62 protein-coding genes and 1 riboswitch (1 of these 63 running past the window's edge) are annotated in these 55,843 nt (G+C 49.0%); of the genes, 25 read left to right on the top strand and 37 right to left on the bottom strand.

Annotated features, from left to right (window positions below; genetic code table 11):
- The first annotated feature begins 85 nt into the window (after positions 1-85).
- The 3 genes from IEX60_RS13955 (at position 86) to IEX60_RS13945 (ending at position 3,723) form a co-directional block, all read left to right on the top strand.
- The gene (locus tag IEX60_RS13955) at positions 86-1,054 is read left to right on the top strand and encodes a TolB-like translocation protein (RefSeq protein WP_188751650.1); all 969 of its coding nucleotides are present in this window, start codon (positions 86-88) and stop codon (positions 1,052-1,054) included.
- 79 nt (positions 1,055-1,133) lie between these two features.
- Complete coding sequence (locus tag IEX60_RS13950) at positions 1,134-3,086, top strand: tetratricopeptide repeat-containing sensor histidine kinase (protein ID WP_188751649.1); 1,953 nt, start codon at positions 1,134-1,136, stop codon at positions 3,084-3,086.
- On the top strand, positions 3,067-3,723 hold the full coding sequence (locus IEX60_RS13945; RefSeq protein WP_188751647.1) for a response regulator: 657 nt from the start codon (positions 3,067-3,069) through the stop codon (positions 3,721-3,723). The genes IEX60_RS13950 and IEX60_RS13945 overlap by 20 nt, the downstream gene beginning before the upstream one ends.
- A 14-nt stretch (positions 3,724-3,737) precedes the next feature.
- Here IEX60_RS13945 and IEX60_RS13940 read toward each other — a convergent pair whose 3' ends face one another.
- Positions 3,738-4,718: a c-type cytochrome gene (locus IEX60_RS13940; protein WP_188751646.1), complete on the bottom strand. Its 981-nt coding sequence runs from the start codon at positions 4,716-4,718 to the stop codon at positions 3,738-3,740.
- A gap of 188 nt (positions 4,719-4,906) precedes the next feature.
- Positions 4,907-4,971, top strand: a riboswitch (Fluoride riboswitch).
- A gap of 212 nt (positions 4,972-5,183) precedes the next feature.
- Between IEX60_RS13940 and IEX60_RS13935 the strand changes: the two genes are divergently transcribed.
- From IEX60_RS13935 to IEX60_RS13920, 4 genes are read left to right on the top strand one after another with little or no spacing between them, the layout of a single operon-like run.
- Positions 5,184-6,578, top strand: a complete 1,395-nt coding sequence (locus tag IEX60_RS13935; protein ID WP_188751644.1) for a voltage-gated chloride channel family protein — start codon at positions 5,184-5,186, stop codon at positions 6,576-6,578.
- 24 nt (positions 6,579-6,602) lie between these two features.
- The gene (locus IEX60_RS13930) at positions 6,603-6,971 is read left to right on the top strand and encodes a DUF190 domain-containing protein (RefSeq protein ID WP_188751642.1); all 369 of its coding nucleotides are present in this window, start codon (positions 6,603-6,605) and stop codon (positions 6,969-6,971) included.
- 16 nt (positions 6,972-6,987) lie between these two features.
- Complete coding sequence (crcB, locus tag IEX60_RS13925) at positions 6,988-7,359, top strand: fluoride efflux transporter CrcB (RefSeq protein WP_229717567.1); 372 nt, start codon at positions 6,988-6,990, stop codon at positions 7,357-7,359.
- A 7-nt stretch (positions 7,360-7,366) separates the two neighbouring features.
- Complete coding sequence (locus tag IEX60_RS13920; protein WP_188751640.1) at positions 7,367-7,807, top strand: universal stress protein; 441 nt, start codon at positions 7,367-7,369, stop codon at positions 7,805-7,807.
- Positions 7,808-7,820: 13 nt separating this feature from the next.
- Here the strand turns inward: IEX60_RS13920 and glk are convergent, their stop codons facing one another.
- The 3 genes from glk to IEX60_RS13905 form a co-directional block, all read right to left on the bottom strand.
- On the bottom strand, positions 7,821-8,855 hold the full coding sequence (gene glk, locus IEX60_RS13915) for a glucokinase (protein ID WP_188751638.1): 1,035 nt from the start codon (positions 8,853-8,855) through the stop codon (positions 7,821-7,823).
- A 92-nt stretch (positions 8,856-8,947) separates the two neighbouring features.
- Positions 8,948-10,015 (bottom strand): fatty acid desaturase family protein, encoded by a 1,068-nt coding sequence (locus IEX60_RS13910; RefSeq protein ID WP_188751635.1) that lies wholly within the window; start codon positions 10,013-10,015, stop codon positions 8,948-8,950.
- A 113-nt stretch (positions 10,016-10,128) separates the two neighbouring features.
- Entirely contained in the window at positions 10,129-10,320 is a 192-nt protein-coding gene (locus IEX60_RS13905) for a cold-shock protein (RefSeq protein WP_188751633.1), read from the bottom strand.
- A 481-nt stretch (positions 10,321-10,801) separates the two neighbouring features.
- Here IEX60_RS13905 and IEX60_RS13900 point away from each other — a divergent pair, with 481 nt between their 5' ends.
- From IEX60_RS13900 to IEX60_RS13880, 5 genes are all read left to right on the top strand, one after another.
- Positions 10,802-11,830, top strand: a complete 1,029-nt coding sequence (locus IEX60_RS13900; protein ID WP_188751631.1) for an IS110 family RNA-guided transposase — start codon at positions 10,802-10,804, stop codon at positions 11,828-11,830.
- A gap of 23 nt (positions 11,831-11,853) precedes the next feature.
- On the top strand, positions 11,854-12,186 hold the full coding sequence (locus IEX60_RS13895) for a hypothetical protein (protein WP_188751629.1): 333 nt from the start codon (positions 11,854-11,856) through the stop codon (positions 12,184-12,186).
- 42 nt (positions 12,187-12,228) lie between these two features.
- Positions 12,229-12,840, top strand: a complete 612-nt coding sequence (locus tag IEX60_RS13890) for an alpha-ketoglutarate-dependent dioxygenase AlkB family protein (RefSeq protein WP_188751627.1) — start codon at positions 12,229-12,231, stop codon at positions 12,838-12,840.
- Between the two features lie 74 nt (positions 12,841-12,914).
- On the top strand, positions 12,915-13,883 hold the full coding sequence (locus IEX60_RS13885; protein ID WP_188751625.1) for a hypothetical protein: 969 nt from the start codon (positions 12,915-12,917) through the stop codon (positions 13,881-13,883).
- Between the two features lie 92 nt (positions 13,884-13,975).
- The gene (locus IEX60_RS13880; RefSeq protein WP_188751623.1) at positions 13,976-15,478 is read left to right on the top strand and encodes an acyl-CoA dehydrogenase family protein; all 1,503 of its coding nucleotides are present in this window, start codon (positions 13,976-13,978) and stop codon (positions 15,476-15,478) included.
- 13 nt (positions 15,479-15,491) lie between these two features.
- Here the strand turns inward: IEX60_RS13880 and IEX60_RS13875 are convergent, their stop codons facing one another.
- Positions 15,492-16,112 (bottom strand): hypothetical protein, encoded by a 621-nt coding sequence (locus IEX60_RS13875; protein ID WP_188751622.1) that lies wholly within the window; start codon positions 16,110-16,112, stop codon positions 15,492-15,494.
- 131 nt (positions 16,113-16,243) lie between these two features.
- Here IEX60_RS13875 and IEX60_RS13870 point away from each other — a divergent pair, with 131 nt between their 5' ends.
- Positions 16,244-16,963, top strand: coding sequence for a DUF4397 domain-containing protein (locus IEX60_RS13870; protein ID WP_188751620.1), 720 nt, complete (start codon positions 16,244-16,246; stop codon positions 16,961-16,963).
- Between the two features lie 12 nt (positions 16,964-16,975).
- Here the strand turns inward: IEX60_RS13870 and IEX60_RS13865 are convergent, their stop codons facing one another.
- Complete coding sequence (locus IEX60_RS13865) at positions 16,976-17,140, bottom strand: hypothetical protein (protein WP_188751618.1); 165 nt, start codon at positions 17,138-17,140, stop codon at positions 16,976-16,978.
- A 208-nt stretch (positions 17,141-17,348) separates the two neighbouring features.
- Between IEX60_RS13865 and IEX60_RS13860 the strand changes: the two genes are divergently transcribed.
- Genes IEX60_RS13860 through IEX60_RS13845 form a run of 4 tightly spaced genes read left to right on the top strand, consistent with a single transcriptional unit; the run spans position 17,349 to position 21,345 of the window.
- Positions 17,349-18,083 carry a hypothetical protein gene (locus IEX60_RS13860; RefSeq protein WP_188751616.1) on the top strand — a complete coding sequence of 245 codons (735 nt, stop codon included), beginning with the start codon at positions 17,349-17,351 and terminating at the stop codon, positions 18,081-18,083.
- A 2-nt stretch (positions 18,084-18,085) separates the two neighbouring features.
- Positions 18,086-18,688 (top strand): hypothetical protein, encoded by a 603-nt coding sequence (locus tag IEX60_RS13855; RefSeq protein ID WP_188751614.1) that lies wholly within the window; start codon positions 18,086-18,088, stop codon positions 18,686-18,688.
- Positions 18,689-18,694: 6 nt separating this feature from the next.
- Positions 18,695-20,719, top strand: coding sequence for a sensor histidine kinase (locus IEX60_RS13850; RefSeq protein WP_188751612.1), 2,025 nt, complete (start codon positions 18,695-18,697; stop codon positions 20,717-20,719).
- The gene (locus IEX60_RS13845) at positions 20,719-21,345 is read left to right on the top strand and encodes a response regulator transcription factor (protein ID WP_188751610.1); all 627 of its coding nucleotides are present in this window, start codon (positions 20,719-20,721) and stop codon (positions 21,343-21,345) included. The genes IEX60_RS13850 and IEX60_RS13845 overlap by 1 nt, the downstream gene beginning before the upstream one ends.
- Before the next feature lie 6 nt (positions 21,346-21,351).
- On the opposite strand, the gene IEX60_RS13840 is transcribed toward IEX60_RS13845, so the two are convergent.
- Positions 21,352-22,083: a hypothetical protein gene (locus tag IEX60_RS13840; RefSeq protein WP_188751608.1), complete on the bottom strand. Its 732-nt coding sequence runs from the start codon at positions 22,081-22,083 to the stop codon at positions 21,352-21,354.
- Positions 22,084-22,096: 13 nt separating this feature from the next.
- Positions 22,097-22,816 (bottom strand): DUF4397 domain-containing protein, encoded by a 720-nt coding sequence (locus tag IEX60_RS13835; protein ID WP_188751606.1) that lies wholly within the window; start codon positions 22,814-22,816, stop codon positions 22,097-22,099.
- Positions 22,817-23,066: 250 nt separating this feature from the next.
- Here IEX60_RS13835 and IEX60_RS13830 point away from each other — a divergent pair, with 250 nt between their 5' ends.
- On the top strand, positions 23,067-24,245 hold the full coding sequence (locus IEX60_RS13830) for a peroxiredoxin family protein (protein ID WP_188751604.1): 1,179 nt from the start codon (positions 23,067-23,069) through the stop codon (positions 24,243-24,245).
- Between the two features lie 106 nt (positions 24,246-24,351).
- On the opposite strand, the gene IEX60_RS13825 is transcribed toward IEX60_RS13830, so the two are convergent.
- The 8 genes from IEX60_RS13825 to IEX60_RS13790 all read right to left on the bottom strand — a co-directional run bounded on the left by IEX60_RS13825 (position 24,352) and on the right by IEX60_RS13790 (position 31,608).
- The gene (locus IEX60_RS13825; protein ID WP_188751603.1) at positions 24,352-24,768 is read right to left on the bottom strand and encodes an SRPBCC family protein; all 417 of its coding nucleotides are present in this window, start codon (positions 24,766-24,768) and stop codon (positions 24,352-24,354) included.
- Positions 24,769-24,798: 30 nt separating this feature from the next.
- Positions 24,799-25,323: an anthrone oxygenase family protein gene (locus IEX60_RS13820; RefSeq protein WP_229717566.1), complete on the bottom strand. Its 525-nt coding sequence runs from the start codon at positions 25,321-25,323 to the stop codon at positions 24,799-24,801.
- A gap of 81 nt (positions 25,324-25,404) precedes the next feature.
- On the bottom strand, positions 25,405-26,184 hold the full coding sequence (locus tag IEX60_RS13815; RefSeq protein ID WP_308420754.1) for a helix-turn-helix domain-containing protein: 780 nt from the start codon (positions 26,182-26,184) through the stop codon (positions 25,405-25,407).
- A 324-nt stretch (positions 26,185-26,508) separates the two neighbouring features.
- Positions 26,509-27,489: an alpha/beta hydrolase gene (locus tag IEX60_RS13810; protein ID WP_188751601.1), complete on the bottom strand. Its 981-nt coding sequence runs from the start codon at positions 27,487-27,489 to the stop codon at positions 26,509-26,511.
- A 178-nt stretch (positions 27,490-27,667) separates the two neighbouring features.
- Positions 27,668-29,125 (bottom strand): BNR-4 repeat-containing protein, encoded by a 1,458-nt coding sequence (locus tag IEX60_RS13805; protein WP_188751600.1) that lies wholly within the window; start codon positions 29,123-29,125, stop codon positions 27,668-27,670.
- Positions 29,126-29,289: 164 nt separating this feature from the next.
- Positions 29,290-29,853: a hypothetical protein gene (locus IEX60_RS13800; RefSeq protein ID WP_188751599.1), complete on the bottom strand. Its 564-nt coding sequence runs from the start codon at positions 29,851-29,853 to the stop codon at positions 29,290-29,292.
- 10 nt (positions 29,854-29,863) lie between these two features.
- Complete coding sequence (locus IEX60_RS13795) at positions 29,864-30,571, bottom strand: LytR/AlgR family response regulator transcription factor (RefSeq protein ID WP_188751598.1); 708 nt, start codon at positions 30,569-30,571, stop codon at positions 29,864-29,866.
- The gene (locus IEX60_RS13790) at positions 30,565-31,608 is read right to left on the bottom strand and encodes a sensor histidine kinase (RefSeq protein WP_188751597.1); all 1,044 of its coding nucleotides are present in this window, start codon (positions 31,606-31,608) and stop codon (positions 30,565-30,567) included. Before IEX60_RS13790 ends, IEX60_RS13795 begins: the two co-directional genes overlap by 7 nt.
- Positions 31,609-31,829: 221 nt before the next feature.
- Between IEX60_RS13790 and IEX60_RS13785 the strand changes: the two genes are divergently transcribed.
- Together IEX60_RS13785 and IEX60_RS13780 are read left to right on the top strand one after the other, a co-directional pair.
- Complete coding sequence (locus tag IEX60_RS13785) at positions 31,830-34,187, top strand: TonB-dependent receptor domain-containing protein (RefSeq protein WP_188751595.1); 2,358 nt, start codon at positions 31,830-31,832, stop codon at positions 34,185-34,187.
- A gap of 117 nt (positions 34,188-34,304) precedes the next feature.
- Positions 34,305-34,508 carry a hypothetical protein gene (locus IEX60_RS13780; protein ID WP_188751592.1) on the top strand — a complete coding sequence of 68 codons (204 nt, stop codon included), beginning with the start codon at positions 34,305-34,307 and terminating at the stop codon, positions 34,506-34,508.
- Positions 34,509-34,518: 10 nt separating this feature from the next.
- Here IEX60_RS13780 and IEX60_RS13775 read toward each other — a convergent pair whose 3' ends face one another.
- Entirely contained in the window at positions 34,519-37,056 is a 2,538-nt protein-coding gene (locus IEX60_RS13775) for a tetratricopeptide repeat protein (protein ID WP_188751590.1), read from the bottom strand.
- 793 nt (positions 37,057-37,849) lie between these two features.
- Positions 37,850-38,047, bottom strand: a complete 198-nt coding sequence (locus IEX60_RS13770; RefSeq protein WP_188751588.1) for a hypothetical protein — start codon at positions 38,045-38,047, stop codon at positions 37,850-37,852.
- Between the two features lie 37 nt (positions 38,048-38,084).
- Here IEX60_RS13770 and IEX60_RS13765 point away from each other — a divergent pair, with 37 nt between their 5' ends.
- The 4 genes from IEX60_RS13765 to IEX60_RS13750 all read left to right on the top strand — a co-directional run bounded on the left by IEX60_RS13765 (position 38,085) and on the right by IEX60_RS13750 (position 40,673).
- Complete coding sequence (locus tag IEX60_RS13765; protein ID WP_188751586.1) at positions 38,085-38,315, top strand: hypothetical protein; 231 nt, start codon at positions 38,085-38,087, stop codon at positions 38,313-38,315.
- 78 nt (positions 38,316-38,393) lie between these two features.
- A complete protein-coding gene (locus tag IEX60_RS13760; protein WP_188751584.1) occupies positions 38,394-38,558 on the top strand; it encodes a PIN domain-containing protein in 165 nt (54 codons plus the stop codon).
- A gap of 803 nt (positions 38,559-39,361) precedes the next feature.
- The gene (locus IEX60_RS13755; RefSeq protein WP_188751582.1) at positions 39,362-40,045 is read left to right on the top strand and encodes a hypothetical protein; all 684 of its coding nucleotides are present in this window, start codon (positions 39,362-39,364) and stop codon (positions 40,043-40,045) included.
- A gap of 118 nt (positions 40,046-40,163) precedes the next feature.
- Positions 40,164-40,673, top strand: a complete 510-nt coding sequence (locus IEX60_RS13750; protein ID WP_188751580.1) for a hypothetical protein — start codon at positions 40,164-40,166, stop codon at positions 40,671-40,673.
- Between the two features lie 168 nt (positions 40,674-40,841).
- Here the strand turns inward: IEX60_RS13750 and IEX60_RS13745 are convergent, their stop codons facing one another.
- The 14 genes from IEX60_RS13745 to IEX60_RS13680 all read right to left on the bottom strand — a co-directional run bounded on the left by IEX60_RS13745 (position 40,842) and on the right by IEX60_RS13680 (position 51,673).
- Complete coding sequence (locus IEX60_RS13745; protein ID WP_188751578.1) at positions 40,842-41,912, bottom strand: DUF932 domain-containing protein; 1,071 nt, start codon at positions 41,910-41,912, stop codon at positions 40,842-40,844.
- 2 nt (positions 41,913-41,914) lie between these two features.
- Entirely contained in the window at positions 41,915-42,097 is a 183-nt protein-coding gene (locus IEX60_RS13740) for a hypothetical protein (protein WP_188751576.1), read from the bottom strand.
- Between the two features lie 56 nt (positions 42,098-42,153).
- Positions 42,154-42,687 carry a hypothetical protein gene (locus IEX60_RS13735; RefSeq protein WP_188751574.1) on the bottom strand — a complete coding sequence of 178 codons (534 nt, stop codon included), beginning with the start codon at positions 42,685-42,687 and terminating at the stop codon, positions 42,154-42,156.
- Positions 42,688-43,148: 461 nt separating this feature from the next.
- Positions 43,149-44,171, bottom strand: a complete 1,023-nt coding sequence (locus IEX60_RS13730; protein WP_188751572.1) for an AlbA family DNA-binding domain-containing protein — start codon at positions 44,169-44,171, stop codon at positions 43,149-43,151.
- A 137-nt stretch (positions 44,172-44,308) separates the two neighbouring features.
- The gene (locus IEX60_RS13725) at positions 44,309-44,488 is read right to left on the bottom strand and encodes a BF3379 family histone-like protein (protein ID WP_188751570.1); all 180 of its coding nucleotides are present in this window, start codon (positions 44,486-44,488) and stop codon (positions 44,309-44,311) included.
- 108 nt (positions 44,489-44,596) lie between these two features.
- A complete protein-coding gene (locus tag IEX60_RS13720; protein WP_188751568.1) occupies positions 44,597-45,862 on the bottom strand; it encodes a hypothetical protein in 1,266 nt (421 codons plus the stop codon).
- A gap of 7 nt (positions 45,863-45,869) precedes the next feature.
- Positions 45,870-46,358, bottom strand: a complete 489-nt coding sequence (locus IEX60_RS13715; RefSeq protein ID WP_188751566.1) for a DUF4138 domain-containing protein — start codon at positions 46,356-46,358, stop codon at positions 45,870-45,872.
- Positions 46,359-46,375: 17 nt separating this feature from the next.
- Positions 46,376-47,488: a conjugative transposon protein TraM gene (gene traM, locus IEX60_RS13710; protein WP_188751564.1), complete on the bottom strand. Its 1,113-nt coding sequence runs from the start codon at positions 47,486-47,488 to the stop codon at positions 46,376-46,378.
- Between the two features lie 32 nt (positions 47,489-47,520).
- Positions 47,521-47,748, bottom strand: coding sequence for a hypothetical protein (locus IEX60_RS13705; RefSeq protein WP_188751563.1), 228 nt, complete (start codon positions 47,746-47,748; stop codon positions 47,521-47,523).
- Positions 47,749-47,751: 3 nt separating this feature from the next.
- A complete protein-coding gene (gene traK / locus IEX60_RS13700) occupies positions 47,752-48,363 on the bottom strand; it encodes a conjugative transposon protein TraK (protein WP_188751561.1) in 612 nt (203 codons plus the stop codon).
- A gap of 46 nt (positions 48,364-48,409) precedes the next feature.
- Positions 48,410-49,684, bottom strand: a complete 1,275-nt coding sequence (gene traJ / locus IEX60_RS13695; RefSeq protein ID WP_188751558.1) for a conjugative transposon protein TraJ — start codon at positions 49,682-49,684, stop codon at positions 48,410-48,412.
- Positions 49,671-50,312 (bottom strand): TerB family tellurite resistance protein, encoded by a 642-nt coding sequence (locus tag IEX60_RS13690; protein ID WP_505808623.1) that lies wholly within the window; start codon positions 50,310-50,312, stop codon positions 49,671-49,673. Before IEX60_RS13690 ends, traJ begins: the two co-directional genes overlap by 14 nt.
- Complete coding sequence (locus IEX60_RS13685; protein ID WP_229717565.1) at positions 50,305-50,988, bottom strand: hypothetical protein; 684 nt, start codon at positions 50,986-50,988, stop codon at positions 50,305-50,307. The genes IEX60_RS13690 and IEX60_RS13685 overlap by 8 nt, the downstream gene beginning before the upstream one ends.
- Positions 50,981-51,673, bottom strand: coding sequence for a conjugal transfer protein TraI (locus IEX60_RS13680; protein WP_229717564.1), 693 nt, complete (start codon positions 51,671-51,673; stop codon positions 50,981-50,983). The genes IEX60_RS13685 and IEX60_RS13680 overlap by 8 nt, the downstream gene beginning before the upstream one ends.
- A gap of 17 nt (positions 51,674-51,690) precedes the next feature.
- Here IEX60_RS13680 and IEX60_RS13675 point away from each other — a divergent pair, with 17 nt between their 5' ends.
- On the top strand, positions 51,691-52,062 hold the full coding sequence (locus IEX60_RS13675; protein WP_188751555.1) for a hypothetical protein: 372 nt from the start codon (positions 51,691-51,693) through the stop codon (positions 52,060-52,062).
- A 26-nt stretch (positions 52,063-52,088) separates the two neighbouring features.
- Here IEX60_RS13675 and IEX60_RS13670 read toward each other — a convergent pair whose 3' ends face one another.
- The 5 genes in view from IEX60_RS13670 to IEX60_RS13650 are tightly spaced (at most 41 nt apart) and all read right to left on the bottom strand, a layout consistent with a single transcriptional unit that may run on beyond the window.
- On the bottom strand, positions 52,089-54,554 hold the full coding sequence (locus IEX60_RS13670; RefSeq protein WP_188751553.1) for a TraG family conjugative transposon ATPase: 2,466 nt from the start codon (positions 54,552-54,554) through the stop codon (positions 52,089-52,091).
- Complete coding sequence (locus IEX60_RS13665; protein ID WP_188751551.1) at positions 54,547-54,876, bottom strand: DUF4133 domain-containing protein; 330 nt, start codon at positions 54,874-54,876, stop codon at positions 54,547-54,549. Before IEX60_RS13665 ends, IEX60_RS13670 begins: the two co-directional genes overlap by 8 nt.
- 41 nt (positions 54,877-54,917) lie before the next feature.
- Complete coding sequence (locus tag IEX60_RS13660) at positions 54,918-55,265, bottom strand: hypothetical protein (RefSeq protein ID WP_188751549.1); 348 nt, start codon at positions 55,263-55,265, stop codon at positions 54,918-54,920.
- Positions 55,266-55,269: 4 nt separating this feature from the next.
- A complete protein-coding gene (locus IEX60_RS13655) occupies positions 55,270-55,665 on the bottom strand; it encodes a DUF4134 domain-containing protein (RefSeq protein WP_373285053.1) in 396 nt (131 codons plus the stop codon).
- A protein-coding gene (locus IEX60_RS13650; RefSeq protein ID WP_188751547.1) for a hypothetical protein crosses the window boundary here: on the bottom strand, positions 55,656-55,843 show its end. 322 nt of this gene lie beyond the right edge of the window; 188 of the gene's 510 nt are visible here — the last part of the coding sequence; its start codon lies beyond the right edge, outside the window; the stop codon is at positions 55,656-55,658. The genes IEX60_RS13655 and IEX60_RS13650 overlap by 10 nt, the downstream gene beginning before the upstream one ends.

The following is a 55,843-nucleotide window of genomic DNA, read 5'->3' as shown; positions in this document are numbered from 1 at the left end:
CATAAAACATCAGGGAAAACCCTTAGAAATAATCCAAGGTTTCGGCCGATTGACCGGAGGGGATGAATCTCCTTATTTTGCTGTAATGAAACGGCTACTTCTTTTTTTATGCATTGCCCTTGCCATTTCGGGAGCAGCATGCAACAAGGACGATAATAAGCATCCAGCCAATGGTGATTACCATTACGGACCGGGAAATATCTTTATCAAACAAGGAACAAGCGGTATCCGGAAGTTAAACATGCAGACCGGCGAGATTTCACTGGTAATGCCAGACTGGCCGGATGCGGGATGGGATATCAGTTGGGACGGGACAAAGGGCGTTAAGGAGCTAAGTCCATCCAGTTATGACACACGTTACATCATTTTTGACATTAGCAATGGCGCCACGCTCAAAGAAATTTTCTATGAGCCCAACGATAACAATGGAGGACTGCCTTATCTTTCGCCGGATGGTTCCAAACTTGCGCTCACACCCACTTTTGATGACGGCCTAGTCATCCTAGATATGAACGGCCACGTTCTGAAAAACATTGCCGGCTACGGCGATACCCATACGTTCAAATTCCTCGATCCAATCACTTGGGAAGCAGGAGGCACCATCCTATTCAAGAAAGACGGGGGATTATGGCGGACCACTGCCGATTTCAGCCGGGCAACCAAAGTACGGGACATCCCCTTCTCCGATTGGCGTGGCTACGCCGCCGCCAGCCCCGATGGAAAGAAAATTGCACTATCGCTGGGTGGGCATATTTGGCTGATGAATGCCGACGGCAGCGATTTCCACCAAGTTACCGAAAGTATCTTTTCGGAAGTCGCTCCCTGCTTCTCGCCAGACAGTAAATACATTGCCATGAAAGGCAACCCGCGTGCACCCCTACCCGGCGATATTGGCGGGAATGCCGATCACCTGTGTGTTATCCCGGCAGATGGACAGGTCTATAAAACCTATCCCGGTGAAGACGACCGGGTCATTCACCCGATGGCAAAGGGAGACCGTGATCCCAGGGGGCTGGGCGTCACCATCGTCGGAGATTTTGTGTGGCGGGAATGAAAGATGAGGTCAAGCCCATTTGTGCTTTTAATTATTAATTTCGAAATTAACGCACACAATAAAAAAAGATTGAAGTTGCTTGAAAACAATACTCGCTATATCCGTACTAATTGCCGGGTGGACGTTTGATTGGCCTGCAAATGCCCAATCAAAAACGGGCAACCCCTATACGGACAGCTTGCTGACCCGGGTGGCAGCGGCAGCGGCAGACAGTGCGAAAGCCCGTCTGCTTTTCCAGTTATCGGACTACTGGTCAGAGCGGGACAGCGCACAATCCGTTCAATTTGCCGACCGCTCGTTCCAATATACCCCAAAAAATTCCTTTCTACGTGGGCTTGCCCATTTTTACCGGGCCGGTGCCTATTTCAGTTACGACGTGATAAAAAGTCAACAGGATTACTTATCGGCAGATAGCCTGTTAATGCATTTTTCATCAAAAGAAGCCCTGCAATACCGGTCCAGAACGTGGCACAACTATGGGGCATTGGAACAACGTAAGGACAACAGTGAAGCCTTTGTCGATCTGATACTTTCCAAGGCTATCCCCTATGCCCAAGCCGCGGGCGACCAGAAACGGGTGGCATGGAACTACATGGATCTGGGCGCAGTCTTCATGAACTATAAAAATTATACCCGGGCGGGCGAATATTATGACAAAGCCATCGACATCTTAAACGCTGCCGGAGAACCGTCTTCCCTGCTTGCAGAATGTTACGTACAAAGGGCAAAATCAGACATCCTGCAGGATAGCCTGCACATCGCCCAAGTAGCATTGTCACAAGCTTTCCAGATACTTTCTGTTGACCGGGATTCTTCTTACCTCCCCGTCTACTACCTCGTTGAGGGCATGTATCATTCCAAGCGCAAACAATGGAAGCAGGCCATCGCCGCCCTTGATACAGGGGAGGCCATTGCCCACCAACTGCGGCGTACGTACGACGAAGCTAGTATTGCCTATGAAAAATCCCAGGTCTATAAGCAGCAGGGGTTGCTAGGCGAGGCCAAGCACTTCCTCGAAAAAGCCTATAACCTGCAGCAGGGTTATGAGATCTCCAATAATTTCAGACTGCTATTGTTTGAACTGGCAAAGACAGAAGCCGCATTAGGGCAGCATGATACCGCGTTCAACCGGCTGATGGAGTACGTACAGGTGTCAGACAGTTTCTTTATGAAGCGCACCGCCGTTGCCATTGCCGATCAGGAGTCCAAATACCGCGTAGCGGAAAAGGAGAAGGAACTGCTCCGCCTGCAAAACCGTAACCAAGTGCAACGGCTTATTCTGTATTTCGGGATCTGCTTATTTGTCTTAGTAGGTGCGTTTGCCTTCTACGCCTACCGGCAACGGAAAAAGCGGGAGGCGCAACGCCTCAACGCCATCCAGCAACACCTGGAAATACAGGTTGCCAAAGCACAGCTGCAGGGAGAAGAGAAAGAGCGCCAGCGCATTGCGCGGGACTTGCATGATGGTTTGGGTGGCCTATTAGCCGGGATCAAACTGAACCTTTCGGTTGCCAACCACGATAAGCAGCAAGGGGAACATGTCGAGCTGGAAAAGATCATTGCACAGGTGGACGATTCCGTACATGAATTGCGGCGCATCGCACGGAACATGGTTCCCGAAATACTGATCAGGTCAGGTCTTGCCAATGCGATTAAGGACCTGTGCGAAGTCATGACTACGGACAAGATGGCGATCACCTGTGAAATATTAAACCTAAGTGAAGCCATACCGCAACAGCAGAAGATCGAGATTTACCGGATCGTCCAGGAATTGCTGACTAATGCAGCCAAACATTCCGGTGCCACCGAAGTTTTTTTACAGTGCAGCAAAGTGCAGGACCATGTATACATAACCATCGAAGACAATGGCAGGGGGATGTCCCAACATGTCGATCCTAAGAAAACAAATGGGATGGGATTGGGCAATATCCGGTCAAGGGTAGCATACATGCAAGGAAAAATCGATGTGCATTCGGTTCCGAAAAAAGGGGTTATCGTTAATATTGAAATCAATGTCGCCGAAAAAAAATGAAATAACCGTTGTGTTGGTTGAAGACCATGGAATCTTTGTCGAGGGGCTTACCAGCGTTTTAGCAAAAATAGAAAACGTGGTGGTATTGGCCTCCTTTGACAACGGGCAGGATGCGCTGGACTTTTTGCAGCAGCACCCTTCTGATATCGTATTCCTGGATATCAGCCTGCCGGGTAGCCTAAGCGGTATCGAAATTTGCCAAGCGATCCACCGCATGCACAAAAAAAACAAGGTTGTCGCACTCAGCAACCATACCGAGAAGCACATCATCCACGAGATGCTCAGCCACGGCGCCAACGGCTACCTGTTAAAAAATGTTTCTTTCCAGGATTTGCGGAACGCCATCGAACAGGTGTTGAAAGGGCAGTGTGTCATGAGCGAAGAAGTCCGCGAGCTTATTTTTTCCTCCTCAGGTATTGCTCAGAAAATGCCTCGCCTCACCTCGCGCGAGAAGGAAATATTGCATTGGATCAGCGAAGGGCTCACCACCCAGCAAATCTCCGCAAAGCTTTTTATCAGCATGCAAACCGTGGAAAGCCACCGCTACAATCTCCTGCAAAAGTTTGAGGTACCCAATTCGGTTACGCTCGTAAAAAAAGCCATCGGCATGGGGTTGCTGCAGGCAGGCGATGGCTAAGCCCGATTGCCCCCTCATGGATGGCCAACGGCCTCCCGGACAACGACGCGGTTATCCTTTGGTTCCATGCTGCGAAGGAAAACATAAATGGCTTCGAGATCATTCTCCGTCATACCGGCATACATGGCCCAGGGCATGGGGGATATCAGGTCATCCTTCCCCAATTTCGGCAACGTATGGCTGGAGGGATCAAAGTTTTTAAATTTCTGCACAAACAGCTCCTGGGTCCAGCCACCTATTCCCGCCGTTTCATGCCGGGTAATGTTTGGAGCCCTGATGATTCCGCCCGGCTGCCTAAATTCCATTCCACCGCCAAATTCCGTACCTTCCACAACACTTCCCTTGTCTACTTTACTATGGCAGTCTACGCAACCCGCCGCATTCACCAAATAACTTCCATACTGTACCCTATCGGTACTGTCGGGAAGATCGTCGTGTACCGGTTCGGTCGGACCTAATTTATTCAATAGGCTGACGGGGAAATCCAACCGGGAAACCGGTGGATCCTGTTCAATCGGCTTGAGCGACCGGATGTAGGCCATGATGCTGTATACATCCTCTTTGGCCATCTGTCCGAAACGCCGGTAAGCCATCAACGGAAACAAGGCCCGGCCATCCTTCCCCACCCCCGCACATATTGCGCGGTATAATTCACCGTCTGTCCAGTCCGCCAGCTTGTGCGGGGTAAGGTTGCTGGAGTAAATCTCTCCGGGAAAGCCTGCCTCACGGCTAAATACTTCCCCACCACTTCCTTCCGTCCCGGGCACAATAGGTCCGCTGAACACGGTCCAATCGCGTTTACTGTGGCAATCCATGCACACCGTAACATGATTGGCGAGGTACCTGCCACGCTCAATGGAAGAAACGGTAAGCGGCACCTGAATCGAAGGTGCCTCGCCTACCCGCGGATAAAACCAATTCACATACATGCCGGCCATGGTGACAAACACGGCTACACCGCCCATGATCATGCCTAAAACTTTGATAATCTTCATATACTATACTAATCTCCTCCAAAAATCGAACAGGATGACACCATCCGCCATCCGGACACACAGACAGTTTACTTTGGTCGATGAAACGCAGTATTTAACAGATAAGCGTAATTTAACAGTTAAGTGTAGCCCGTGCCGTACATAGGCCCGTCTTTCATTTTTTTTGGATAACCAAAAATTAATTTACCTTTGGAACAGGAAATGATGCCTTCCTATTAAACCGCCCTAAAAAGCTGATGGCGTCTACAGATTGGTTAACGGCCCAATGCGGGGCCCTTATTTAAGTTTGTAGATGTACATAATCAGAAATCTTAACATCCTTTTCAGTCCTGTCTCCTGCTCTCGGTTTCCGTTTTGCCGTTTTTTCCTAGCTGTTCCGCCATTTGGAGACACCGTGACTTCTAATCGGTTTGGGACAGCATCGCATGCCCGTAAAAAATCAAACCCACTTAAACAGAAAAATAAATGAATAAATTCTTCCGGATAGAACACGTATCGATATTCAAGCAGCTTTTCAAATGGTCGTTAATTGTTATACCGATTGCCGTCGTGATTGGCAGTGTGGTTGCCTTTTTTTTATGGTCGCTGAACCTGGCAATTCATTTTCGGTTTGACCATCCGTGGCTGTTGCTTTTTTTGCCTTTAGCCGGTGTCCTCATCCATCTACTCTACAAGTCTATTGGAAAATCCTCGGAAAAAGGCAACAACCTGATCATGGATGAGATCCATCAACCTGGGGGTGGAGTGCCCAAACGTATGGCACCAATTGTGTTGTTTGCCACGGTTATTACCCACCTTTTCGGAGGGTCGGCAGGACGCGAGGGCACCGCCGTACAGATTGGTGGAAGTGTTGCCCAGCTATTCGGCAAATGGTTTGGCCTAAGCGGGCGTGACATGGCCATTGTACTGACTTCGGGTGTCGCCGCTGGCTTCGGAGCGGTATTCGGTACGCCGCTTACCGGCGCTGTTTTTGCATTGGAAGTGTTAGCCATCGGGCGGATACGGTACGATGCCCTGTTACCCTGTCTAATCGCAGGTATTGTTGGCGATCTATCGGTGTCGGCCTGGCAGGTACATCATACCCACTATCACATCGATTACGTCCAAACTACGTCCGGATACTGGCTTTCGGAGTACTTCGGCATCGATCTGCTGTTGTTACTGAAAGTAATCATCGCTTCAATCGCTTTCGGGCTTGCCAGTTACCTTTTTGCCGAGATGGCCCACCGGATCAAAGCCTTTTTTCTAAAGGCTATTTCCATCAAGTGGTTGATTCCCGTCATCGGGGGAATCATCATCATCCTGCTCAGCCAGCTAAACGGCAAACCCGACTACCTGAGCCTAGGGGTAGATGCGGAATACCCGGGCGCTGTAACGATACCGTCTGCTTTCCAACAGGATGGGGCCGATGGCTGGAGCTGGCTATGGAAAACCATCTACACAACCCTTACCCTGGGTACCGGATTTAAAGGAGGTGAAGTAACCCCCCTCTTTTACATCGGCGCCACGCTCGGTAACACCCTATCTAGTCTGATGAGTGCCCCCGTTAGTTTATTTGCTGCCCTCGGTTTCATTGCTGTATTTTCCGGGGCTACAAATACGCCGTTGGCCTGTACCCTGATGGGCATTGAACTGTTCGGAGGAGAATACACACTTTTTTATGCCGTCGCCTGTTTCACCGCCTATTTCTTCAGCGGCCATTCGGGAATTTACACGGCACAGCGAATTGAAGTACCCAAGATATTCGATGCTTATTTTTCAGCGGACGGTTCGCTGGCTGACGCAAACAGAAGACGGGAGCATTACCTAAACCGGAGGTTGGCCCGATACAGGATTGCGCGCAAAAAGAAAAACAAGTAACCTAACACAAGTGGACACAAGAACATGCAAAGTAAACTGAAAACCCGTGCATTGGGAAAAATAAAAATATACCTAGAACCAACCCATAAGCTAAGGCATGGCGAGCGTTCTCTCTTTAGGAAGCTTTTCCCAAAATCGGCTTATCTACATATCATTTCCGATGCAAAAAAGGAGGGTATCCTGAAAGCTTCCGTGTATCAGACCCATTCGGGTTACAGCAATCAGGGGCCTGTCCAATTGTTCAGTGCAGAAGGGGATCATTCGAAACTGACACTCTGTGTTGAATTAATTGATACAAGAGAAAAGCTGGAAGCTTTTTTCTTAAAACATACCGAATTATTGCGATCAAAAGTCGTAATTTACAAAGAGGTTGAATTTTGGGAAGCCCAATAAGCAGGTTTAAAGCGCGATGATAAAAGTACTGTTGTATATCTGGATTGGAGGTGGCTTGGGCAGTATTTGCCGTTACCTCGTCCAGTTTTATATAAGTCGTTATCTAACGGTAACCTTTCCCGCGGGGACATTTCTCGTTAATATTTCCGGATGTTTTCTGATCGGGATATTATACGGCATCGCAGAAAGGCAGGGTTGGATGAATATCGAGTGGCGTCTTTTTCTCATCACGGGCTTTTGCGGTGGATACACGACATTCTCTAGTTTCTCATACGAAGGCATTAGCCTGCTCCGGCAGGGCAACTACCTTTATTTTGCCCTTTATATTCTTTTTAGTGTAATACTTGGTCTATTAGCCACTTTTTGGGGTTCCACGCTCACCAAATGAATATACCATGAACTATAAACGAATCCTCATCGCCGTTGACGATAGTTCCTATTCGATGAAAGCCGCACGGGTGGGTTTTGAAATGGCCCGTAAGCTGAACGCCGAAGTAGGCATTCTCTACGCAGTCAACAAAATGCAAGAACAGGCCAACCCTGACTTAGGCACGACCGAACGTCAGCAACATAGCCTATTACTGGCCGAAGCCGAACATGCCATCAACCAATACATCGATCTGTACGACGGGATAGATAAGGTATATCGCTTCACACCCGAGGGTTTACCGGAAGAGGAAATCATCAACCTCTCAAAGGAATGGGAGGCCGATATGATTGTCATGGGTACGCATGGCCGCAGCGGGCTTAATCGGATCTTAACTGGGTCAATCGCAGAATACGTCATTAAGCATGCGGAAATACCCGTGCTGGTCACGACACCGCGGATGAAATAGGGGCATCATTTCATTATTGTCCGAAAGCACCAAAGTAAGCCGCTCCAATCAGCGCAGCCTTGCTATTTAATATCACGTTAATAGCCGTTTCCTCCAGCAGTTCTGCCATGCTGGAGTTTTGGATAAACTGCTCGCGGAACAACTCCTTACGCAGCAACGGATAAATCCGGGGCGGTATGCCCCCACCCAGTAGAAGCCCAGCCGTAGCCTTGTGTTTCAGTACCTGGCTTGCGGCTTCACGTGCCATGTAGCCTACGAATAATTCCATGGTCTTGATACAGGTAGCGTCCAGTTCACGCATCGCCGCATGGCTGATCACGGCAGCGGGATCGCTGCTATTCTTGAAATTTTCAGTCAGCCACGCAGGTTCTTTATGGCCTCTTACATCGCGCAGGAAACGGTAAATCCGAGAGATACCCGGACCGGATACTACATGCTCCCAACTCACGATATCGGTAATCTCCTTCAGGTATCCCTGTAGCTCAATGTCAAGCGCTGTTCGGGGAGCAAAATCACTGTGTCCGCCCTCGGTCGCAAACGGGCGGTAAGCCTCGCCATCCCAAAACAAGCCTGCTTCGCCCAACCCGGTACCGGGAGCAAGGATCGCCATGTTGCCCAGTATGATCCTCCCAGGATCGAATACCGTCGCGATATCTTCCGGCCCCAAGCCAGCCAACCCATAGGCGGTGGCTTCCAGGTCATTGAGCAGGACAACACGGTCGAAACCTAACGTACGTTCCAGCCGATGGCCCTCCAGCTCCCATGAGAGGTTTGTCAGCTTCACCTGGTTATCCAAAACAGGTCCCGCAACACCGATGGATAGGGTGTATGGAACGTCCGGATTGTTTTCAAGGAATTTTGCTACCACCTCTTCGAACGTCGCATATGCTTTGGATGAAAAGGTAGCTTCGCGCACGAGTGAAAGCACATCACCCTGCACTTCAAACAAACCTAAACTGGTCTTGGTACCGCCAATGTCGGCGGCCAGGATCGCTTTGCCCCGGAAATCTCGCTTTCCCCTTTGGGGTAAATACAGTGAATAAGCCATGGTGCCATTTTATGGCGGCAAAATACGGAAAAAAGTTAAATACTGCCTCCCGGCAATGGATGCCTGGCCGATGGTTTACCCGCCGTTTACCCTCAGCCTCTACCCAGCCGATAAATATGGCGGAGATGGGATGCAAAGGCTTGCCCCATTGTACGGTGTTCCAGATACGTCACACCGAACTCTGCGCACGTAGCCTTGACCAGTTTGTTGATGGCGGGATAATGCACATGGCTGATGCGTGGAAACAGGTGGTGTTCTACCTGAAAGTTGAGTCCGCCCAGCAACCATGATACCGTGTGGCTTCCGGTAGCAAAATTGGCCGTGGTACTCAGTTGGTGCACCATCCATTCCTGTTCAATCTTGCCGCTTTCTTCATCTGCCACCGGAAACTGGGTCGCTTCCACCACGTGAGCAAGCTGGAAAACCACTGCCAAACAAAACCCACAGGAAACCCCAACGATCAACCAACCGATAAGTGCCGGGAACCAACCGACGGCCACAATGGGGATAACCAGGTATACCGCCGCATAACACACTTTGGTGCCCCAAAAAATCAGATGCTCGCGCAGCGGCATCGTTTTGCGTTCGGCCTGCGATCCCATTTTGCCCGAAAAATATTTCTCAAAGTCCTGAAACAGTACCCAGGCAATATACGAGATACCGTACAGCACGAACCAGTAGGCAAACTGGAACCGATGGAACCAGTAACGGGGTTGGTCGGTGTGCATACGCATAAACTTGACTTCAATGTCGTGATCAAGACCATCGACATTCGTATATGTATGGTGGCTAATGTTATGCTTCTGCTTCCAAAAATAGATGGTGCCACCCAGCATATTCAGTGAATACGCCGAAATGTTATTGATCCATGCCTTTTTAGAAAAACTTTGATGTCCTCCCTCATGCATGATGTTGAAGCCGATAGTCGCCAGTGCAACGCCAAGAACGATGCACAACAGGCAGGACAGCCATACAGGCATGGATAGGGAAAGCAAAGCAACATATAGGCCAATCGCGGTGCATACCAGCAGGATACTTTTGATGTAAAGTTTGCGGTTGCCCGTATTGGAGAGCTGCCGCGTCTTGAAATAGTCGTTCACCCGCGCGCGGAGTGTAGTGGCAAATGGTTTATTGGTACTGTTGAAACTCGTCTTAGACATGTAAAATGTAAACTTAATTTAAAACGTAACGGGATGGATCCTGGAAATTCTAAAAAAAAACCACCCGGAGATAATCGCCCGGGTGGTTTTTGTACAATATCTGAAAAATGGATCTAAATCAATTTTACATTTACTGCGTTAAGACCTTTTTGGCCTTGTGCAACTTCAAATGAAACGTCGTCGTTTTCACGAACACGGTCTTTCAACCCTGAAGAATGAACAAACACGTCACGTCCACCGTCATTAGGGGTGATGAAACCGAATCCTTTGGTCTCATTGAAAAATTTTACTACGCCTTCTTGCATGGCATTTTGAATAAAAAATAAATAAAATAAATTAATTGCCAGTAAAGATATAAATAAATTATTGGAAATCAGCTTTTTTATTTACATTGTTTCAAAAGGATGAAACCAAACATTAGAGGAAAGGAATTGTTTTATGAACTCGACATGATGTATTCAATCACACAGGGGGAATGAATAAACCGAGCTCGCGAGTTCTTGAACACAAAAGCCAAACTTATTCAAGTGAAAAATCTGATCGCTTCATCACCATTCAAAAAATAAATTTATATACAGATCGTTAGTTTGTACTCTGATGACAAAAGACAAGTAATGGGAATAAATCGTGGGATGTACCTTTGGCTAAAAAGCTCCATCTGCTGCCCTAACTTTATAAACAGATTAGGCAGAACCTAAGTTTCATATTAAGGACAGCAGATTCATTGAGTCAAAGCCAGAGAGTATTTAGGGTAGAACCCATTATCACGATGTTAGCCACTCAATCATGGAGCATAAACAAAAGTTTATGCAAGTATATGGAATAGATTTATCAAAGGAGAAGTTCGATGTAAACTTCCTTGATGCAAATGGAAAAGAAAAGAACAAGACAGTGAAAAACGGATTGGCATCCATATCGGGATTTCTGTCCACGGTTGAACCGGGATCGGTTCTCTGTGCGGAGAATACGGGGACGTATGGGGATCTGCTGGTCTTTTTGAGTAACCAGTTTGGGGTCCCCATAGCATTGGTTCCGGGCTATACGGTCAAGCACAGCCTGGGATTGGTAAAGGGGAAGTCGGACCCCATCGACGCTTCACGGCTTCGGGAATACGGGGGGCGGTTCTTTGATAAGCTGTCATTCAAGGAATACCAAAGCGAAAACATGAGCGAGCTCAGGCAGTTATACACGCTTCGTTCACAATTGGTCAAATCACGCAAGGAACTGGTGACAGGTGCTCACGCAAGGGAGCAGCTACCCATGCAGAGTGTTGCGGTCAACCTAATCCTAAAAGCCTCTTTAAGCTCCCTTGACAAACAGATCGGGGAAGTGGAGAAGGAGATATCCCTTATCATCATGGGCGATGCGGAGATGGCTGAGAATTACACGCTTTCGGTTTCCGTATTCGGCGTAGGCCCGGTCATAGCAACCAATGTGATTATCAAGACAGGGAACTTCAAGGCAATCGATACGGCCAGGAGGGCGGCTTCTTATGCGGGTGTATGCCCCTTCCCCAACACATCGGGAAACATGTCCGCAAAATCCAAAACAAGCCCTTTTGCAGATAAAGAACTCAAATCGTTGCTGTATATGGGTGCGAAAGCAGCCGTGAAACACAACAAAGAATACCGGCTGTATTACCAGAAAAAGCAACAGGAGGGGAAACCCCATTACCTAATCATGAATAACGTTATGAACAAATTACTGAGAACTATTTACAGTGTGGTGAAGAACAAAACACCATACTCGCGAGACTATGTATGTCTCGACCCAAGAGAGAAAAATGTAAACGGCTCCGAAAAAAAAGTGGCCTGAAAACTTGTAAATTAATAGAGTATATGAAAAAATCTATCTCACAGCACAGGGAAAAGAATAATTTTGACGACGGGGTGATCAGGCCTTTGCATGTGCCGGCAAAGCACGATCCGAAGGCTGCCCTGCAGGAACGCGCTGTATTCGCGCTGGCAGATCTCGGCAAAGGCACGGCAAAACAAATAGCAACGAAGCTTTCTGCCCTGGGCGACAGCGATGCAGACGAAACACAGGTAAGGGAAATACTCGAAGTACTTTTTAACAAGGGGCTCGTGAACGGTTCAGATAACGAGAGTAACCGGGAGTACGACCTGGCGAAGGAAACTCGGCCACACCGCGGGCATGTTGATCCTGATTAATCGGAAAACATTGTATTTTCGCCGGAAATCTAAACCCGCATCATGGATTTATTTAATCAGACGATAGATAAACACAAAAATTGGCTTCCGTATCAGGGCACCGTAAATTATTACGGCAGATTGTTCACCAAAAAGCAAGCGGATTTTTTTCTGGACAGGTTGCTGGAAACGATCGAATGGCAAAACGATGAAGCCATCATCTTCGGAAAGAAAATTATCACCAAACGGAAAGTAGCGTGGTATGGAGAAAAACCGTACGCCTATACCTATTCCAATACCACAAAGTATGCGTTGCCCTGGACCCAAGAACTCTTAACGTTAAAACGGCTTATCGAAACAGCAACCGGAGAGACCTTCAATTCCTGCTTGCTCAACCTGTACCACAACGGAGCGGAAGGAATGGCCTGGCATAGCGATGCCGAAGCCGACTTGAAAAAGGACGGCGCAATCGGTTCTTTAAGCTTTGGGGCGGAGCGGAAGTTCGCTTTCAAACACAAACAGACCCACGAAAAGACCACGCTCACATTGGAGCACGGGAGCCTTTTGGTCATGAAAGACACAACGCAAACCTTTTGGCTGCACAAGCTGCCCCCCAATAAAAAGATCACCGCACCGAGGGTAAACCTGACCTTCAGAACCATCGTAGAAAAATAATTTCCCATTTTCAATGCCGAACTAGCAGGTATGCTTTACATTTGTAAATCAATTTCATTAAAATTTCCGGAGCAATGTGCGTCGTCATTCGTATTCCCTGGCTACTATCGATCGGTGTATTAGTGTTGGTCACAGGAGGGTGTGTCACCATCAAAGACGCCAACATACGCCAACAGATCATCGGTAGCAATTGCAATCAGCAAAATATATATAACTACACAGAAAAGGATCTGCCGCAGCCACTCCATACACTTACGCTCGAAAAGGACTTAACCGACCTGTTGAGTTACCGGAACCTGAATATGGCCAACGCCATCGGCATTTTGCCGGATCTCACCCGTTACATCCACTTAAAAAAGGCCTTAGAATCTTCGGATCTCGCAAAGCGGCTTTCCATCCTGGAGTTAAAGCAACGCATCGATCACAAGATCAATATGGCTTCGTTGGAAGTTTCGGCTGTTGCCTCGGAAATGGATTGTGAAGAGGAGCGCATCAGCCAGGTTGCCAACTACCTCAAAGGGAGCGAAAGCGAGACAGAATCCAAGCTTACCGTGGCCGCCATTGTCATTGGTGCCACAGGTGCCATTACTACCGGTGGGGTTATCAAAAACGAAACAGCGAGCAACACGGTCGGAATTGCCACCGGTATCACGGAGGCCTCCCTAGGTCTGCTGATGCTTTTCAACAACCGGAAAATTGACTTTTACCATCAACGGAACGCATTGCGGGAAGTTTGGCAGGGCAACCCCGCTTCTTCCGGCTTCCCTCCCTTTGTGTGGTATTACCTCAACTATACCGATCCGACCAAGGACATTCCGTCGGTAAGACAGGAAATCATCGATAAATGGAAGAACTTTGGTCAGATATCCGAAAGCGAAGACGACGAAGGACGTGCCATCACGCCGGTATATTTTGGCGATGGGGGTAAATATACGACGGAACAGTTGGTGAACCGTGCAGATATGTACGATCAGCTCGAATCACAGATCACATTGATGAAACAAGACCTTAAGGCACTTTCCCTGGCACTAGAGCATCTTTGAAACGGTAAGCCAGCGCTTACGAAATTATTTGGTACGCTTGCGCATATTCGGTAAATTTGACCCTTACTTTTCAAAGTTGACCTTACGAAAGAATGGATAGAAACAACGATTTTAACGAGTTTATCAGCACGTTTAAGAAGGCACTTAAAAAGGCATTCCATGAACAGCATGATATCAATGAACTGAGTCTTGCACGTGGTTTACCTCCAGAAGTATGGACGGTCATCATGCAGGCGTCGCCGTTATCGGTTGCCATCCCAAACGAATATGGAGGAAGAGGCGCTATCGTAAAAGAATGCCTGAGTGTATTATCAACAGCCTCTTACGAATCGCTCCCGCTCTCCCTTACCTTCGGCATTAACATCGCGCTTTTTCTTGAACCTTTGGCAAAGTATGGCGATGCAGCCCTGAAACAAGAGGTGCTTCCCGGATTCATTGGCGGACATCATATGGGCGGATTGATGATTACCGAACCCGAGTTCGGGAGCGATGCGCTGAATATGAAAACTTCCTATCGCCTGACAGACGATGGATATGCGATAAAAGGACATAAGCATTGGCAGGGATTAACCGGACAGGCAGACTATTGGTTGGTGGCCGCACGGAAAGACCTGGGCAATGGCGAACTGGCCCGTGATGTGGACTTTTTCATGACGAACAATGCCGTAGCACGGCAACACATCGAGGTGGAGTCCATCTACAGCAACCTCGGATTATACATGATTCCGTATGGGTTAAATAAAATCGATGTCGAAGTCCCCCACAACCACCGCCTCCAGCCCGAAAGCACCGGTATCAAGATGATGCTCGATATTCTGCATCGGAGCCGGATGCAATTCCCGGGAATGGGCATGGGCTTCATCAAACGTATGCTGGATGAGGCATTATACCATTGTACAAACCGGGTTGTCGGTACGGGTAACCTGCTGATGCTGGATTCCGTCCAGTTCCAACTGTCACGGATACAGACTGCCTACACCCTCTGTTCGGGAATGTGTGCCAGAAGCAGTGAAATCAGTGGCATTGCCCACAACCTTGCGCTGGAGGGACTGGAAGCGAACAGCATGAAGGCACTCGTCACTGACCTGATGCAGGAGTCAGCCCAGCTCTGTCTGCAAGTGTCGGGCGCCAATGGATACCGGATTAGCCACATCGCCGGAAGAGGCATCGTAGACAGCCGCCCTTTCCAGATTTTTGAAGGTTCCAATGAGATGCTTTACACCCAGATTGCCGAAATGATGCTGAAGCAACTGAAAAAGCAGAAGGAAGCAAACCTGTATGCGTTCCTTTCCGGATTTGATCGTACCAAACATTCCGCCCCCCTGTTCAGCGAATACCTCGAATTCGAACCCGGAGCTAACATTCCACAGCGGAAACTGGTTGACCTGGGAAAAATAGCAGCCCGGTTGATCTGCGTACAGTATGTGCTTGAACTTGCGGAACAGGGATTCCGGAAAGACCTCGTAAACAGCTGCCTGTTCAACATGAAGATGGATATCGCTCACTTGACATCAAACTATTCACTCAACGGCCGCGCCGATCTGATTCCGGAATACAGCGATGAAAGTAACTGGGTGGAGTTCTCAACACAATAGGGCTATCGCATTTTTATTCCAGCGCTTCGATTGACCGGATGTGGATTCCTGTGAAACAATCATCCATACATCCATTCGGAATAAATCCCGCGGAGGATATCAGCCCGTTGTTGTTTGCTTCAAACGATATGCTGGCATCTGAACGGTTTTTCAACCATTCGGTACGGGCTTTGTCGTATATATCGTCCAACGTGTACAGCGCGCTGGCCGACGAATAATCGCGGGACTTGGTTCCGAGATCTTCCGCTGTTTCGGTCCACTGCAATGCTTCGAGAAACGGATACCCTTCCCGTTCCAAAAATGTTTCGGCGGTCATATTCAACGGCTCCAAAAGTTTATCGGCTTCGGCGGCCGTCCAACCGTTTTCGGGCATAATCACATCGTTAAATGCCGTATACACGAAATCACGTTGTACAACCTTACCTTCCCTAACGGTAACGGTAGTCAGCCACGAGGAACCCGCCCAGGTGTATCCGGGCACTTCATACCGGTAATTGTTGCCACTGGATGCTTTGAAAGCAAGCCAAGCTTTGTAACTCCGTTCAAAATCGTCCTGATGGGGAAAATCATTCTTTTTACAGGCTGAAAAACCGGCCGCGGCCAAAAGAAATACGAGAATGAATTTAATGTTCATGATTATTGGCTGTTCTTTCAAATGAAACGAGATGAGGTTGCATGCCGCTACATCTTATTCAATTTTTTCAAACAATCAGTGAATACCGGAGTTCTCTAGAATGAAGGTAGTTTGTATAAAAGATTAGCGTCATGAAAAAGAGAAGTGTATTTTACATTGCCTTCTTTGCGTGTGCAACGTTGGCAATCAGTTGTTTAAAAGACAACGATACCGAACCGATGCCTTTGGCAGGTCTAACGATGATTAATGCATTCATTGAAGCGCCACAGGGTGTTCTTTACGAAATAGACAGGGAGCCGGTGCCACAGCAATTCTATCCATTGGCCTACCGCAGTTACGGATATATCAATCTGTTCGTCGGAAATAGCCGGGGACTGGAGATTTACGACGCCGGAAATCAAACCCGGTTGGTCGATACGAGTTTTGCAGCAAAGGATAGCATGTTGTACTCATCGATCATCTATGGAACCGCAGACAACCCACTACATTTTATCACGGAAGACCATGCGCCGGAAGACGCCGGCGACCCCTCCATCGTGGCAGGTGTGCGTTTCTTCAATCTGGCGAATACGACCCACCGTGTTTCCCTCCGGATTGGAAATAACGATCCAATTCCTGCATTCCAGGACAGGCCCATGGACACGCCGCAATCGGGTAAGGCCCATGAAGATTTTGTGGTTGTTCCAAGCGGCACCTATGAACTGGCTATCGAAGATGAGGATGGAGAAATTCTGGTTACACGCGGGGATATTGCGTTGGAGGAAGGCTCGTATACCTCCGTCTTCTTGACCGGTGCAGATTCCATTGACGATTCTTACTACATCGGTGCCATGCGGCAACCCGTCAATTAAGGAAGCAATCCGCTATATGTGTATGTCTGGGATAAGCATGTCTATTTCCTTTCCCTTCTTTTTCAGGTGCTGGTAATTCACCCTTCCTTTGTCAATGGTGTCTTTCATTCCGTCATTAGCTTTATGCTGCGCGGCGTCAGCTCGCTTTTCCTCGCGCTTATCCCTGCGTCTTAACAAACGTTATAACTTTCCTTAACTGATTTTACCGTTGCTTGGAATCCCCACGCCGACCCGTGCAGCTGGTATACCTGATATACGAAGGCCGGTTGATTTTTCTGCGGAGTTAGAAAAATCATTGTTTTCGGGGATATCTATTTGAGAAAGGTTGCCGTAGTTTTGGTCGATTACATATATTATCCGGGAGTAAACGATAAAGCAGCCATCCATGGGATTATTTAATTTTAGGAAGAAAGGGGTTGAAAAAGAAGGATACCAGGGTGATCTGGGAAAAACAGCCGCATTAGCGGCGTTATTCGAAGTTGCGGGGACTACCCGTGATGCAACCTGGGAAAAGAAATTTCTGGCAGACGCCGCCGAAGCCAGCTTTGCCTGTGGCGACCCACAGATCATTCAGGGACCGGATGGGTTCCCTTATTTCCAACTGCAGATCCCCGTGCCGAATCAGCCGTTTCAATGTTATGTGGTGCAACACATGGTCTCTGATTTCATTCTCGATCGAGGAATCGGTGTGGTCATCAACGCACAAAAAGGGCAACCCGACTGGGTATTTACCTACGGTGATCTGGTAAATTTCGCGATAAAAGGGGAATTCTATACGGCCTCACCTGCAGTTCAGCTTCCTCAGCAGGAGGTCATTCAACAACAGGAGGAGGTGCTCGTAGGCCAACCCTCAGAAGAATTTTTGCCTATGCCAACCCGAGGTATTATCCGTCAGTTTTTGGAACAACAAGGCATTCGGGATCCGAAGATTGCCCTCATGTCCCGGCAATATGGAGAGGAAGTGTTACAGGAACTGGTTACCAACCTAACGCCGGAAAAAGTCGGCCGGCAACTCTCTGAAGCCCTTCAGACCCCTATGAGGTGGTTTCTCCCCCGCCATTATTCGATGGTCGCCATGGATGAAAACGGCTCGTTCAACGATCATTTCGAACCGCTATAAGAATGAAGGAATTTACGTTCAAATACAATACGGGCAAAGGCGGTGTATATTTCTTAGCGGTCTTTTTCGGTGTGCCGTTCGGTATCTTTCTCCCCAGTTTCATCCTGATGGAGTATGTGCCCTGGGTTCTTTGGGTCAGCATACCGTTAGGGATTGGTATCATCGCTTACTGCGTCCGGAAATTCATCAAAGAAATAAATTCAACAGACACCATACAGGTAGATGATCTTGGGTTTACCTCCAACGATTACGGCCGTATATCCTACCGTGATATCCAAAGCATCCCGCCTTATGGCGCATTACAGGCACCGCCACCGTCCATGCGGATCAAGCTACACAATGGCAAAAAACTGGTTTGGATTTTTAATCCCCAAAGTCCAAAATCCCAGGAAGACATCGCGATATTTACCGAATTTCGAGAAGCGTTGCTGGATCACCTGAAACGGCAAACGCAAACCGCGATAGCCGAAACACAGGAACAAGCGGTCAAACCCGAAAACGTAACCGCTCCTCCGGCCGACGTCATTGAACAACTGGAAAAGCACAAAAAAGACCGTAATTTTATATATTGCTCAATCAAGTCTGATTCCGCAGGAGCGGATTAAAAGGAAATGAGGAAGGTACACCATATCGAATGCCTACGTCGCGCAACCCTCGGGTTGTTACTTGGATTATGGATCTTTTCAACCCATCCCCTCACAGCGCAAGAAACTGCCGAACGGTACGCCGATAGCCTATTAAATAGTGCCCTTACGGCGTCCACGAATGAATTAAAAATCGAAGGGCTGTTGAAAGTCAGTATTTTCTGGAGCGACCGGGATACCACAAAAGCCTACCGGTACCTGGAAATGGCACGCCAGCAGATGGGCAAATCACCTTCCGATTTCCAGATGGGGCTATACCGCCTCTACCGGGCTAACATCCTGATGGAGTACGATAGGAAGAAGGCCAAAGCGGAATACCTGGCCGCCGATAGCCTATTGGCTACATCCACGACGCCCAAAAGCTATCGCTACCGATCAAACCTATGGAATAACTATGGAGTGATTCTGCAAAAGGAAGATCAGGATGCGGCTTTTATGGAAATCATTGTGAACAAAACGCTCCCCTACGCAAGGCTTGCAGGCGATAGCGCTGCGGTGGGATACCAATTGCAGAACATGGGCTTGCTATTGGGCAACGTACAAAATCATCAAAAGGCTGTCAGCTATTATGAACAGGCATTGAAAACCATACGGGATCTCCCCGGTAAAGAAGAAAATAAGTTAGAGATATTCACGAATGCGGCAAAAAACGAGCTGTATTTGAGAAATTTCGACCGGGCAAGACGTCACCTGGACAGCGCCCGGCATTACATACGCATGATTCCGCACTCGACGTATATCCCAACCTTCTACCGAACGGAACTCATTTATTTCAGGCAAATAAAGGATACGGACAAAGCCTTACAGAGTTACCGGAACGGAATCGCAGCCGCGCAAAAGCTTGGCGATGAATACATGCTCATGGACATCAATTTTGAGCTCCACGCCCTCTACCGTGACCTGGGAGAATACCGAACCGCCAAAAAATACCTTTCGATGTCAAACGCACACCGTCCTTTTCACAGTTTAAAAAACAGCGCGTTGTATCATCACGAAATGGCAAAACTGGACTATCAGCTGAAGAATTATCAGGAAGCCTATCTTCATATGGATTCTTTAAGGACCGTGTTGGATTCGATTTATGAAAAAGATGCGACCACCAAAGTGCTGAACCTTGAAAAGCAATATAAAACCGCTGAAAACGAAAACCGTATCCTTCGGTTAGAGGCCGAAAACCGGCAGCAGGAACTGGCCATCGCCAAAAGCCATTGGTGGGGGCTTGCCTTGGGAGCCGGATTGCTGCTGGCCCTGTGTATTGCCTTTTTCTCCTGGAAAATCAATAAGAAAAACAAAAAAATGTTCGCCCAAAAAGAACAGCTGCACCAGGAGGACCTCCGTTCCATCCATCAGCAGGAACGCCTCGGGCAATACGATGCCATGCTACGGGGGCAAGAGGCTGAGCGGAATCGCCTGGCACGTGACCTGCACGATGGACTGGGTGGACTCCTGGCCGGTGTGAAACTGAAATTATCCTCCATCGTAACCAAAGAAGGCGAAAAGCTGCCGAACGGTACCGGTGCCGTCCACGAGGTGATCCATCAATTGGATTACTCGCTCGACGAATTGCGCAGAATCGCACACAACATGATGCCCGAAGCCCTCCGTAACGGAGGTTTGGTGCCTGCATTGTCAGATCTGTGCCGGTATATGGATACCCCGCAGATTCCCATAAAATTCCAAAGCCTGAATTTGGAAGACAATTACCCCGAGCAGTTACGCATTACGGTATACCGCATCGTGCAGGAACTCCTTGCCAATGCCCTGAAGCATGCAAATGCCAGTGAAATCATCCTGCAATGCAGTGAGCTTGACCGCTGGCTCTTTATTACCGTGGAAGACAATGGAAAAGGGATGGCGACCGCGGAAAATGTGCCCTCAAAGGGACTGGGGCTATCGAACATCCGGAACAGGGTTGCCCTGTTAAACGGGCAGATGGAAATACAGGCCCAGCCCGGAGAAGGAACAACTGTTAACATTCAGATACCTTTATAATGGAAACAAAGCAAATTAAGATAATCATCGTAGACGATCATCCGGTTGTCTTGCAAGGATTTGAATACATGTTGCAGGATATACCCGACATCCAGTTTGCAGGTAAATTTGCCGATGCGGCATCGACGCTGGGTTATTTACGCCACAACGCGGTTGATGTGGTCCTGCTGGACATCAATCTGCCGGACAAAAACGGGATCGATGCCTGCATCGAAATCAAGCAAATCAACCCGGATATACGGGTCATCGCAATCAGCAACATCAATGAGTACAGCATCATTCAGCGCATGCTGAACAGCGGGGCGTGTGGCTATTTGCTGAAAAATGCTTCGGCCGATGAAGTCATATCCAGTATTGGAAAAGCGATGTCGGGCGGGGTGACGTTAAGTAAAGGCATACAGGACATTCTGAACGATCACGATTCGGGAGATCTGCCTGTGGTTACCCGGCGGGAGAAAGAGGTGCTCGCGTTGTTGGCCAATGGGCTAAGCTCTGTCGAGATCGGCGAAAAGATTTTTATCAGCCCGCTTACGGTAGAAAGCCACCGGCGCAACCTGCTTCAAAAGTTCAAGGTAACCAATGTCGCAGCACTCGTCCATAAAGCGACCGAAATGAAATATATATAGATTGCCCTAATTAATCCCTCTGTGGCGTACCACGCCGATGTAATACGGAGCTGGCTCCCCACCGTCGCCGGTCAGGAATAGGGTTAGATAGTCGCCCGGATCCAGCGCCACCCCGGTGCGTCTAGCCAATTGTTCGCCGTTTTCATTGCGTATGGTCAGCACATGCGTCCCGGTATGCGTTGTCGGGATAAACTCTTGGGCATCTTTGCCGGTTTTCGGCGTTTCAGTTGGCCGGTCTCGGAAAGCTGCAATCGGTTCGGCATCGGCGATGTGCAAGGTTACCCGGTCAGTTGTCTTAGCCAGGTTAAAAAAGCGCAGGGCCGCAATGGCTGCCGGGTCGTCCACACCTTCGGGCACCTGGTCTTCGGTGATGAAATGCCGGGGAACCTCTTCGGTACCAAACAAGAAAGACGTATAGTACTTATTTACCTGCAGGGCAAACGCAGTGTCTACCAACTGCGCCAACTCATTGGAAGAAACAATTTCCAGCTTGCAATTCTCGCAACTGGGCACCACGTAAAAATCGATACCGCGGTAACCCTGGCCCTGATTCAGGGGCTGGAATCCGCGCCCTGCATCAAACCGGTGCTGCACGGCCTGTGCCTCAGAGAAGGAATTAACCACCGTAAATCCGGACCGGACCTCCGGTTCGGTTTCCTCGTCTTTTATACAGCCGCCCAGCAGCATGACGCCGAGAGACAGGGCTATAGACTTATAAAGGTTTATATTGGTTTGCATAATCGTTGGTTGTTTAATTCACCCATTGCCGCACGATGCCTACATAGAAAGTTCTTGGATCCCGTTCGTCGCCCGTGAGAAAAATACTTGTATAACTACCCGCAGGCAAGTCGACCGTACCCTGCCGTATAGCCACCGTTTCACCCTCTTCATCCACCACGGTCACAGTATAATTACCAATGGCTACCGGTATAAAATCTTCTCCCTGTTTGCCACTTGCGGGCGTTTCGAGGGGCCGGTTGCGGAAAGCCGCTACGGATTCGATCTCACCGATGTGCAGTGTCACACGGCGTTCGGTATTCGCCAGGTTGTAAAATCGCACGGCAGCGATGGCAGCCGGGTCGTCCACGCCGTCAGGTATACGGTCTTCCGTGATGAAGTGCCGCGGGTCATCATGCGTACCGTATACAATGGATGAATAATATACGCTATCCTGCATGGAAAAGGTCGTATCCACGAGCCGGGCATCTTCGTAAGAAGAATAGATTTCCAGCCTACGGCCCTCCCCGGGATAATATACAGGCCAACTGGGGCCATAGGTGCGGTAGTCTAACGGATACAAGCCCTGAATGGTGTTGCGGTCAACTAAGTAAAAAGCCCCATTGGCTTCGATAAACGTGTTGACGAACGTCATACCACCCACCCGCTCAGGCTGCGGATCACTTCCCCGTAAACAACTGCCAAGCAGCGCAACACTGGCTACCAGGGCAACTATCAGACTCAATTTTTTCATGTAGTATTAACGTATGGAACCCGGCAAATGCTACAACTTCCTACCCGTTATGTTCAAAAAATACGTTCTACTTACAATAGTCCGAAATCACATGGGATACGTGTGGCATTCATTCGTTGTTACGCAAACAAACGTTCATAATACATTGTGTTAAACCCCATTAAAAGTGTTAAAAACGTTAAAACATTAACGCTTCCATTCTTACACTCCTATCTTAGTATCCATGTACACCAGGTAAACGGATTATGCGATGAAAAAATTTATTTTGCTAACCATCGTCGGCCTTTGCTCCGCACCGTGGCTTTCTTCTGCATCGGCCCAGACGATCAAGAAAACGCCCATACTAGGTGCCATACAGGAAAACGTGATGATTTCCGGGGAATTGATTGGTGGCAAAAGCAACCATATCATTGTGTCCAAGGCACATGAACATCCCTATTCCCACCAAATTGTCGTGCCGGTCATTGACGGAAAATTTCAGCTGGCGCTTCCCGCTGGTGATTCGGAAGCGTATATGCTGATTCCCGAAGAAAACTTCGACGCCGGATTTCTACGGCCATTTGTTGTCTTCGTCGACGAAAACGTATACGTAACACTTCATCCCAGCGAACGTTACCTGGAGAACACCACGTTGGGCAGCCCCCTGACCGATGAATACCACCGGGCAAAAGCGGATATCGAACAACGGCTCAGCAAGCGCTCTTTTGAAGTTGACAGCCTCTGGAAACTGGTAGAAGCAGGAAAGGTAATGGAAGAGGAAGCCGCAAAGAGAGATTCGGCGTTAGGTGCCGATTACCTAACCCTGCAGGAAGCGTACATACGGGAACACCCTACGCTGGTATCTTACCAGCTCATCAAGGAATTGCTGATTACCAATGAAGATGAGCATGCAAACCAAATCGCAAAGCAGCATTATCCGGCCTTTGCCGCTCTCTTTCCGAACCATCCCTATACAGCGACCATTGGCAATCACCTCAACGGGAAATTCCAGTTGGAGCAGGGCAAGCAGTACATCAGCTTCCTTGCCGAAGATCTGGATGGCAACCCGGTATTGGCAGATACCTTACTGGCACCCAAAGCGACACTGCTTAACTTCTGGGCGTCGTGGTGCGGCCCCTGCATCCACAAAGCCCGAACCATGGTACCTGTTTACGAAGCCTTTAAGGATAAAGGATTTGACATCATTAACGTTGCGCGTGAAATTCGCGGTACTGAATCCCTTAAGGCGCTATTGGAACGGGAGCAATTGCCCTGGTCAACCAATCTTGTTGATCCGAACAGCAAATACGGGGTGTGGACCAAATACGGGATTACCAACCTCGGGGGCGCCATGGTGCTGGTGGATGGAACGGGAAATATCCTTGCTGTGAATCCCACAGCCGATGAAGTGAAGGAACTGTTCTGCGGCATCGGAAACAGGTTTAACTGAACGCAATCTATTGTTTTCCTGTACGCAGCGAAATTCCCGAAAAAAATCAGATTTCCGGAAATTTCACCAGGAAGGAGGTGCAAGCCTTGGTATTAATTCGCTTTTGTCAGCCTGCCTCGGTATACTTCTTAAAACTGTCCAAAATTGCCTGCCATCCCTCCCGTTGCATTCCAATCGGGTTTTCATTTTCGGCATCAAACGTTACGGTCATTTTGGTTTCGTTATTTTCACCCATAAAGATGATTTCGGCTTTTCTTCCATCGGTCATGGTATAGGCAATCCGTTTGTTTACCGCTACGTCATCGTATACACCTTCAAAGTCAAAACCGAAGCTTCCATCCTTAGCTTCCATTCGCGAGAGGAATTTGCCGCCGGTCCGCACGTCATTTTCCGCCTTTGTGGTATGCCAATCGTCCGAAGCACTGTTCCATTTTACGATGTGTTCCGGAGAAGTATACCGTTCCCATACTTTTTCCACCGGTGCTTTTACCGTGGCTTCCACGGTAATTTTTGTTGCGTTCATAGGCTATCGTTTTATTGATTAATTATTTTTTTATGCCTTCAACTTAACCGACAAAATGGCCAGCAGAAAACTGAAAATTGCTGCTATCGTTCGGATTAAATTCAATTTGTTCCAGGGAGCCTCAAACCGTTCCCTTAACGAAGAGATATCCTGTAGGGTAGCGGTATCCCTATTAAAACGCTCTAGCATATTGTTTAACGGCACATTTCCCAGCATGGTTACGCCAAACACCCCGACAGCATATACAACGGTGGCCGACAGCAACAGCCAAAATGAAAAATGAACCTCCGCCCGGTAAGAAAGCCAAGTGGCCAATGGCAGGACGACAAGGCTACCCATAAAACTCGCAAAAAACCAAGCGTTCAATATGGCCGTGTTGATCGACTTGAACGTCATTACATATTCCCTGTCGGGAAGCTTTCCCAATGCACCCGTTACGGAACAGGCATAGCTGTAAAACAGTCCCGCCACCAAACCGGTCAGCAATACCGCTACGGTTTGGATCAGCTTACCGAACATCATCGTTGCGTCCAATACCAAAATTTCGTTTGCCATAGTCTTTGTTTTTTGATTTAAAAGCTAAGGCAAAAATACAGGACCGGTAAGGCCAGAAATTGAACAAATCGGACAAAGCGACTAATGCACGTTTTTCAACTGCAAAGGTCTTTTCCCCGTAAATTTCTTCATGTTCCGTATAAAATGGGATTGATCGGCATAGCCGTTTTCGTAGACCACATCGGTCAATTTTGAAAAGTCGCCCGTGGAGATCTGATTCAACGACGTTTGAAACTGGATGATTTTCGCAAACTTCTTCGGAGGTACCCCGACATACCGATTGAACTTTCTGCGTAGTGTCCTTTCGGTGGTATTCAGGCGTGCGGCCAGCTCATTGATGGTCATCAACCCCTTATGGTCCTGGATAATTTGGATGGCCTCTTGTATTTTCCGGTATTCCTCCATTCCTTTTTCCCGGGCAAATTCCGAGAGGAATTTGGCGATCATTGCTACCTTCTGGCTTATTGCTGAAGAAATGGCTAATGCCTCCAATGGATTTTCGATGGTGGTCCCTCTGATTTTTGAAAAGTCAGCACAATCGTCATTCAATTGCTTGGTGTCGACGTCAAACAACATCTTGGCTGCAAAAGGGTACAGCTGAAAGGCAATCATCAGATAGGGTGTCTTTATCGAAAGCTCGTACGGTGCAATCATCTGGCCGTATAAAAAAAACGCGGTAAGCGCCTTCCTCCGGGGAAGTAGAAACCCCTCTTCCGTTTGCAGGTATACGACTCCCGGATAGCCATCCGCAAAAAACGTAAGCGTAGCGTTTGAGGGGGCATCCTGTTCTTCCATAACAAAAATTTCCTTGACGAACAATTCCAGATCGTTATCGGCTATTATTTTCGCAGCGTCTATCAAATTCTAAATCGTTGAATCCGTAAATGATATTTACTGTTTTGACGATGGCAGGGCTGCATCGTTACATTTCTTAATAATTAACATTTGTTACTCGGGTTTATCCATTCATTACCATGACTAGCAAATCCTAGGGTAGTTGCATGAGCCGAAAAAAGCTTGTTTTCCACTTCAACAACGTTTTCCCCGGTGATTATATGTTCCATTTTAACGTATTTTCCGTGTTAGTCATTGCAGTTTTTGAAGGCAATAGAACGATTCTGCCGGAAACCGGATTTTTGAAAAGTTAGAGCGAGTTGAAAACGCAACGTATTTTTTTAAACAAGCTTAAGAAAATAACGCATTCCGCAATGCCAAAGCACCTTGTTCGATAGCAAGTTTTACTGCTTCTATGTGATTCAAAGGATTCAACAGGCCATAATCGTGGATAAGGCCATTGTAGGTTTGAATGGTTGTGGGTACACCCGCTTCATCCAATTTGCGGGCATACGCCAATCCTTCGTCGAAAAGAATATCATTTTCGGCCAATTGCACCAAAGCCGGCGGAAGCCCGTTCATTTTTTCCAAAGATGCCTGGAACGGCGATGCATAATATTCTTTCCTCTTTTCCGCTTCCGGCAAGTAATGATCCCACATCCATTTCATCATATTGGCTGTCAAAAATCTCCCCTCGGCATATTTCTGCCAGGATTCACGGGTAAAATCAGCATCCGTGACCGGCCACAACAGCAATTGGAACTTGATATCCGGGCCACCTTTGTCTTTCGCCATCAGGCACGTAACAGCCGTCATATTACCGCCCACGCTGTTTCCTGCGACGGCTAAATTAGCCCCATCGACACCTATTTCTGTACCGTTTTCCGATACCCATTTGGTAGCTGCGTAAATTTCATGAATGGCAACCGGATAACGTGCTTCAGGCGATGGCGTATAATCTACAAAAACCGCTGCCGCTCCGCTGTTCACCACCAAATCCCTTACCAGTCGCTTATGTGTCGGGTAGTCTCCTAAAACCCAGCCGCCGCCATGGATGAACATAAAAACAGGCAACTTTTCGTCTTTTGTGTTTTCAGGTTTTACAACGTGAATGTTTACCGTAATGTCACCCTGCGTGATTTCCCTTACTGTTTCAGTAATGCCCGAAGTATCCACATCCACGGATTTTTGGGCATCCACAAGAACCTGCCTTGCTTCCTCAGGAGCCATTTCTTCCATCGGCTTTCCGCCGCTATTGTTGAGTCCATTTAGAAATTCTCTTATCTGTACCAGAATTTGCGGATCCTTCTCGCCCGGGATTGTTTGTGCCATAATAAAAATTTTAGTGACTGATGCATTCGTTATAAATAACCCGTTTCAACACATTTTGATTTTATTATTTTTCAAGTTCTTTGCTGACCACCACTACTGTTGAAGTCTCTGCATAAACCCCTTTTTCAAGGCGGCACCGCTTTCTCTCCTCTTTCCGGACATTCAACAATCTGTATTTCTAGTACTTCTTTCGATTTTTACGCTGCCCTTTCTCAGGCCTTACACGATCCGAATCCATGGTGTACGGCAATTGCCACATTCTTCCCTTGGAATCGCCAAAATACAAATAGGATTTGCTAGGACTGTTGGGGTTACCATCGCCCCAAAAGTACTTGAATGGCTCCTTTCCGTTCACCACTTTTCTGACATAGTTGTGGTTTAATTCACTGTTTTTGGTGATTTGTTTTTTTGCTTTCCACGTTTTACCGCCGTCTTTGCTCTCCCAAAGAACAAGCTCACCCCCTCCTCCCCAGGGTTGCGGAGAGGTCTCCGTAGGTCCGATGACCACCCATTTGTCCCCATCGATCCAAAGGCTGCCGGTATCGTAGTTGTGGTCCGAAGTCGTTATTTTATGATTTACCCACTCCGCTCCGTTCCAATGGATCACCTGCCATTCTCTCGGTCCATTTTGCGGCCCGGGTTGATGGCCGGCACCTGAAACATACAGAGCCGCCGGATTGCCGTTTCTGTCGAAAGCAACGTCTTTGATGTACACATTTTCACCCTTTGAAAAGAACTCTTTTGCCAGAGTGGGGTTGGCTACCTCGGTTACGGGGATGGATACGGGCGTACCGTCTACGGTGGTCCATGTTTTACCAAAATCCGTTGTCTGCATGTAATAGATGTTGGTTCTGCGATCTACATCTCCATTTGGGTGCCAATTATAAAAAAACACGATCTTCTCACCGAGTTGCCCACTGATTTGGTAATGACCGCCATATTGGTCCTGTTCCCGTTTTATGGCTACGATCTGCCTATCATCGGTCCATTCAACACCGTCCGCACTTGTACTGAAGTACAACAGCCGAACCCCCCAATATTTGGTAAACAAATGTAAGAAGCCTTTCCCTTCAACATATTTGGGCTGTGGATAGGTAATTTCCCGCTCTGACATCACATCAAATGCATCGATGGAGTTTGGCGAACGACTTTTATAAATAAACCCCGGCCTGCCCCGGCCTCTGCCACTTACAAACACCCATATGTAACCGTCGGAATCCATCGCTATGGACGGGTTATCATGTGGGTCAAAAACGCCTTCTTTGTCATGCACCACCGTCGGTTTTTCAACGGTACCTGTTTTATGATCAAAGCTTCCGATCATACACAACAGGTAATCTCCCTTCGCATTGCTTGCTCCGGCACTACTCTCCCTGTCTTCTGCGATTCCTCCGTAAACAAAGAATGTTTTGTCTGCCGCTGGCGAATAGATCGCTAACGGAATATGCTTGGCCGTGTAGGTTCCCAAGCCACCGGAATACTTATCCCCATATTCCGAAAATTGCCCTAATGTAAACCAAATACCTTTGTACCCGTCGACTTTTTCATTGTTCAATGACGGATATCGTTGTGCCGTGGCCGAAAGGCCAAAAGACAAAAAGGCGATCAAAAAAACAACGGGTCTAATCGAACTCATATCTCTTATGTTTTTAAATTTACCCCATAGTTACGTCTTTTACCGAAAAATTCAACAAAAATCACCGATAAAACAAATACCCCATGTCTTCAAAACCGGATCCGGGTTGCAGATGCAACGGGGCTATCGGAGCATAGGTGCGGACACAACGGCTTTATCGGAAATCAGTTTACCAAGGCTGTTATTTTCGCTGCGATCCGTTTAAATGCTTCCAAATTCGTAGTACTCGTTATTTTATTTACTTTGAGGTTGAATACCTTATCCCCTTTCCTAACCATAATAAAGTAAAAATTCGTTCCGTCGCTATGATAATACGCCTCATCCCCCAAGTTCCTCAGCACTTCGATGCCTAGGTGTTCATTGGCTTTCTTTATTTCTGCATATTTCTTTTGAGCCAGTTTAGTTAGACGAAAATCTTCAAATAAGAAATAGATGGCACCCGCTTTTTGGCTTATGCTGTCTTTTAAATCGGCTTCATAACTGCACAGATAAGTAAAGACATCTGCTTCCTGTTTAGTGGAGCCATCCGATAGATGCGATGGTTCCCCCATGATTTTTTCAGCATCAGCTTGGGTAAACAGTTGGTGGAGATGTGTGGCCACGGTATCTGTTTTGGGCCGTTCGTCGTCAAGCGTTTTATGGCCACCGGTTGTTTGAGAACAGGCAACTATTGTCGTTAGCAGCAGACTGGATAAAGCAATAAAAAACAGCTGTGACCTGCGTTTCATAAGATGAGTTTTAACTACCTGAAATTTTCCTTTCCAGCTCCTCTTTATAATTTCTGCCGATAGGTATCTGGTGGTCGCCAATGATGATTCTGTTTTTCTCTATCCGCCTGATTTTATCCCTGGATACCATAAATGATTTATGCACCCGTATAAACTGGCTCTCCGGAAAAAGCTCCTGCATGGATTTAACAGATCCTTTGGTGACAATTTTATCCGTTGCGGTATGGATGATGGCATAGTCTTTCAGTCCCTGTATGTGCGTAACATCGTCAAACAGCAACCTGATCTTCTGCACACCGCTTTTAACAAAAATAAATTCCGGTTCATCGCCGCTCATTTCAATACCTGCATCGTCTGCTTTTAACGAAAGAAAGTCTTTGATTTTTTCGAGCGATACCAGAAAACGGGCGTAGGATACCGGTTTTAGCAAAAAATCAATCACCCCCAATTCATATCCCTCAAAAGCATAGTCACGGAAAGCCGTGGTGAATACCGTAATAGGAGGATTGGGCAACGACTTCAGGAGATCAATGCCGCTCATCTCCGGCATTTCAATATCCAGGAACAAGGCATCGACCGTATTATCTGTTAAAAATCCCTGCGCATCAAACGCATTGCTGAAACTGCCTACAAGTTTCACATGGTCCAATTGATCCATGTAACCTGCCAATACCTCCCGGGCCAACGGTTCATCGTCTATAATTACGCAATTCAGCATGAAAGATCTATTTTTAATACTACTTCGTACCGGTCCGGCTTTTCAATGATTTTTAATTCATGTTTGTCCGGATACAACAACTCCAACCTTCTCCGTAAGTTAAAAAGACCAATGCCACCGCTGTGGTCCGGTTGCTGAAAGTTAAGTTTATTATTTGTTATCCTTACTTCCAGTTCTTTTCCGGCGTCAATGCGGATATGCAGAAAAGCATTGTGTACTGATTTACTGATGCCGTGCTTAAAAGCATTTTCTACGAGCGGCAGGATCAAAAAGGGCGGAATCATGCAGCTATCCATATTTCCGGTCACGGTTAATTGTATATCGGCATTGTTCCCGTGCCGTATCCGCTCCAATTCAAGGTAGTTTTTCAGGTAGTTGATCTCTTTTTCCAGTGGTACATAAGCCTCGTCACTTTCGTATAGCATATATTCCATCAACTCAGAAAGCTTCAATACAACGTCCGGTGCCTCGTCTGATTTTTTGATGGTCAGCGCATATAGGTTATTCAGCGCATTGAAGAGGAAATGCGGGTTTACCTGTGAGCGTAGAAAGTTTACCTCTGCCTGCAGTTTTTCAACCCGTATTTCCTGTAGTACCTTTTTCTGTTCATACCAGTCGATGCTGAATTTGAGTGCAATGGTCAGCATCAGGTAAAGCGAGGTATGGGTGAAGTTATAAATCAGGGAGGCAGAAAGCTGCGCTTTTTTGTACGGTCCTATGATATAGCCGAAAAGATAGTGGTCATAGAGGCTCTGCACCAACAGATACCCGATGAGCAAGAGGAATACCAGACCGAAATAGCCCCAATATCGTCCACGCAGCAAATAGCGGGGTATCAGCCAGCGGATATTCGCCCACGCTAGGGCCATGAGCAGACTAACCCGGACCACGGAACAGATAAAAAAATTAGGGAGACCCGCCTTTTGGATCAGGTAGGTACGGTCGTATAAAAATATAAGCGTAACCAGTATCCAATAGGATATGTAGATCCATCTACGTTTTGATGTTGAGCCATTGTTTATATCTATGCTTTCCATAAACTACCTGCTACAAATTGACAGATTACGGGCGGAACTGCGAAATTTAGTAGAGCAACTGCTGAAAAAGTAGATGAAAGATACGAATGATTTGCAACAATGTGAACGGAGTAATTTCCCAACGGGATTCCTCTACTTTATTGGCAGTTCGTCTACTTTTTTTCGGAATGGCTTTTTATTCCGCTTCATTTGCCTGTGGTAATCAGTCAGGCATTTTCCTTATGGTCAAGCATCCAATTGTTTTATCGCTACTGGCCTATGTAATTGCCATCGGGCAAATTGCACTTGCACAAAACAGGGTTTCAGGTAGCGTAGTCGATTCCATTACCGGTAAGCGGCTGGCTTTCGTTACAGTCAGGTTGACGGACCACAACCAAAAGCCACTGCAAAATTTTATTTCCGACACCCTGGGGCGCTTTTATTTTGAACAGGTACCACCGGGCAGCTACCGGATCCTTTGCAGTATGACGGGCTATGTCCTGAAAAAATCGGAGCCGTTTATGGTGAGTAACAGCGGGGTCGAACTCCCACCCTTTTTGATGATTCGTGCCGGAGAAACGCTAGCCGAAGTGACCGTTACCGCACAAGGCCGGCCCCTATCCACGCGGATAGACGGTTTTGTATACCATGCGGATCGGGAGACTCAGGAAGCCGGGGAAACAGCGGTCGATCTACTCAGGAAGCTTCCGGGCGTACAGGTTGACCAGAATGGAGCACCGCATATGCGGGGTAGTAACCGTATTAAAGTATTTATCGATGGAAGACCTTTCATGACGTATGCAAACTCCGTGACAGAAGCTTTACGCCAGGTACCTGCCGATAATATCAAAACAGTGGAAATCATCACCCATCCTTCAGCCCGTTATGATTCTGAGGGGGCAGACGGAGTAATTAACATTTTCACGAAGAGGCCGATGGAAGACGGCGTTTCGGGTACTGTTAACGGAATCCTGGCCAACCGCTTCAACGAATTGACAGGAGCCATTACCTGGAGAAGACGGCAGGTGGTAATAGGCGCCGATATAGGTCATAGCGCCTCCGATAACACAACCACAAGTGTGCTGGATCGTACCGATCATTCGGTGAACAACGGCAGATTGCTGCAGCAAAAGGAGATTAACAATGAATCGGAGAATCTCTTCAGTGGCATTCATGTCATTTACCTTCCCGATACCTTAACTACCTTCAATGCAGGTTACCGCTACGGTGGCGACTGGTTTGGCGCCAAGTCAAGCCTAAATAGTTTGATGGGATCGGACGCATTTACCCGGACAATTGATAATCCCGCTTTCCGGTATTTGCACGGTATTAACTGGGGATGGCTCCGCCGATCACGGGATGGATCCACTGAATATAACGTCATGGGCTATTGGTTTTACCAGGGCCAGCTAAATCGCTATTTACTGGATCAGTACCGGTGGCAACAAAAAAATTACGCAGAGAAGAATTTCAATTTACTTGGCAACCGAGAATTCTCCTTCCAAGCGGATGTAAGAAAAGACTTCGGAAATGACAGTGAACTGGAATTGGGGCTCAAAGGTGCATTCAGGAAATTCTCCAATGAAAACCGGTTCGATGTATTCGATTTCAGCCAGTCCGTTTATTTGCCCAACAGCCTCCGGGCCGATCGTTTTTGGTTTAACTGGATTATTGCAGCCGCCTATGCCACGTACACACTTAACCTTGATTCCTGGAAAATTAAAATCGGTGGCCGTTATGAACACACCCACTGGCCGCTGCATTTCCGTGATACATCATTGCGCATTCCCGATTATCAAAACTTTTTGCCCAATCTGATTATTAGCAAAACCATTTCCACGCATCACAGCGTTGGTGCCGGTTATACGAAAAAACTGCTCCGGCCCTATATCAATTACCTGAATCCGGTCATCAATTACATTGACTCGCTTAACCTGGAATATGGCAATCCCTATCTTAAACCCGCAATTACCCATAGCTACGAGCTGACTTATACCTTTCAGAAATCAGCAGGATTATTGAATGTTGCGTTGTTTTACAACCACACCGGGAACAGTATTGAGCAGGTAAGGATAGCGCAGCCAGACGGTATCGTAGCGAACACCTATGCAAACGTAGCAGCGTACGATGTTTTGGGAGCGAGCATCAATGCCTCACTGCGCCTTCAACGGTTCACATTCACCGCGACAAACACAACACGATACCTCGGGTTTAGCAGCCAAAACGGTTATCCCTTCAGAGATGGCTTTATAATCAGTCAGGGTGTAGATGCGTCTTTTAAACCAACCGCTTCGCTTACCATCCGTGTCTATGCGAATCTCAATTCGAGAACGGTCAATTTTCAGGGGCATACCACCGGTGTACAGAGTTATACCTTATTGATCAACAAGGAATTGCTTGATGGCAAACTTAATTTTAGCGCCCGTTGCGACAATCTGTCCACCCCTTACCGATATGTAACCGAAGTTACTGCTGCTGAGACCTTTAACCAGCACATTGAAAGCCGCTACATCAATCGGTTCTTCAGGGTAGCTGTGAGATGGAAGCTGGGTAAAAGAGAGGTTAAAAGGCCTGTAGTCAATGAAATTGGTGGTTATTGATGTTGGTATCAGTTGAATGGGTTAAACAATTCCACCCATCAACGGATCGGTCTTGGTGACGATACCCGATTCTACATGTCCGGCAAAACGTTCTTCGTATTCAGGAAAATCTTTCGCATGAACACTGAAATCGTACCAGTGAAACGATTCGATCTAGACTTGCTGGACCGCTGGATATTTGCTGGGCCGGAAAAACAAAACCATAAAAAAGAAATAGCTGCTATTCCTGACGCAGGTGCATTTATCATGGGCAGTAATATGTTTGGGCCCAAAGATAGAAGGAATCAATCGGATTGGAAAGGATGGTGGGGCGATAGCTAAAAAATCCCCGTTACTTATTATTCAATTTCTGTAAACGTTCTTTTGCCGAAGGGATAACGTCATCTTTTTCTTCATAATTTTCAATCACGCTTTCCAACGTGCTCTTCGCCTGGAAATCATCACCTTTGCCCGCATAGGCATCCGCAAGCAGGATGAAGCTCCTGGCCACCCAATAGTCATGTGACCCCATGTTGTTGATCACGTCAAAGGCCGATTCCATGGCTTTGTCGTATTCTTTGGCCTCATACTGGAGTTGGCCCACCCGGTAACGCGCCTCCGCACCCACTGCCGTTTGGCTTCTCAGCGCAGCCAGGTTCAATTCCTTTATCGCTGGGGCTACCTCCCCCTGCCGCAACATAGACCGCGCCGTATACAAGTTTGCTTTCGCGATGTCCTCGTCTGAAGATCCATCATACCCCTTGATCAACTTGGCGTACCTGACGACTTGCTCCAAATCGCCGATTTCAAAATAGCAAACCATCAGATTGTTTAACGCGTAGCTGTGATTTTCCCTGTTTTCCGAGGTGATTTCCAGTTTTTTGAGGTGCACGATGGCTTCGTTATATTGCTCCAAGCCAAGGTATAGCTCCGCAGCTGTCATCAGTGTATTTTCCGTATACTGGCTTGTCCAGTCGTTCAGGATAATGTTCAGGTCGTGCAGTGCTTCCTGCGGGTGCCCGGTGCGGTACAAGCTCACCCCACGGATATAACGGGCATGCTTTTCTTGTGCCGGTTTGGGGAACTTGTCGAAATACGCATTGATTGCTTCTACAGCCGGTCCGTACTCCCCCCTGGCAAACAAGGTATTGGCCGCCTGGAAAGCCAGGTTATCCTGCTCTGCGGTACTCAGGTCACTGATGTTGGTGCTGGTCGCGTAGTTAATATAACTCGAAGCATCCCCCTGATCCAGGTAGATGTTTTCAATGGAACGCAGCGCCTGCCCTGCCTCACTGGTTGTAGCATGTTCCTCCACCACCTTCTGGAAAGTGGCCTTCGCCGCTTCGATGTCATCTTTATTGTACTGGACAAGCCCGATGGTCATCAACGCCCGGGGGACATAGCTGCTGCGGGGGTATTGTTCGATCATCCGCTGCAGCCCTTCGATGGCGGTATCGTAATCTCCCGCAGTGAAATACGTATACGGGATCTCAAAGGCCACGTCATCCGCATAGTTCGAACTCGGGAATTGTTCAACAACGGACCGCAGGGTGCTGAGCTTGGTTTCGTTATCGCCCTGCAATCCCTGGATGATGCCACGCTGGAACAACGCATAGTCCTGATTGGGGGCCTTGCTGTTGATCAGTTGGTCATAGAATTGGTTGGCTCGGCCGTAATCGCGCACGGACAGATACGAATCGCCCAAACGTGCGATTACGTCATAACGTACATTTTCGTCCAGCGAACTTCCCTCGTTAGCCAAAAAGCGTTCAAAATAATCCGCAGCCATGCCAAAGTTGTTGTTGCGGAACGCCGCATATGCCAGGCCATAATTCGCGTAATTATATACATCGGTGTTTCGTGCGGCGGGTAACCGGAGGAACCGGGAAAAGTTTTCCACCGCCTCCCTGTACTTGCGCACCTCATACATCGCCTCCGCTTTCCAATACGTGGCCAACGCCGCCATTTCCACATCGATCGGGAATTTTTCCGATCGCATGAACATGGATATGCTGTTTTCGAAAGCGCGCTCGTTATAAAACTCCAATCCGCGGTAATACGTGACCTTTTGATAGGCTATATCAGCTCCCGGCTCCCGGTTGCTGAACGATTCCAGCATATGCACCGAAGCGTGGAAATTGCTCGTGCCCAACAAGATCTCGGCCAATAGTGTTTCCGGATTCTCTGTATAATCCGCATCAGGTGAACGATCCGCATATTTCTGAGCGACGTACGCCCGGGCGACTTCCAGGGCAGCCTCGGCGGAGTCCAATTCATATAATATTTTGGCATAGTTAAACAGCCCATCCGATTTCAATGCCTGATCGAAATCCAGTCTGGATGCTTTGACAAACGCATTCCGTGCACGTTGCTTATCCCCGGTTTTCAGGGCAATATGGCCCAAAGCAATGATCGAGCTCTGATAAAAGGCATCCGAAGCTGCCAACTTCTCCAAAATAGAAGTTGCTCTTTCGTATTCACCTGCTTGGTAGGCCATGAAGCCGATCCGGTAATTATCGATATTGCTGCGTGAAGCGCCCGGATGCCGTTCCAGCAATCTACCATAATAAGCTTGTTTGAATTCGCTTTTTGCAAAATAGGTGGCGGCGGCAATTTGGCGCAGCTCGATCTCAAGCGCTTCTCGGTCGATACGCATATCCGGGCTCCTGCGGATCTTTACGGCATCGGCCAGCATCGGCCGGTAATCACGTACGACATCGATGGAATCCATAAGCGTAGGTTGCCTTTCGTCCTGCTGCCCACTGGGTTGTTGCTTCTCTTCCTGCGGTTCCTCCTCTTCCTGCGCATACCCCATAACCAGCAAGGCTGAAAAGACCCCGGTAAGCAGGTATTTCAGGTAACTACAGCCGATCCTTTCTTTCAATATCATTGTTCCTCCCTATTCCTGAACTTTTCCAAACGTTCCTTCGCCGAGGGAATGATCATGTAATCTTCCCCTAACTAGCTACACCCAAAACTAAAGAATTCCAATCACAATTATGTAAATCGTCAGCAAAAAGTGGCCGCAGCCATCCTTATCTCAACTAAATGAAGCCGGCACTTTATACCTTGTTTTCATTTGGATGGCGGGAGTGGCTGCGGCCCGCAGCCCCGCACTCACGGCCGCAGCCATCCCTAGGGGGGATTTTGAAAGTAATTGGGGATTTTATTGAGAGAAATGGAAAAGATGGACTTGAATAATGTCATTTATTAAATCACGACCGACACCTAGACAACTTGGTTATTTCATGCATAATCAGTTGACATTTTTCACCGAATATCTCCTACCAAAAGCAATTAGAAGAAATGATTTTTTCCCTAAAGGCAAATGGATTTATCAATAAAATCCAAGAAAAGGAGATTCGGGAGCGTTTTGAAGTATAGTTTAAACAACCATTGTTCAGTCTTTTACCAAAAGACTTGAGATTAAAGGGAAATATAATTTTTTCTGGGCATCAGTTGAGGGCCAAAGCCTCGTATCCGAGCCGTGCAAATTCGCTGCAAAGCACCAACACCGCTGCCGAACGCTGCAAGGCCGTGCCGCCCATGATGGATTTGAACTTGTCTTTTCGTCCCGCGGTAGTTTCGGATGTTCTGGAAATAGCCTGTTACACCATTGAACACTCCACAAAACGCACCCCTCGTGCGTTCGTCCTGTTTGGGGGAGCATCCACATTGCGCACTCAAAGGTACTTTCCTACGATGTTGCCGTATCGAGTGGACAACGTATCATCGTTGCCGTCCTGCAAAGTTTGCAAAGTTTCCCTATGGGGAAGCATCGCCACCTGTATCAGTCGTTTTACTGCGGTGTCGTTGATATTATAGGGAATAAACGTCGTCGTGATGTAGCTGTCATGCGAAGTAGTATCGCTATCATCCATCAATTGTATTTTGGAAAATTATCATTATCTTTATCGCATGATGTTACGTGAGATCATAACCCCGAAAAAACGGTCTGTCACCGTGCAACTGCCCGAAGAGATGGTCGGCAAGACGGTGGAAGTGATTGCCTTTGAAATCGAAACGGCGAAAAAGGAACCGAGCAGGGCGCAGCGTCTCCGCCGGATTGAAGCCCTGACCAAATCCTCTCTCGTGGATTTGAGCGGATTCTCCTTTGACCGGGACGAAGCCAATGACTACGATGGCTAAACCTTTTGCAGTGGACACCAACGTGCTGATATACCTGCACGACAACTCCGCACCGGAAAAAGGGCCATTGCCAAAGGATTGCTTGCCGATATCCCAAAAATCCCCTCTCAGGTCATTTCCGAATACATCAACACCTGCCGGAGGCTGCTGAAACTTGATAAGGTGGAACTGTTGGAACAGACGGCCGCATTGCTTGACAGCTGCCCCATCGTCCCCGTGTTGCCCGATAGTTATAAAAATTGAATTGAGCAAAGGGAATAAAATATCATCTCAAAATGCCGCCATGGTTTCATGCTTCCTGTTAAAATTTGCAGAAATTTGTATTTCTATCAAAATCAAGATCGGTTGAAAAAAAGAAAATATTTAAAAGCGTGGACATGGTTCGAATCCTTTCAACATATTTCCATATTCTTGCCTTTTGAATCAAAATAAGCTCAAAAATACTGATATGGTGATTCTTTAATTAAAGGGAATTTTTACAGGAAGCGTTGCTATAGTAATAAAAAAGGGATTAAAATGAAAAATGGCACCATTTGTCTTCCAATGGCACCATTTGTCGTTTTAGTCGGGGTGATGGGAATCTATTAGAACACTTACGCGGAATTTTGAAAGTAATCGGAGATTTTATTGAAAAAAACGGAAACAATTATCGGTTTTGATTTCATTTTGACAATCCAACTATTATTTACCCAAAAGCCCGATTATTCTCGAACCGCTTCCTTAAATATTTGGGGTGAATTGTGACTTTAGGGGCTTTAAAATAGACTTTGGAAATATCTAACTTCGAAAGACATCAAACTGAAGATAAGAGAACTTGTGCCGTGACGTCAAGTAAATGTTGTTGTTTCTTTTGCGAAAAATGTAAGCTAAAGGTCGGCATGAAATTATTTTAGTAAATAGCCGCAGACGTGGAACTCCCATCGATACAGTAATATAGACCCTTAAATATTGATTTTATAAAAACTAAATTCTACATTATTATTACCTTTCTTTGTTCCTCAAAAATATCCAATTCCATTTTCTATTTTTGAGGAATACCGATAGTTATGAATATTGAATACCTAAAAGACTTGCTTTATAAAGCAAAATCGCTGCGACCGGACCAAAAGCATTTGGGAAAAGAGTTAAAAATCAAAACTCAGCAGGCTTTTAACGAACTCCGATTGTACGATGGCAGTTCCTCAGCCAACTTAATATATATGGATTTTGAAAATCGCTTTTTAGATTCTCAAAACACACTCGTGTCATTGCTGGAGGCGAAAATTGAAATATTGGAGAATAGAATTAATCAAAGTAAAGCAAAAGCTATACAATCTGAAAGCAGCGTAGTCGCTTCGTACAAACAAGCTCTTTCTGATAGGGATGAACACATTTCCTTTCTTAACAACCATATCAAAGAAATTAACTCTTCGTTTAACACTTTGAAGGAAGCTAATGACTTACTCATTGAGCAGCGAGATGAACTTCAGCTACAAATAGAAAAAGTAGCAAGAATTTGGAATTTACGCTCGTTGAGTTTTTGGGGAATTATTGTTGCGTTAATTGTTGGCCTTATGTGGGGGATATATCAGCTTGGTAAAGACAATGGCGTTAAAGTCTATGATACTGAAAAAAATCACCTTGAAAGAACGAACCAAAATTTATCAGACTCCATTATCATACTAAACAAGTATATCGATAACTTCAGAAATAACGTCGGAAAATCCATTGTGGTAAAAGAAGAAGAGTAAAAAAGTGGAGCCACGTTTTATTAACATATCGTTAATGTAGTAGATAGTTTGCCCGCTTTATTTTGTGAAAATCAAAAATTCCTTGTATTTGGTTAGCTAACGTAATTTATATAGAAACATGAAAAAACATTACATTGAAACCGCTGATGAAACGCAATTCTCCGCTGAACAGGTAGTCAATCAGTCACCTGTGAAATGGATATTGTCAAATGATGGTCGTCTATTTGAGATTGGGAAAAGTGATTATGGCACATGGCATAAAATTGGCCCTATAATGACTACTTCTGGCATTGGCAGACCCCCATTAGATTTTGACGTTGCTGAAGTCGGAAGACTGATTGATGAACTGCCATTAACATTGAAGATAATAAAGAACAAACTATTAGGTATTGGTATGACTTATTTCTCCAGTACAGAAATAGAAGATGGCACTGATTCTGACCCGTGGATATTACGGATTAACGGTATACTTCAACGCAAGGATTCTACTCCGGCTGTTGAAATCAGCGTTGAGTTCCATCAGTCGGATTTCAATAATTGGTATGAAAACGGTTTTACTAAAAGGAGCGTAACTGAAGAAATTGATAGGAAAGTCCAGCCATATAAAAAAAAGGAAGGATTCGTATAGTTCTTCTTATCTTGTCTTAGCCAACGCTTAAACCGCTCTTAGGCGCCGCAAAAATGCCCCATACGGGTATTTCAAGGCTATTTCAGCCACTTTTTATCGGAAAAATTACCGGGGTGGGTTGTTCGGAAAAAAGGTGCTTACATGGGCTGTAAACACCTTTTTCTGGCATCAGTTGAGGGCTAAAGCCTCGTTTCCGAAGCGGGCAAAATCGCTGCAAAGCTCAAACGCCTTTCCCGAACGCTGCAAGGCTGTGCCTCCCATGATGGATTTGAATTTGGCTTCCTCGTTTCGGTAGTTGCGGACATTCTGAAAGTATCCGGTTACTCCATTGAACGCACCGTAAAGCGTTCCCCTCGTGCTTTCGTCCTGTTGAGTGGGGTCACTCATGGCATATTCAAAGGCACTTTCCACCATGTTATTGTACTGCGTGGAAAGTGCATCATAATTGCCATTCTGCAAGGCTTGCAGGGTTTCCCTGTTGGGTACCATTGCCACCTGTATCAGCCGTTTTACGGCGGGGTCGCTGATGTGCACTTTAGACCAACGGTTAAAGACTTCCTCCAAATCCTCCGCAAGGCGGTGGGTAATCCCCAACAGTTTGTGCGCTTCCCTCAATCGGTCTATGGCATTCACCGTGTGCCGTATCCTCACACATTTGGTGGTGCTGCGCAGGGCTGCATTCAGCGTGTTGTTACACACCACACGGATGGGCGTAAACGCTGCGGTGATGCAGCCGTAGCCATCGTGCGAAGTGGTGAGCAGTAAATACTGCTCAATCAAATCCGCCTTGCCGACACGCAGAAAATCGGGCAGTTTGGCTGTGATGAAAATCTTTTCACCCCTGCCCAATGCTCCGGCCGTTTCATACTTGATGCCGCCTTTGCCGCCTACCAAACTGTCAAAGAAATTGAATGCTTCCGTATTCTGTACGATTTCATAATCCTTGCCGACCACGCCCAGCACCTGATCCGTGTCCGTGCGCAATGTGGCGTAGTAGTCCGGTATATCGATGCGCCATTCCATCACGCAATCATTGTCCTCCGTGTCGGGACCTGTATCGTCCCCATACGTGAACAGGTAGCGTTTTTCCACGGTGTAATCCAATCCCGCAAATTTGATTGCTTCCTCACTTGTCGGATAATCCTCAACGATTTGCCCGAGGCCGTGCCAGGCTTTTTCCCTGACGCTGAAAAAGCTGTGCTTGCCCGTCCGTTCATTATAATTGATGTTATCTGCCATGACTAATTTCTTTTAGGGTTTCTTACCCTTGTCAACAATATTTCCGTATCCAGTACCTTTACATGGGGGGTGTCGTCCAAATGCAATGCGCTTTCCGTCTCCACTTCATGCACGGTATCGGATATGTTGGTGTGTGCGGTCTGTACCATCACACGTACCATCAAATGGATGATTTCGTATTTCATCGTTCCATAAAAAAGGATACCCCTCACCGTAACGGCAAAGGGTATCCGGTAAACAACTAAACGGGGATGACGATACCCGCCTCGATTTCGGTCAACCTGTTCGTACACATATCCCTGACGAATGTTGCCACCGCTTGGATGATGACGGGGTTTTTGGTGGCAAACTCGTTACGGTTGTCGTCCACAATCGCAAGTTTGCAACCTTGGTAGTAATTGCCGTCCGTCTCGTCCGCTTCCTCCACCTGCTCGATTTCAAAGGCTTCCAGATTCTCAATGGTCTCGATAAGCCTGTCACGCTGCCGCTTCCTGCGGTGCAGTTCCTCCACCAGTTTAAGGGTGCTTTCAAGGTTAAGCGCAAACTTTTCCGCTTCGGGCTTGGCCGCCTGTGGCTGCGGTGCTGCGGTTTCCGCTGTGCTTGGGACAACAACCGCACCCAAAGACTTCGCCTCCGTCTTGGGGGCTTCGGGTTTTGCGGCCTCCGGTTTGGTGCTAGTGGCCGCCGTGCCTTTGGCATCCGCTGCGTTTACCGACTTGTTGTTTACTCCGTTCTTTGTTTCCGTGGCCTTTCCGGCCTTTTCTGCTGTTTTCATGATAATTCAATTTTTGTTAAAAACCTGTTTAATCGTTGTGTCTTATTCCCCCAAAAAGGGGAGCAAGACGGGGGGGCTTTGTTCTTTTCCATCAACCAAAATTTTTAAAGAGCGAACCGAAAAAACCGCCTCGGCAGGAGCCTCGCCGGCTTTTGATAAACAGCCCCTTTTAATACACACCCCTCAAAAGCAAGGCTTTTGGCAAAAAAATACCTCGTGAGCGAAGCGAACAGGGAAGATTTTTTTGCCAAAACAAGCGGAACGCAGTGGAGCCGCCTTGCTGTGAGGGGTGTGTTTAAGAAATTTGTTTAGCAAAGGCCGATGAGGCTGGATTCTTAGATTACGGGATGTTACTGAAACGAATAGGTAGGGTTGAAAAAATAAAAAGCGGCGTTAACTGGGTTTAGATGCTTCCCTGTGGTGGTTTAGTACGATAATTTGGATGTTAATTATTAATAGCTTTATGATGAGTGCCAAGATACGGGCTCCATGTATATTTTTTCGATGATTGCACCATCTTGGAAATCATCACTTCTGATGATGATTTCTGCCTGGATACTGGCGGGTTTTTCAGCAAGGATGATAAGTTGTCTGGAAAACACATCGTTTTCTGTTTTTTCCTGTGGGAGACTGATAGCTGTTTTTTCCATTCTTGACGGGTGCCTCTCGATAATGATGAAATCATCATGTTCGTTGCAGGAAACAAAAAGATTGAGGTGAATTGGGGGCATAGTTCCTGCTATTCTAAATGGGTCGTGCTGTTTCCTCTCCTGCTCCATTTCATAAATTTTATCCTTTAAATCCGGTTCTGAAATAAGGCTAAATTCACTGGACTTATATACTTTCATTTCGACATCCAACCCAATGGATTTTTTTGATTTATTTTCGATGGCAATATCAAGGCACCATAGTCCTTCCATGTCTATTTCATTACTGCGGTACTGAACAATGTAAGGGATAATTGATATATCGTTTTTCCTATCTGGATGGAGGTATTTTGATTCATAAATCCGCTCAAAATCGGACCTTACCATTTTTCTAGTGGCACTTCCTGTTCGGATGTATCCATCACCCTCCTTATATAGCGTTTTGCCATCAAGACTTTTTACTTCCTTTTTAAAAAGATAAGGTCTATCTGTATTTCCGTAAATACGGAAATAACTAATATTTTTCCCGTCATAGGCTGCTTGTTTATATTCAAATTGTATTTCGGGTTCTATGTTGTCATTTAGATACTGTTGGTAAATCGCCTGATCGTGGAGTGACTCTATGCCATTCTGTTGCTCAATTTTTCCGTTTTTCTTTTTTATACCTATAACGATATACTTATCTTCATTGGAGGGTAGATTAGCCATTGCAGAGATATCCTTTAGAACCTCTGATTTTTTAAACGCCTTTTTGTCAATTGCATACTGTTCCAGTTTGAAGTCTATTTTGGCCCCTTCATCTTCATAATCAATTATGTTTTGTATTTCTTCGGACATATCAAAAGATGTTTATGTGCTAATATAAGTATTCAAAACGAAATGTGGGATAGTCCATTTTACGTGGTTAACTTGTAATGAACCAAAAAAATACCCACCAAGCGAAACTTGATGGGCAAAAGTGAAAGGGTATAAAATTACTTCCCCTTGTTCTTGAGGGAGGTCACTTCGTTGCGGATGTCCTGCGCGAGGGTTTTCACTTCCTGCAATGCCTTGCGCAGGCGTGTGCCTGCCGCGCCGTTGGCCTTGTCATAGAATTTTGCCGCATCTTCCTCGGCCGATGCGATGAGTTCCTTTAGCTGTGTGAATTTACTCATGTCTGATGATTTTATGTTATGAAATTTGGTTAATTGGCAGTGATTGCTGCAATGCAAATAAACGAAGAAAAACGGGAGTTTCCTCCCGTCTGAATGGTTTTTTGGCGTTTACAGCCGCATCCCCTGTTTCTGCGACATATCCCATTCCTTTCTCAACGGTACGGGGTTCTTGAGTTCCTGCGTACTGTTACGGTCGAAAAATTCCCGTTTCAGCGGTTCACCCTTCGTGTTGAGGATGTTGATGTTCTTGTAACGCGGCGAGGATTCTATCGTGACATCGTACCGCTTCCCGTTTTTTTCCATCACCACGGGGACACGGTTACCCCCCTTGAGCAGCCCTATCAGCCTGTTTTTCGATTCCTGGTTGTCCAGCCCCTTTACGTCGTATTGCATGAGCGTCTTTTCAATGTCGAAGCCGTATTCGGGGTCGCGGAATTGCTGGTAGCGGTAGCCCGTTCCGGTGGAAAGGGGATTCTCCCGGTCGATGGCCACGTAGGCTTTGTAGGGTTCACCGTTCGCGGTGAGCAGGTTGTCCTTGTACACACTCCGGCCCTGGATGAGGTTCAGGGCCTCCGGCAGGCTGAAGCCCTGCCCCTCGTTGATGTAGAACGCCTGTGTGAGCGGCTTGCCGTGGTAGGTCTCGCGGAAATCCTTCGCGCTGTAGATGAGCTTGTCGTCATCCTTGCGTACCAGCACGGTGCTTTCGTTAGGTCTCGGGCCGGTGCCCGCGACCAATTCCCTTTCCCCCGTTTTCCCGTTGAGGTATTCGATGGCCTGTGCCGGGCTGGTGAAGTCCCGGTGCAGCTTTTTCCCGCTTTCGGGGTCCTTGGATACGACGAAGTACCGATGGCCTTCCGGCAGGGGATTCGCCTTGGTCAATGTCAGGTCAAACTTGCTGATGTAGTAGTTGCCGGATTGGTTCGACTGCCTCACGGGGATATTGAGGTCGATTGCGCCCGCCTTGCCCCTGTATTCGCCGATGTACTGGTCGGCGATGTCGAAAGCGGGGATTTCCTTGGTCATTTTTTCCTCCAGTTCCGTGATGTGGGTGGGGTCGAATTTAAGTTCGGTGAGGTACCTTTTCAGGTCCTCCAGATTGTTGAGATTCATGGTGTCCTCCTTTTGATTGTGACTGATGATTTCTTCGAGTTTCCTTTTCGCGTTCCCGATGGTGTCCACATCGAGGAAAAGGGGGTTGGCAAACCCCGCATTGGCGAAGGCATGGGCATCGCGTTGGCGTTTGAAACAGGTAAAATCGTACCTGCTGCCGATTCCGGATTCAAAGTCGTAAACGACCCACTCCATGCCCTTTTCCTGCTGCTGTTGCAGGTAGCCCAATAATTCCGGTGCCTTTTCCGGTGCTGAAAGTTGCATGGCCTTTTCAATTCAGGGGTTTCGCGTTCTCGATGTGGCGGTTTTTCACCTTCAGGTACAGGTGCCTGCCGCCGCCCCGTTCGTAGATCTCGATGGTGAGCAGCTTGTTGTCCGCAAGGGTGAACTTGTCCAGTGCGATCACGACGGTCTTGCCGCACCTACCCTCGACCACGGGCCGTTCCAGCCCGTCGATGTCAAGGGGCAGTACCTCTTTTTCCTGTGTTACCGTCCGTCTGGCTACTTTCCGATCGCGGATGTAGCACCGGATGAAGTCGATGTCGAAGCGGATGTGGGAGCCGTTGAGCAGCCCGATCCGGAAATGGAGCACGTCGCCGTGGATGTGGATGCCGTGCAGCACCGCACGCATTTTGCTGTTGCGGTCGTCGGTGACTTTTCCGTGAACGGGCAGTTTGGCTACCCGTTCCGTTTGCGTGTGCTGTGCGTTGCACGTTATCCAAAACAGGCAGCATAATAGGATGATGGTCGTTGTTTTCATATTTGTGGTTTTTATGTTCATCGTTGGTTATCGTCCCTCAAGAGCAGGTCATAGCCCGCTTTCGTGTTGACCTTGGCCTGCCGTACCCTGCGGCTGAACAGCCCCTTGGCCGCGTTCACCCCCACGGTGGCGGCCTGTGCCGCAAGGGATGGGTCGAGCGACATCAGTTGCATGGACTGGATGGCATCGTTGCTCCCGCGCCCCACGGCATCGCGTGTCAGGGAACCGGATGCTTTCAGTCCCTCGATGCCGTCCATGTCATAGGCAGTGAGCGATACGGGGAGTATGGAATTTCCGTGGCGGACGGTGCGGACGGATATGGTGAGCCTCTCGCCGCCGATGGCGCAGATGCCGTAGGCGAAGCTGTTGGCGGGTATCAGCCGTCCGTTGATGTACACGCTGTCGAGCAGCCTCAACTGGATGGACGAGCCGTTTATCACTTCCCCGTCACGGTGGATGGCCGCGCGGATGGCGTTGTCCGGCAGGCTGTCACCCGCAAGGGTGACCGGATAGACGCTTTCCCTGTTCGTCAATGATTGCTCCCGCAATTTTTCCTGCACCCGTCCGGGGTGCTGGATGTCCAGTATCGTTTCGAGCATCGCGTTGAGCTGCCCCATTTCGGGGTCGTCCGCAGGTTCGCTTGCATTCAGCCGCTCCATCATCCGTTCCAGCCGCTCGATGTCGGCACGGGTGTCGGGCATGGGTTCGGCCTGTACGGGCATCCGGTAGGTACCGCCCCCGCCATATACGGGTTCGGCTTCCTCGGGGCGGCTGAGTTCCTGCTCCAAAAGGGCCAGCTTTTCGGTGATGCGCTGCTCCTGCGGGTCGGGCTGCATGAAGCCGTCCCCGGTGCCGGTGAAATCCCTGCCCGTCTCCGATCTGGCCCGTTGCAGGGAGTCGCGCCTTGCCTGTTCGTAGTAGTCCAGCTTGTTGGCCGGACGTTCCTTTTTGAAGCTGGCCTCCGGCAGCCCGGTGTTGATGCCCGTGGTTTCGGGCAGGGTTGACTGCGTTCCCTGGCCGCCGCCGAGGGCGTAAAAGGCCAGTGCCGCGAACGGCAGCACCAGCAAGGGCAATGCAAGCAGGAACTTCCGTTTCTGCCGCATCTGTGGGGTGATTTTGTTTGTTTCCATTTTATTGAGATATGAGATTTGAGACGTGAGACTTACCGTATGTTGGACAGTATGAGGTAGCCGAAGCAACCGCCCAATAGGAGGATAAGCACCGTGAAAAACAGGATTTGCTGCCTGCGCGTAGTCTTTGCCGCCACGCGGTTGAGCCTGTTTGCCAAGCGGCCCTGCGTGGTGGTGATGCGCCCGGCGATGTTCTGCGCCAACCGTTCCCGTTGTTGCCGGCTGTCCGCCTTTTGCTGTCTTTTCGCTTGCGTTCCCATGCCTTACCGTGTTTGGATGTCCCTGTTTTCGATGGTTTCCCACCGCTGGATAAGGAAGCCGTGGGGGTTGTTGTCCGTGCGGGCCACGTCGCGCAGCGTTCCGGTCGTCACCAATGTGCGGGTGAGCGTGCCGCTGGAACGGACGAGCTTTTGGGTAGCATGGCACCGGAAGGCGTAGGGTTCCCGGCGCATGTCAAGCCGGATGCTGTCCACCGTGATGCGCTGGCTGATGTTGCCGGAAATGAGGCCCGCGTAGTAGCCGCTCTCACGTAGGTTGTCGTACTGCCGTTTGGCACTGTTGTCGGCGAGGTACAGTGCCTGCCCGATGGCGGCGGTGATGGCCTTTTCGTCGGGGTCGAGTGTGAAAAACAGCCTGTGGAAGTCGGAGATGTGCCGCCTTGCCTCCACTTCGAGGTTATCCTTGCGGGCGGCAACTTCCGCACGAATGGGCCTGCCATCCACGATGACCCAAACGCTGGAAAGTATCCGTTGCGTGGCTTCGTAACTCTTGTAAATGGCGAAGCCGCATAGGAGCATGGTCGCCACATGGGCAACGATGCTGAATTTCTTGATGTGCCTGAAAGCGGTGTCGATATTTCTTAATTGCCTGAACATTTTTTAGTATTGAGTAGTGCGTATTGAGTATTGAGAAAAAGTTTTGTTAGTCGCCGGATAGTTTGTCGCGTTGGTGGCTGCTACCGGATTTGAAGTAGTCGCTGCCGCCCGCGCCCGTGAAGCTGTTCCTTACGTTGCGTGCCATGTCGCCGAAGCTGTCCCTGGTCATGTCGTTGCCATCGGTCACCCGTTGGGCGGCATTGTCTGCCGAATTGATGACCAGCGAGTTGACGCGCTGCATGAGGGCATTGGCACCGCCCGCATTGACAATGTAGTTGGCCACGCTGGGCACGGCGAAGTAACCCAGTATCCCGATGATGAGGTAGACGAGGTAGGCGGTGTCCGTGGTGCTGAAGAATGTGTCGCCCTCCTGTCCGATCTGCTGGATGTCGATTTTGAGCATGTTCTCCTGTATCCTGCCGATGATGCTGCCGAAGATGTTGGCCACGGGCAGCCACAGGTACACGTTGATGTACCGCGCCAACCATACGGTGAGCGTGTGCTGCAACCCATCAAACACGGACAGCCCCAGCACGAGCGGCCCCAGTATGGCTAGCACGATGAGGAAGAACGTGCGGATGGCGTTGATGCACAATGCCGCCGCCGCGAACAGCACCTGCAACACTTCGCTCATCCATTGCTTGATGGAATTGCGGAAATTGTACGATTGCTTGTCCATCCAGAACTTGATGTCGTTGCCGATGCCTGCCCAGAACCCCTCGTTCTCGCGTTTCGGGTCGTCCGGGTAGGTGTACTTGTACCATTCGTCGCTGTCACCCGATCCGCTTTCCCCCACGTACATCTGCCAGTAACGGGAGTTTTTCACGGCTTCCTCTTTCTGTCTGAGCAGGGTGGCGATGGCTTTGTCCGATTCGGTGACCATGCCGCCCGTCGCCGACGTGATGGGCTTGAGAACCCCGTTCATCACGCCGATGACCAGCGGAAAGAACAGGATGGCAAGGCCGATGCCGAACGGGCGCAGCAACGGATAGAAGTCGATGGGCTCGGCGGCGGCCATCTGCCGCCATACACGGCTGGCGATGTACCAGAGGGCCGCAAAGCCCGCGATGCCACGGCCCACCCCAATCAGGCGGCCGCAAAGGGACAGCATGTCGGCGTGGACTTTTTCCAGCTCGGCCTGCAAGCCACCGATTTCGCCCGCCAACCCTTGGGCGCAGGCAGGGACGGGGGCAAGGGCCAACACGGCCAGCACGGCAAGGGCGCAGGACGGGGCGGCGGCACGGACGGAAAACAGGGGCGCAGGGGTACGGACGGCCCGCAGGCAGGGGCGGGCGGGGCTGTTGTGCTTAATTGGTTCCATGGATTTCTTGCAGTGTCTGTGTTTCCCTTTTTTCCCTTTCGCGCCAGAGGTTGAGCAGGCTGCCCTCGCGGTTGAAGTGCCGCAGGAATTGCAGCTTGTCCTGCACGTCGTCGCATATCCGGTCGATGGCCCGCAGCCGCTCGTCATCGCCCATCCGCAGTTGGGATGACGTGATGACCATCAGCAGTTCGTCGAGGTTGTCCACGCTCTGGTCGAAAAGCTGCCTGTACACCCGGCTTAGGTACCCGATTTCATCCTCGGTGAAATTGCCCGATGCCCGGAAGCGGTCGAATGCCGCCCTGTACTCGGTCACGATGTCCTTCTGGTAGCGGATGATGTCGGCCACGCGGTGGTATTTCCTGATTTCAGGGTTGACCAGCATCAGCCCGTCGAGGAATACCTCGTGCAGCCTGAAATTGCCCTGCGAAATGTTCCTGATGGCGTTGTAGCCGCCGCTGATGATCTGGTAGCCCCGCTTCATGTCCGAAAGGATACCCTTTAGCTGGCTGAGTTTTTCGACGTTCAGGAGCAACTGCACCACTTCGTCCGTCTGCGCATGGCCTTTGGCCGGAGCAAGGATGGAAAGAACAAGGAATAAAGATGGTATGGCGACAATCCTTTTAATCATTTTCATGGCTGAACCAATTTTTGAGGTCTTCGATCTGTTCTGTTTCTCGTTTCTGCATGAGGGCCAGGAGCCGCACGTCACCCGTGAAATGCTGCGTGAACGCGGCCTTGTCACGCATGGAGGCGTGTACCTTTTCCAGCCGCCGGATGCGCTCCTCGTCATCCATTTCCACCTTGCCGGACAGCACGATGTCCACCAACTCGCTGAGGTCTTTGCCGCAATCTTCCAGCACTTTGTCTTTCACGCTCCGGACGTATTCCGCGTGGTTGCCACTATTCATGCCGCCGAATGCCGTGATGATGGCGATTTGCAGGGCGATGGTCTCGGCCACTTTCACATCGTCGCGGATGGCCGGGCTGACGGCCGATAGCGATGCGAAGAATGCGGTATGCAGCCCAAATTCCCCATCCCTGAAGCCACGTATCAGGCCAAGGCCGGACGAAGCGATGTCATAGCCCTTTTTCAGGTAGCCGCCGTATAGTTGAAGTGCGATGATCTGCTCGGCGAGGTACTGTTTCTGTGTCTTCTTCTGCCGGAACCACTCCGAAAAGGTCTGTGCGTGGCTGGTTGTTAGAGCAAGGATGGAAAGAACAAGGAATAAGGACAGGTATAGTCCCTTGCCTTTGGCAATCCTTGTCCCTTTGTCCAACAATCCTTTATCCATTTTCTTATTCATCGATTCCATAGATTTCCTTCAATGTTGCCACCTCGTCCACGGATTTGGCTCGCTGGATGCTGAGTAGGCTGTTCTGGCGGTTGAACTGCCGCAGGTGGGTGTAATTCTCTTCCATTTTCCTGCTGGCCTCTGTGATGATTTCGAGCCGTGCGGCATCGGACATCTGCGTCTTGAAACTGTTGACCACCAAGAGTACCTGGTCGAGGTTCTTCACGCTGGCCTCCAGTATGCCTGTGTAGACCTGCCCCATGTGGAGCAATTCATCGGGGGTAAAATGTTTGTCCTTCTGGAACAGCTTCCACGCCCACTTGTATTCGTCCACGATGGCCACCTGCCGTTCGGTCAGGTCCTTGATGCGCTTGTAGTAGCTGATGGCCGCTTTCACTTTCCAGAGTTCCTCGTAGTACTCCCCATACAGGTTGCGTTGCTTTTCCGTCCAGTCGGCGATTTCGTTCAGCTTCAGCTTGGACAACTGGTTTTCCAATGTCTTCTGTGCGTTTTGCAACCAGATGGTCTGGTTCTGCAAGCGCTGCATCTTGAGGTCGATGGCCTTGATCACTTTCTTGATGCCCGCCTTGATGACCTCGGCGATGGCCAGTTGCGCCGTGGCCCCGCGTGGCAATGACACGAACAGTGTCACTGCACTGATGGGTAGGATGAGCATGTATGTCTTGAGCGTTCTCATTATCCTTTTTATCATGGTTGGTCCGTCGTTATTTTCCTGTATTCCCGTTTTTCCACCGTGAGCGTGCCGGATTCCGGCTGGACGGTGATGTTCCGGCGCTTGCGGGTCTCGCGCAGCGCCCCGGTCTCCGGATTGAGCACCGCCGTCCACTCCTCGCGCTGGTGTACCGGATCGCCATGCGTTCCGTCCTCTGCGATGCGCCGGAACGTGGAGCGGCGAAGTATCCGGTAGGTATGCTCCCGTGTGCCGTCGGGGGAGACTTCCAGCGTGTCGTCCGAAATGCTGTATTCCCCCTCCGCATGGTTCACGTAGGTGCCCGTGATGGACGATGGGGTGTCCTTTCCGGTGGGGCCGCAGCCCATTACCGTGACGCCCAATGCGATGATTAAAAGTTGTGTTCTCATTGCTGTATCATTTAATGGTTATTGTTTCGCAGGTCATTGGCCAACGCCATTATTCCCTTCCGGATGCTGCCGTATTTGGCGGCATATTCCTGCACCTTCACCTTTTCGCTTTCCTCGGTGGAATAGCACAGGTATTCCTCCAGGCTCACTTCCGTGCGGTAGACTTTCGAGAGTTGCCCGCCCAGTGAGATGAAGACCTCTTTGTACTTCCGCTTGGGGTCGTTGGCCCGGTTCATGGACAGGATCTGCGCCTTTTCTTTGTCGGTGAGGCCCATCAGTTGCTGGATGTCGTCGAACTTGTTCTGGTACTTGGATTGGTCGAGCAGTATCTTGCAGTCGCTGTTGTTGATGATGGCCTGTTTGACCACTGGGGACGAGATGATGTCCTCGACCTCTTGGGTCACGACAATCGCCTCCCCGTAGAATTTTCTCACGGTTTTGAACAGGTACTTGATGTACTCGGCCATGCCCTCTTTCGCAATTGCTTTCCAGCACTCCTCGATCAGGATGGCCTTGCGGATGCCCTTGAGCTTGCGCATCTTGGAGATGAACACGTCCATGATGATGAGCGTCACGGCGGGGAACAGGATGGGGTGGTCCTTGATCGCGTCCAACTCGAACACGATGAAGCGCTGGTGCAGCAGGTCGAGGTTCTCGGTGGCATTCAACAGGTAGTCGAACTCGCCGCCCTTGTAGTAGGGATTGAGCACGTAGAGGAAATTGGAAACGTCGAAGTCCTTTTCCTTGACCTTGCCGTCCTCCAGCACCTTTAAATAGACTTCCATCAGGTAGTCGTAGAAGGTGTTGAAGCAGGGGAAAATATCCCTGTTCGCTTCGAGGTACGCATAGTACCCCGTGAGCGCATTGGACAGGGCCACGTACTCCGAACGGGTGAAGCGTTCGTCCTCCTTTTTCCAGAGGGCGAGCAATAAAGTCTTGATGCTCTCTTTCTTTTCCGTGTCCAGCACGTCGCCATCGGTAAGGTAGAACGGGTTGAACTTTATGGGATTTGCCTCCGAATAGGTGAAGTAGTAGCCGTCCACGAGGTCGCAGAGCCCCCTGTAGCTGTGGCCCACGTCGAGCAAGACCACGTGGGCACCCTGCTCGTAATAAGACCTGACCATGTGGTTGGTGAAGAATGACTTGCCACTGCCACTTGGCCCCAAAATGAACTTGTTGCGGTTGGTGGTCAAGCCCATCTTTATCGGCTCGTCGGAGATGTCCACGTGCATGGGCCGCCCGTTCAGGCGGTCGCCCAGCCGGATACCGAACGGGGACAGGGACGAACGGTAGCCCGTTTCGAGGTTGAGGAAACAGGTGGCCTGTTCGAGGAACGTATCGAAGGTGTCGTTCATCGGGAAATCGGCCTCGTTGCCGGGTATCCCCGCGAACCAGACCTGCGGTGAGCCGTCCGTCTCCTGCTTGGCCACCGCATCGAGCTGCGCCATCGCGGACGATACCCTATTCTTCACCTCGTTCCTTTGGGCGGGGTCGTCCGTCCATGCCAGCACGTTGAAGTGCGCCCTGACGGGCATCCGCTGTTCGGAGATGGCTTCGTTCAGGAAATCGTTGGTGGCATCCCGTGCGATGGCGTTCTCCCGCGAATAGGCCGAAAGCGATTGCAGGCGCAGGCGCTTGGCTTCCATCTTTTTCAGGGTTTTCCTTGCGTCTTCGATGAAGATGTACTGGTTGAATATGTGGTTGCAGTCCAATAGCTGACCTAACGGGGATGCGAACCCCACGGAAAACTTGGTGCGGTCGGTCGAATACCTGTCGTAGTTGATGCGTGGGCCGCACAGGGCGGGAACGTCCTCCGCATCGGAAAGCGTGAAAAGCTGGCAATGGCGGTCGCCGATGCGCAGGCCGTCCTTCAGGTGGATGTCCCGGATCATGGAATGCTGCCCGTCATCGAGCAGGAAGCAATACCGCTCAATGATGCCCGGATGGTTGGCCGTGCCCGCAAGCGCATCGTTGTCCAGCCGCCTGAGCGTCACGAAGCCGCTGTCTTTGAGGATGCGTTCCAGTTGCCCGGCGCTGTCCAAAAAGTCATTGAACAGTTTCTCCCTCACGCCTTGCTCCGGCACGATGGACTTGCGCAGGATGTTCGACGTGGCCGAGGTGGACACCTTGCGGTCGTCCGGTTTCCTGGTCAGGAAGACGTAGCATCGGTGGTCGAGGTAGGGCCGTTCGTTGAAGAAGCGTTCGCTGGCCCTTGACAGGAAGGCATCGCCCGCTTTATCAAAGTCGGCTTTATGACCCGTTTCGGCGAACCAGTCCTGCTTGTGGAAAATGCTGTGCGGGGGCAATACCCGGATGGCCTTGACGAGTGCCTGGTGGTAGGCTTCGTAATCCCGCTGGCCGAGGGTGAAGATTTCCGGCAGCGTGGCTTCGTAGCCCACGGTGATGTCGCCCTGCACGGATAGCATGGCCGCATTTTCGACCCTGTAAACGGGGAATATTTTTTCGATGTCAACCATTGCGTTTGTGTTTGAGGGTGGTGAACACCCGCCTTGACCTGAACCGGAGATAGCGTGGCATACCCTGCCGGGCGAAATACTTCATCAGCCCGTGCTGGCCGAAGCGGTGGCTGAGGCTGGTGACCCCGATGAACAGCGCCGTGCCGAGGGTGCCGACCACGGGTAGGCAGACGTACAGGCTGGTGCCGATGAGATACAGCCCCGCGAAGAGCAGCAGTAGGCCGACCAGCCCCCCGGCCAGGTAGCCGATGTATTGCCCTTTTAGCCCACGGAACTCGATGGGTTTGTTGATGCCTTTATTGATGTTGTAGACCGTTGCCATTTTCTTTTTTAGATATGAGATGTGAGATATGAGACTTCCTGTTACCTGCTTATCCGTTTGTTTGCCGTGGTTCCGTCGGGCTGCGTGTGCTGTTTGAGTCCGCTGCCTATCCGCTCCAGCACCCTTGCCCGGATGTCCGGGTCGAGCTTGTAGGGGTGCGGGATTTTGACCACAGTGACGGATTCCATGCCGACGGCATCGTCGAGGGCGCCCTGGTAGGCGTTCTTCGTTTCGCGGTCGTAGACCAACTCGTAGTGGTTGCCCTTGAACAGCATCTCGTCGAACGGGATGCGGTTGCCGGGGTTGAGCACTTCACGGAACTCGCCGTGCTCCATGTCCACATGGAATGGCGTGCCGTCAATTTCGTATATGGGTAGCTGCCTTTCCATTGTCCTATGAAATACCGAAGAACGATTTGAGCACGGTGGCCACCACCACGAGGAAGATGCAGGAGCCGAACCATGCGGCGGCGACCTTGCCCGTATCCGGCTCGCCCGCGTTCCACTTGTTGAAGACCTTGACCGCCCCCACGAGGCCGACCACCGCACCGATTGCGTACATCAGGTCGGTGCCCGTGTCGAAGTAACCCCTTACCTTGTCGGTGGCCTCGCGGATTCCCGCTTCACCGTCACCGGAGTCCTGCGCGATGGCCGTGGCGATGTGGATGGCGGTGAGCAGTGCGATGGCTGATAATTTCTTCAGGAACATGGTGCGTTCCGTAAACCGTGATGGTGATGGTTTCATTTCCGTTCTTTTCCGTGCGTTGCCGCGATTGTCCTTTAATCCCATAGTTTCCCCTTTTCTTCTTCGGTGAGTGCAAACGGCAGGTAGTCTTCGAGGTAGCTGGTGAGTGCGGCCAGTTGGCCGCTTTCCCGGATGGTGGGGTATGTCTGCTTGATGTGGCCGAACAATGCATGGAACTCCTCTTTTGTGCCGTTCTCCTGCCGGAGCAGCATCACCATGTTCT

It is taken from the genome of Parapedobacter defluvii (assembly GCF_014642075.1).
GTDB classification, from domain to species: domain Bacteria; phylum Bacteroidota; class Bacteroidia; order Sphingobacteriales; family Sphingobacteriaceae; genus Parapedobacter; species Parapedobacter defluvii.
The sequence above is the reverse complement of the archived record's forward strand: the minus strand, read 5'-3'. Positions and strand labels throughout refer to the sequence as shown.

Bases quoted from the DNA above. Each gene is read 5' to 3' on its own strand.
- IEX60_RS13795 (WP_188751598.1), bottom strand. From the start codon at position 30,571: ATGCTGAATTGCGTAATTATAGACGATGAACCGTTGGCCCGGGAGGTA.
- IEX60_RS13785 (WP_188751595.1), top strand. From the start codon at position 31,830: ATGGTCAAGCATCCAATTGTTTTATCGCTACTGGCCTATGTAATTGCC.
- IEX60_RS13655 (WP_373285053.1), bottom strand. From the start codon at position 55,665: ATGGGATTAAAGGACAATCGCGGCAACGCACGGAAAAGAACGGAAATG.
- IEX60_RS13755 (WP_188751582.1), top strand. From the start codon at position 39,362: ATGAATATTGAATACCTAAAAGACTTGCTTTATAAAGCAAAATCGCTG.
- IEX60_RS13705 (WP_188751563.1), bottom strand. From the start codon at position 47,748: ATGGGAACGCAAGCGAAAAGACAGCAAAAGGCGGACAGCCGGCAACAA.
- IEX60_RS13665 (WP_188751551.1), bottom strand. From the start codon at position 54,876: ATGGCAACGGTCTACAACATCAATAAAGGCATCAACAAACCCATCGAG.
- IEX60_RS13805 (WP_188751600.1), bottom strand. From the start codon at position 29,125: ATGAGTTCGATTAGACCCGTTGTTTTTTTGATCGCCTTTTTGTCTTTT.
- IEX60_RS13905 (WP_188751633.1), bottom strand. From the start codon at position 10,320: ATGCAAGAAGGCGTAGTAAAATTTTTCAATGAGACCAAAGGATTCGGT.
- IEX60_RS13955 (WP_188751650.1), top strand. From the start codon at position 86: ATGAAACGGCTACTTCTTTTTTTATGCATTGCCCTTGCCATTTCGGGA.
- IEX60_RS13690 (WP_505808623.1), bottom strand. From the start codon at position 50,312: ATGATTAAAAGGATTGTCGCCATACCATCTTTATTCCTTGTTCTTTCC.
- IEX60_RS13860 (WP_188751616.1), top strand. From the start codon at position 17,349: ATGGGATTATTTAATTTTAGGAAGAAAGGGGTTGAAAAAGAAGGATAC.
- IEX60_RS13885 (WP_188751625.1), top strand. From the start codon at position 12,915: ATGTGCGTCGTCATTCGTATTCCCTGGCTACTATCGATCGGTGTATTA.
- IEX60_RS13715 (WP_188751566.1), bottom strand. From the start codon at position 46,358: ATGAAAACAACGACCATCATCCTATTATGCTGCCTGTTTTGGATAACG.
- IEX60_RS13735 (WP_188751574.1), bottom strand. From the start codon at position 42,687: ATGAAAACAGCAGAAAAGGCCGGAAAGGCCACGGAAACAAAGAACGGA.
- IEX60_RS13825 (WP_188751603.1), bottom strand. From the start codon at position 24,768: ATGAACGCAACAAAAATTACCGTGGAAGCCACGGTAAAAGCACCGGTG.
- IEX60_RS13765 (WP_188751586.1), top strand. From the start codon at position 38,085: ATGATGTTACGTGAGATCATAACCCCGAAAAAACGGTCTGTCACCGTG.
- IEX60_RS13870 (WP_188751620.1), top strand. From the start codon at position 16,244: ATGAAAAAGAGAAGTGTATTTTACATTGCCTTCTTTGCGTGTGCAACG.
- IEX60_RS13800 (WP_188751599.1), bottom strand. From the start codon at position 29,853: ATGAAACGCAGGTCACAGCTGTTTTTTATTGCTTTATCCAGTCTGCTG.
- IEX60_RS13835 (WP_188751606.1), bottom strand. From the start codon at position 22,816: ATGAAAAAATTGAGTCTGATAGTTGCCCTGGTAGCCAGTGTTGCGCTG.
- IEX60_RS13855 (WP_188751614.1), top strand. From the start codon at position 18,086: ATGAAGGAATTTACGTTCAAATACAATACGGGCAAAGGCGGTGTATAT.
- IEX60_RS13670 (WP_188751553.1), bottom strand. From the start codon at position 54,554: ATGGTTGACATCGAAAAAATATTCCCCGTTTACAGGGTCGAAAATGCG.
- IEX60_RS13930 (WP_188751642.1), top strand. From the start codon at position 6,603: ATGCAAAGTAAACTGAAAACCCGTGCATTGGGAAAAATAAAAATATAC.
- IEX60_RS13945 (WP_188751647.1), top strand. From the start codon at position 3,067: ATGTCGCCGAAAAAAAATGAAATAACCGTTGTGTTGGTTGAAGACCAT.
- IEX60_RS13685 (WP_229717565.1), bottom strand. From the start codon at position 50,988: ATGAATAAGAAAATGGATAAAGGATTGTTGGACAAAGGGACAAGGATT.
- IEX60_RS13775 (WP_188751590.1), bottom strand. From the start codon at position 37,056: ATGATATTGAAAGAAAGGATCGGCTGTAGTTACCTGAAATACCTGCTT.
- traM (WP_188751564.1), bottom strand. From the start codon at position 47,488: ATGGAAACAAACAAAATCACCCCACAGATGCGGCAGAAACGGAAGTTC.
- IEX60_RS13660 (WP_188751549.1), bottom strand. From the start codon at position 55,265: ATGGAAAGGCAGCTACCCATATACGAAATTGACGGCACGCCATTCCAT.
- IEX60_RS13875 (WP_188751622.1), bottom strand. From the start codon at position 16,112: ATGAACATTAAATTCATTCTCGTATTTCTTTTGGCCGCGGCCGGTTTT.
- IEX60_RS13845 (WP_188751610.1), top strand. From the start codon at position 20,719: ATGGAAACAAAGCAAATTAAGATAATCATCGTAGACGATCATCCGGTT.
- IEX60_RS13850 (WP_188751612.1), top strand. From the start codon at position 18,695: ATGAGGAAGGTACACCATATCGAATGCCTACGTCGCGCAACCCTCGGG.
- IEX60_RS13725 (WP_188751570.1), bottom strand. From the start codon at position 44,488: ATGAGTAAATTCACACAGCTAAAGGAACTCATCGCATCGGCCGAGGAA.
- IEX60_RS13895 (WP_188751629.1), top strand. From the start codon at position 11,854: ATGAAAAAATCTATCTCACAGCACAGGGAAAAGAATAATTTTGACGAC.
- IEX60_RS13745 (WP_188751578.1), bottom strand. From the start codon at position 41,912: ATGGCAGATAACATCAATTATAATGAACGGACGGGCAAGCACAGCTTT.
- IEX60_RS13910 (WP_188751635.1), bottom strand. From the start codon at position 10,015: ATGTCTAAGACGAGTTTCAACAGTACCAATAAACCATTTGCCACTACA.
- IEX60_RS13810 (WP_188751601.1), bottom strand. From the start codon at position 27,489: ATGGCACAAACAATCCCGGGCGAGAAGGATCCGCAAATTCTGGTACAG.
- IEX60_RS13935 (WP_188751644.1), top strand. From the start codon at position 5,184: ATGAATAAATTCTTCCGGATAGAACACGTATCGATATTCAAGCAGCTT.
- IEX60_RS13900 (WP_188751631.1), top strand. From the start codon at position 10,802: ATGGAGCATAAACAAAAGTTTATGCAAGTATATGGAATAGATTTATCA.
- IEX60_RS13780 (WP_188751592.1), top strand. From the start codon at position 34,305: ATGAACACTGAAATCGTACCAGTGAAACGATTCGATCTAGACTTGCTG.
- IEX60_RS13680 (WP_229717564.1), bottom strand. From the start codon at position 51,673: ATGAGAACGCTCAAGACATACATGCTCATCCTACCCATCAGTGCAGTG.
- IEX60_RS13730 (WP_188751572.1), bottom strand. From the start codon at position 44,171: ATGTCCGAAGAAATACAAAACATAATTGATTATGAAGATGAAGGGGCC.
- IEX60_RS13790 (WP_188751597.1), bottom strand. From the start codon at position 31,608: ATGGAAAGCATAGATATAAACAATGGCTCAACATCAAAACGTAGATGG.
- IEX60_RS13770 (WP_188751588.1), bottom strand. From the start codon at position 38,047: ATGGATGATAGCGATACTACTTCGCATGACAGCTACATCACGACGACG.
- IEX60_RS13920 (WP_188751640.1), top strand. From the start codon at position 7,367: ATGAACTATAAACGAATCCTCATCGCCGTTGACGATAGTTCCTATTCG.
- glk (WP_188751638.1), bottom strand. From the start codon at position 8,855: ATGGCTTATTCACTGTATTTACCCCAAAGGGGAAAGCGAGATTTCCGG.
- IEX60_RS13820 (WP_229717566.1), bottom strand. From the start codon at position 25,323: ATGGCAAACGAAATTTTGGTATTGGACGCAACGATGATGTTCGGTAAG.
- IEX60_RS13840 (WP_188751608.1), bottom strand. From the start codon at position 22,083: ATGCAAACCAATATAAACCTTTATAAGTCTATAGCCCTGTCTCTCGGC.
- IEX60_RS13750 (WP_188751580.1), top strand. From the start codon at position 40,164: ATGAAAAAACATTACATTGAAACCGCTGATGAAACGCAATTCTCCGCT.
- IEX60_RS13940 (WP_188751646.1), bottom strand. From the start codon at position 4,718: ATGAAGATTATCAAAGTTTTAGGCATGATCATGGGCGGTGTAGCCGTG.
- traJ (WP_188751558.1), bottom strand. From the start codon at position 49,684: ATGGAACCAATTAAGCACAACAGCCCCGCCCGCCCCTGCCTGCGGGCC.
- IEX60_RS13880 (WP_188751623.1), top strand. From the start codon at position 13,976: ATGGATAGAAACAACGATTTTAACGAGTTTATCAGCACGTTTAAGAAG.
- crcB (WP_229717567.1), top strand. From the start codon at position 6,988: ATGATAAAAGTACTGTTGTATATCTGGATTGGAGGTGGCTTGGGCAGT.
- IEX60_RS13720 (WP_188751568.1), bottom strand. From the start codon at position 45,862: ATGCAACTTTCAGCACCGGAAAAGGCACCGGAATTATTGGGCTACCTG.
- traK (WP_188751561.1), bottom strand. From the start codon at position 48,363: ATGTTCAGGCAATTAAGAAATATCGACACCGCTTTCAGGCACATCAAG.
- IEX60_RS13740 (WP_188751576.1), bottom strand. From the start codon at position 42,097: ATGAAATACGAAATCATCCATTTGATGGTACGTGTGATGGTACAGACC.
- IEX60_RS13830 (WP_188751604.1), top strand. From the start codon at position 23,067: ATGAAAAAATTTATTTTGCTAACCATCGTCGGCCTTTGCTCCGCACCG.
- IEX60_RS13890 (WP_188751627.1), top strand. From the start codon at position 12,229: ATGGATTTATTTAATCAGACGATAGATAAACACAAAAATTGGCTTCCG.